54 protein-coding genes and 1 riboswitch (2 of these 55 running past the window's edge) are annotated in these 57,671 nt (G+C 37.0%); of the genes, 12 read left to right on the forward strand and 42 right to left on the reverse strand.

The features are described from left to right. Window positions 1-448, forward strand: partial view of an aldo/keto reductase gene (locus tag NX902_RS23815; protein WP_172859112.1) — the end only. It extends 470 nt beyond the left edge of the window; 448 of the gene's 918 nt are visible here — the last part of the coding sequence; its start codon lies beyond the left edge, outside the window; its stop codon occupies window positions 446-448. 64 nt (window positions 449-512) lie between these two features. Here the strand turns inward: NX902_RS23815 and queF are convergent, their stop codons facing one another. The 8 genes from queF to NX902_RS23855 all read right to left on the reverse strand — a co-directional run bounded on the left by queF (window position 513) and on the right by NX902_RS23855 (window position 7,072). Beyond that, window positions 513-1,013 (reverse strand): preQ(1) synthase, encoded by a 501-nt coding sequence (gene queF, locus NX902_RS23820; RefSeq protein ID WP_047940920.1) that lies wholly within the window; start codon window positions 1,011-1,013, stop codon window positions 513-515. A 125-nt stretch (window positions 1,014-1,138) separates the two neighbouring features. Continuing rightward, window positions 1,139-1,185: riboswitch (PreQ1 riboswitch) on the reverse strand. Between the two features lie 90 nt (window positions 1,186-1,275). Then, a complete protein-coding gene (gene mnhG, locus NX902_RS23825; RefSeq protein WP_163188390.1) occupies window positions 1,276-1,656 on the reverse strand; it encodes a monovalent cation/H(+) antiporter subunit G in 381 nt (126 codons plus the stop codon). Then, window positions 1,634-1,918, reverse strand: a complete 285-nt coding sequence (locus NX902_RS23830) for a Na(+)/H(+) antiporter subunit F1 (protein WP_047940922.1) — start codon at window positions 1,916-1,918, stop codon at window positions 1,634-1,636. Before NX902_RS23830 ends, mnhG begins: the two co-directional genes overlap by 23 nt. After that, window positions 1,911-2,393, reverse strand: coding sequence for a Na+/H+ antiporter subunit E (locus NX902_RS23835; RefSeq protein ID WP_047940923.1), 483 nt, complete (start codon window positions 2,391-2,393; stop codon window positions 1,911-1,913). Before NX902_RS23835 ends, NX902_RS23830 begins: the two co-directional genes overlap by 8 nt. 40 nt (window positions 2,394-2,433) lie before the next feature. After that, window positions 2,434-3,915, reverse strand: coding sequence for a Na+/H+ antiporter subunit D (locus NX902_RS23840; RefSeq protein WP_172859111.1), 1,482 nt, complete (start codon window positions 3,913-3,915; stop codon window positions 2,434-2,436). Continuing rightward, window positions 3,908-4,246, reverse strand: coding sequence for a Na(+)/H(+) antiporter subunit C (locus NX902_RS23845; protein WP_047940925.1), 339 nt, complete (start codon window positions 4,244-4,246; stop codon window positions 3,908-3,910). Before NX902_RS23845 ends, NX902_RS23840 begins: the two co-directional genes overlap by 8 nt. Beyond that, window positions 4,246-4,671, reverse strand: coding sequence for a Na(+)/H(+) antiporter subunit B (locus tag NX902_RS23850; RefSeq protein WP_047940926.1), 426 nt, complete (start codon window positions 4,669-4,671; stop codon window positions 4,246-4,248). The genes NX902_RS23845 and NX902_RS23850 overlap by 1 nt, the downstream gene beginning before the upstream one ends. Then, window positions 4,655-7,072, reverse strand: a complete 2,418-nt coding sequence (locus tag NX902_RS23855) for a Na+/H+ antiporter subunit A (protein WP_163188396.1) — start codon at window positions 7,070-7,072, stop codon at window positions 4,655-4,657. The genes NX902_RS23850 and NX902_RS23855 overlap by 17 nt, the downstream gene beginning before the upstream one ends. Before the next feature lie 231 nt (window positions 7,073-7,303). On the opposite strand from NX902_RS23855, the gene NX902_RS23860 reads away from it, so the two are divergent. Beyond that, window positions 7,304-7,996 carry a universal stress protein gene (locus NX902_RS23860; RefSeq protein WP_047940928.1) on the forward strand — a complete coding sequence of 231 codons (693 nt, stop codon included), beginning with the start codon at window positions 7,304-7,306 and terminating at the stop codon, window positions 7,994-7,996. 37 nt (window positions 7,997-8,033) lie between these two features. Here NX902_RS23860 and NX902_RS23865 read toward each other — a convergent pair whose 3' ends face one another. Together NX902_RS23865 and NX902_RS23870 are read right to left on the reverse strand one after the other, a co-directional pair. Then, window positions 8,034-8,591: a tyrosine-type recombinase/integrase gene (locus tag NX902_RS23865; protein ID WP_047940929.1), complete on the reverse strand. Its 558-nt coding sequence runs from the start codon at window positions 8,589-8,591 to the stop codon at window positions 8,034-8,036. Between the two features lie 789 nt (window positions 8,592-9,380). Continuing rightward, on the reverse strand, window positions 9,381-10,658 hold the full coding sequence (locus NX902_RS23870; RefSeq protein ID WP_095329394.1) for a histidine--tRNA ligase: 1,278 nt from the start codon (window positions 10,656-10,658) through the stop codon (window positions 9,381-9,383). A 303-nt stretch (window positions 10,659-10,961) separates the two neighbouring features. Between NX902_RS23870 and NX902_RS23875 the strand changes: the two genes are divergently transcribed. After that, complete coding sequence (locus NX902_RS23875) at window positions 10,962-11,600, forward strand: copper homeostasis protein CutC (protein ID WP_171510214.1); 639 nt, start codon at window positions 10,962-10,964, stop codon at window positions 11,598-11,600. 74 nt (window positions 11,601-11,674) lie between these two features. On the opposite strand, the gene NX902_RS23880 is transcribed toward NX902_RS23875, so the two are convergent. The 9 genes from NX902_RS23880 to NX902_RS23920 all read right to left on the reverse strand — a co-directional run bounded on the left by NX902_RS23880 (window position 11,675) and on the right by NX902_RS23920 (window position 23,906). Next, on the reverse strand, window positions 11,675-12,433 hold the full coding sequence (locus NX902_RS23880; protein WP_095329392.1) for an alpha/beta hydrolase: 759 nt from the start codon (window positions 12,431-12,433) through the stop codon (window positions 11,675-11,677). 10 nt (window positions 12,434-12,443) lie between these two features. Then, the gene (locus NX902_RS23885; protein WP_095329391.1) at window positions 12,444-13,415 is read right to left on the reverse strand and encodes a LacI family DNA-binding transcriptional regulator; all 972 of its coding nucleotides are present in this window, start codon (window positions 13,413-13,415) and stop codon (window positions 12,444-12,446) included. 18 nt (window positions 13,416-13,433) lie between these two features. Then, on the reverse strand, window positions 13,434-16,748 hold the full coding sequence (locus NX902_RS23890; RefSeq protein ID WP_341161047.1) for a GH36-type glycosyl hydrolase domain-containing protein: 3,315 nt from the start codon (window positions 16,746-16,748) through the stop codon (window positions 13,434-13,436). Between the two features lie 10 nt (window positions 16,749-16,758). Then, window positions 16,759-18,918 carry a beta-glucosidase BglX gene (gene bglX, locus NX902_RS23895; RefSeq protein WP_095329389.1) on the reverse strand — a complete coding sequence of 720 codons (2,160 nt, stop codon included), beginning with the start codon at window positions 18,916-18,918 and terminating at the stop codon, window positions 16,759-16,761. 11 nt (window positions 18,919-18,929) lie between these two features. Then, on the reverse strand, window positions 18,930-19,760 hold the full coding sequence (locus NX902_RS23900) for a carbohydrate ABC transporter permease (RefSeq protein ID WP_095329388.1): 831 nt from the start codon (window positions 19,758-19,760) through the stop codon (window positions 18,930-18,932). 12 nt (window positions 19,761-19,772) lie between these two features. Further along, the gene (locus NX902_RS23905; RefSeq protein WP_445668899.1) at window positions 19,773-20,603 is read right to left on the reverse strand and encodes a carbohydrate ABC transporter permease; all 831 of its coding nucleotides are present in this window, start codon (window positions 20,601-20,603) and stop codon (window positions 19,773-19,775) included. 216 nt (window positions 20,604-20,819) lie between these two features. Beyond that, the gene (locus NX902_RS23910; RefSeq protein WP_095329387.1) at window positions 20,820-22,067 is read right to left on the reverse strand and encodes a sugar ABC transporter substrate-binding protein; all 1,248 of its coding nucleotides are present in this window, start codon (window positions 22,065-22,067) and stop codon (window positions 20,820-20,822) included. A gap of 240 nt (window positions 22,068-22,307) precedes the next feature. Continuing rightward, window positions 22,308-23,342, reverse strand: coding sequence for a polysaccharide pyruvyl transferase family protein (locus tag NX902_RS23915; protein ID WP_095329386.1), 1,035 nt, complete (start codon window positions 23,340-23,342; stop codon window positions 22,308-22,310). Between the two features lie 96 nt (window positions 23,343-23,438). Further along, window positions 23,439-23,906 carry a hypothetical protein gene (locus NX902_RS23920; protein ID WP_341123440.1) on the reverse strand — a complete coding sequence of 156 codons (468 nt, stop codon included), beginning with the start codon at window positions 23,904-23,906 and terminating at the stop codon, window positions 23,439-23,441. A gap of 439 nt (window positions 23,907-24,345) precedes the next feature. Between NX902_RS23920 and NX902_RS23925 the strand changes: the two genes are divergently transcribed. The 5 genes from NX902_RS23925 (at window position 24,346) to NX902_RS23945 (ending at window position 29,744) form a co-directional block, all read left to right on the forward strand. Further along, window positions 24,346-25,173, forward strand: coding sequence for an ADP-ribosylglycohydrolase family protein (locus NX902_RS23925; RefSeq protein ID WP_341123441.1), 828 nt, complete (start codon window positions 24,346-24,348; stop codon window positions 25,171-25,173). Window positions 25,174-26,109: 936 nt separating this feature from the next. Continuing rightward, window positions 26,110-27,135, forward strand: a complete 1,026-nt coding sequence (locus NX902_RS23930) for an ArsR/SmtB family transcription factor (protein ID WP_123258572.1) — start codon at window positions 26,110-26,112, stop codon at window positions 27,133-27,135. Continuing rightward, complete coding sequence (locus NX902_RS23935) at window positions 27,136-27,945, forward strand: ABC transporter permease (protein WP_095329379.1); 810 nt, start codon at window positions 27,136-27,138, stop codon at window positions 27,943-27,945. It begins immediately after the preceding gene. Between the two features lie 12 nt (window positions 27,946-27,957). Continuing rightward, a complete protein-coding gene (locus tag NX902_RS23940) occupies window positions 27,958-28,935 on the forward strand; it encodes an ABC transporter ATP-binding protein (protein WP_341123443.1) in 978 nt (325 codons plus the stop codon). Then, a complete protein-coding gene (locus tag NX902_RS23945) occupies window positions 28,932-29,744 on the forward strand; it encodes an ABC transporter permease (protein WP_341123444.1) in 813 nt (270 codons plus the stop codon). Before NX902_RS23940 ends, NX902_RS23945 begins: the two co-directional genes overlap by 4 nt. Window positions 29,745-29,802: 58 nt before the next feature. Here NX902_RS23945 and NX902_RS23950 read toward each other — a convergent pair whose 3' ends face one another. After that, window positions 29,803-31,218 carry a phospholipase D-like domain-containing protein gene (locus NX902_RS23950; protein ID WP_341161048.1) on the reverse strand — a complete coding sequence of 472 codons (1,416 nt, stop codon included), beginning with the start codon at window positions 31,216-31,218 and terminating at the stop codon, window positions 29,803-29,805. 460 nt (window positions 31,219-31,678) lie between these two features. Between NX902_RS23950 and ahpC the strand changes: the two genes are divergently transcribed. Then, window positions 31,679-32,242, forward strand: coding sequence for an alkyl hydroperoxide reductase subunit C (ahpC, locus tag NX902_RS23955; RefSeq protein ID WP_095329375.1), 564 nt, complete (start codon window positions 31,679-31,681; stop codon window positions 32,240-32,242). A gap of 14 nt (window positions 32,243-32,256) precedes the next feature. Further along, window positions 32,257-33,786, forward strand: a complete 1,530-nt coding sequence (gene ahpF / locus NX902_RS23960; protein ID WP_341161049.1) for an alkyl hydroperoxide reductase subunit F — start codon at window positions 32,257-32,259, stop codon at window positions 33,784-33,786. Between the two features lie 45 nt (window positions 33,787-33,831). On the opposite strand, the gene NX902_RS23965 is transcribed toward ahpF, so the two are convergent. The 3 genes from NX902_RS23965 to NX902_RS23975 form a co-directional block, all read right to left on the reverse strand. Next, window positions 33,832-34,293, reverse strand: coding sequence for a hypothetical protein (locus NX902_RS23965; protein ID WP_341161050.1), 462 nt, complete (start codon window positions 34,291-34,293; stop codon window positions 33,832-33,834). A 98-nt stretch (window positions 34,294-34,391) separates the two neighbouring features. Beyond that, on the reverse strand, window positions 34,392-34,841 hold the full coding sequence (locus tag NX902_RS23970; protein ID WP_172859652.1) for a GNAT family N-acetyltransferase: 450 nt from the start codon (window positions 34,839-34,841) through the stop codon (window positions 34,392-34,394). A 44-nt stretch (window positions 34,842-34,885) separates the two neighbouring features. Then, a complete protein-coding gene (locus NX902_RS23975; protein WP_095329368.1) occupies window positions 34,886-35,695 on the reverse strand; it encodes a DUF368 domain-containing protein in 810 nt (269 codons plus the stop codon). A gap of 279 nt (window positions 35,696-35,974) precedes the next feature. On the opposite strand from NX902_RS23975, the gene NX902_RS23980 reads away from it, so the two are divergent. Beyond that, entirely contained in the window at window positions 35,975-37,636 is a 1,662-nt protein-coding gene (locus NX902_RS23980; protein ID WP_095329367.1) for a peptide ABC transporter substrate-binding protein, read from the forward strand. A gap of 63 nt (window positions 37,637-37,699) precedes the next feature. Here the strand turns inward: NX902_RS23980 and NX902_RS23985 are convergent, their stop codons facing one another. The 11 genes from NX902_RS23985 to NX902_RS24035 all read right to left on the reverse strand — a co-directional run bounded on the left by NX902_RS23985 (window position 37,700) and on the right by NX902_RS24035 (window position 50,211). Continuing rightward, a complete protein-coding gene (locus tag NX902_RS23985) occupies window positions 37,700-39,619 on the reverse strand; it encodes a BglG family transcription antiterminator (protein WP_341123449.1) in 1,920 nt (639 codons plus the stop codon). A gap of 151 nt (window positions 39,620-39,770) precedes the next feature. Beyond that, window positions 39,771-41,162, reverse strand: a complete 1,392-nt coding sequence (locus NX902_RS23990; RefSeq protein ID WP_095329365.1) for a glycoside hydrolase family 1 protein — start codon at window positions 41,160-41,162, stop codon at window positions 39,771-39,773. Between the two features lie 18 nt (window positions 41,163-41,180). Then, window positions 41,181-41,495, reverse strand: coding sequence for a PTS lactose/cellobiose transporter subunit IIA (locus NX902_RS23995; RefSeq protein WP_206426377.1), 315 nt, complete (start codon window positions 41,493-41,495; stop codon window positions 41,181-41,183). Between the two features lie 104 nt (window positions 41,496-41,599). Beyond that, window positions 41,600-42,877 carry a PTS cellobiose transporter subunit IIC gene (gene celB / locus NX902_RS24000; protein WP_047940956.1) on the reverse strand — a complete coding sequence of 426 codons (1,278 nt, stop codon included), beginning with the start codon at window positions 42,875-42,877 and terminating at the stop codon, window positions 41,600-41,602. A gap of 55 nt (window positions 42,878-42,932) precedes the next feature. Next, window positions 42,933-43,247, reverse strand: a complete 315-nt coding sequence (locus NX902_RS24005) for a PTS sugar transporter subunit IIB (RefSeq protein ID WP_095329364.1) — start codon at window positions 43,245-43,247, stop codon at window positions 42,933-42,935. A gap of 225 nt (window positions 43,248-43,472) precedes the next feature. Further along, the gene (gene xynB, locus NX902_RS24010) at window positions 43,473-45,077 is read right to left on the reverse strand and encodes a xylan 1,4-beta-xylosidase (protein WP_095329363.1); all 1,605 of its coding nucleotides are present in this window, start codon (window positions 45,075-45,077) and stop codon (window positions 43,473-43,475) included. A 368-nt stretch (window positions 45,078-45,445) separates the two neighbouring features. Then, window positions 45,446-47,008: a malate:quinone oxidoreductase gene (locus tag NX902_RS24015; protein WP_095329362.1), complete on the reverse strand. Its 1,563-nt coding sequence runs from the start codon at window positions 47,006-47,008 to the stop codon at window positions 45,446-45,448. A 237-nt stretch (window positions 47,009-47,245) separates the two neighbouring features. Next, on the reverse strand, window positions 47,246-48,073 hold the full coding sequence (locus NX902_RS24020; protein ID WP_341123452.1) for a MetQ/NlpA family ABC transporter substrate-binding protein: 828 nt from the start codon (window positions 48,071-48,073) through the stop codon (window positions 47,246-47,248). An 18-nt stretch (window positions 48,074-48,091) separates the two neighbouring features. Beyond that, window positions 48,092-48,754: a methionine ABC transporter permease gene (locus tag NX902_RS24025; RefSeq protein ID WP_163187333.1), complete on the reverse strand. Its 663-nt coding sequence runs from the start codon at window positions 48,752-48,754 to the stop codon at window positions 48,092-48,094. Next, window positions 48,747-49,496: a methionine ABC transporter ATP-binding protein gene (locus NX902_RS24030; RefSeq protein ID WP_123258579.1), complete on the reverse strand. Its 750-nt coding sequence runs from the start codon at window positions 49,494-49,496 to the stop codon at window positions 48,747-48,749. The genes NX902_RS24025 and NX902_RS24030 overlap by 8 nt, the downstream gene beginning before the upstream one ends. Before the next feature lie 97 nt (window positions 49,497-49,593). Beyond that, window positions 49,594-50,211 carry a LysE/ArgO family amino acid transporter gene (locus tag NX902_RS24035; RefSeq protein ID WP_163187331.1) on the reverse strand — a complete coding sequence of 206 codons (618 nt, stop codon included), beginning with the start codon at window positions 50,209-50,211 and terminating at the stop codon, window positions 49,594-49,596. A 125-nt stretch (window positions 50,212-50,336) separates the two neighbouring features. Here NX902_RS24035 and NX902_RS24040 point away from each other — a divergent pair, with 125 nt between their 5' ends. Beyond that, on the forward strand, window positions 50,337-51,791 hold the full coding sequence (locus tag NX902_RS24040) for an aminotransferase-like domain-containing protein (protein WP_163187329.1): 1,455 nt from the start codon (window positions 50,337-50,339) through the stop codon (window positions 51,789-51,791). 16 nt (window positions 51,792-51,807) lie between these two features. Here the strand turns inward: NX902_RS24040 and NX902_RS24045 are convergent, their stop codons facing one another. From NX902_RS24045 to NX902_RS24080, 8 genes are all read right to left on the reverse strand, one after another. Continuing rightward, window positions 51,808-52,464, reverse strand: a complete 657-nt coding sequence (locus tag NX902_RS24045; protein ID WP_163187327.1) for a FusB/FusC family EF-G-binding protein — start codon at window positions 52,462-52,464, stop codon at window positions 51,808-51,810. A 128-nt stretch (window positions 52,465-52,592) separates the two neighbouring features. Beyond that, on the reverse strand, window positions 52,593-52,868 hold the full coding sequence (locus tag NX902_RS24050) for a CD3324 family protein (RefSeq protein ID WP_095329355.1): 276 nt from the start codon (window positions 52,866-52,868) through the stop codon (window positions 52,593-52,595). Between the two features lie 226 nt (window positions 52,869-53,094). Beyond that, window positions 53,095-54,075 carry an LLM class flavin-dependent oxidoreductase gene (locus NX902_RS24055; protein ID WP_163187325.1) on the reverse strand — a complete coding sequence of 327 codons (981 nt, stop codon included), beginning with the start codon at window positions 54,073-54,075 and terminating at the stop codon, window positions 53,095-53,097. A 20-nt stretch (window positions 54,076-54,095) separates the two neighbouring features. After that, window positions 54,096-55,091 (reverse strand): LLM class flavin-dependent oxidoreductase, encoded by a 996-nt coding sequence (locus tag NX902_RS24060; protein WP_341161051.1) that lies wholly within the window; start codon window positions 55,089-55,091, stop codon window positions 54,096-54,098. 91 nt (window positions 55,092-55,182) lie between these two features. Further along, window positions 55,183-55,485, reverse strand: a complete 303-nt coding sequence (locus tag NX902_RS24065) for a DUF3219 family protein (RefSeq protein ID WP_163187321.1) — start codon at window positions 55,483-55,485, stop codon at window positions 55,183-55,185. 56 nt (window positions 55,486-55,541) lie between these two features. Beyond that, a complete protein-coding gene (locus NX902_RS24070) occupies window positions 55,542-56,639 on the reverse strand; it encodes a sensor histidine kinase (RefSeq protein WP_163187319.1) in 1,098 nt (365 codons plus the stop codon). Further along, complete coding sequence (locus NX902_RS24075; protein ID WP_163187317.1) at window positions 56,639-57,316, reverse strand: response regulator transcription factor; 678 nt, start codon at window positions 57,314-57,316, stop codon at window positions 56,639-56,641. The genes NX902_RS24070 and NX902_RS24075 overlap by 1 nt, the downstream gene beginning before the upstream one ends. Window positions 57,317-57,414: 98 nt before the next feature. After that, window positions 57,415-57,671, reverse strand: partial view of an ABC transporter permease gene (locus NX902_RS24080; RefSeq protein ID WP_341123454.1) — the final stretch only. Its footprint extends 559 nt past the window's final position; the window shows 257 of its 816 coding nt (coding positions 560-816); its start codon lies beyond the right edge, outside the window — the gene reads right to left on this strand; it ends in the stop codon at window positions 57,415-57,417.

Below are 57,671 nucleotides of genomic sequence, written 5' to 3' on the forward strand. Positions count from 1 at the left end.
GCAAAAGTATGTGAAACAGCCAATTGTGGCTAACCAATTGCAATTAAGTATTACGAATGCGAATATGATTTCTAATGGGATTAATGTCAATATGGAAAATGACTCAGCCATTAACCGTGATGGCAGCATTTTAGACTTCTGTCGACTACATGATATAACGATTCAGCCTTGGTCTCCATTCCAATTTGGTTTCTTTGAAGGCGTTTTTCTTGGCAACGATAAATTCCCTGAATTAAATCAACAAATTGATGAAATTGCAGGCAAGTATCAAGTAAGTAACACAACCATTGCGATTGCCTGGTTATTGCGTCACCCTGCCAATATGCAGCCAGTAATCGGTACAATGAATGTGGATCGTTTAATTGATTGCATAAAAGCAAGTGACGTTTATTTAACAAGAGAAGAATGGTACAGCATTTATCGTGCAGCTGGAAATATTTTGCCATAATCTTATTAATCAAAAAGAAAACCAGTCAACTACTCTACATAACGAGTCGCTGACTGGTTTTTTCTTATCGATTGTCTACCTTTTCTGGGTACATATCATGGTTCATTAATCGATGTGCTGCCATCTCTTCAAATTTAGTGCCCGGTTTTCCATAATTACACCATGGGTCGATGGAAATTCCGCCTCTTGGAGTGAATTTCCCCCATACTTCAATATATCTTGGATCTAACAGTTTTATTAAATCATTCATAATAATATTGACACAGTCTTCGTGAAAATCTCCATGATTGCGAAAACTAAATAAATACAACTTTAAAGATTTGCTTTCCACTATTTTCTTATTTGGTATATAAGAAATATACATTGTCGCAAAGTCAGGCTGTCCTGTTATTGGGCAAAGACTTGTAAATTCAGGACAATTAAATTTCACAAAATAATCTCTATCCGAATGAAGATTATCCACTGATTCTAATACCTCTGGTGCATAATCACTTTTATATTGAGTATTTTGATTTCCTAACAAAGTTAAATCTGTTAATCCTTCTTCGTTCTTTCTTCCTGACATGAAAAAGTCCTCCTTGTTTGGTGTTTCCCAACACTGCTTAAAAGAGAGGCATTTACCTTACGCAGAAAAACTAGCTGAATCAAACAAAAAAGCCATGTCCTTTATGGACATGGCGTGAATTGCATGTATCCATAGTTTTTTATAGAGGGTATTTGCTATGAACCTCTCCCGTTTCAGTACGGGTATATCTTTTCTTACTATATAGAATCCACAAAAATTCGTCAATTAAAAATCGCTGGCCTTCTATATCTTTTTCTTCCCTTTATTTATGAATTACTTCCACTGTTTCTATCCCTTCTTTATCCATTTCAGCATTCAGATCATCTTGTACCGTTATTTCCGCAAGCTTAACTTTTGAGCGATAAGCGGAACGAACGATGACATGGGATGCGACAGGAGAAGTTAAAAAAACAAAGAAAATTCCCAAGAACAGGCGAATGCTAAAAACACCTTCTATAATAAAAAAGACAAATGTGCCAACAAGAGTAAAGAGTACTCCCATAGTAGAACCTTTGGATGCAGCATGAGATCTTGTGTATACATCTGGCAGTCTTATTAATCCAAGGGAACTCAGAAAACAAAAAATAGCGCCACAGAATATAAGCAGAACAGATATGAGTTCAATCAGATTGTTTTCGCTCAATGACTACACCTCTTTCCATATATCGGGCAAAAGCAATCGTTCCAATAAACGACAAAATTCCAATTAATAAAATCACCTCAAAAAAACCTGTATTCCGAAGCAGAACGGAAAAAATCGCTACTCCTGCAATTAGATTGATTCCTAAACTATCTAATGCCTGTATTCTATCAGGGGCTGACGGTCCTTTGATAAGACGATATATTGTTGCAAGAATAGATATAATCAGTAAAATTAACGATCCAACTAATAATTGATCAATCATAGCGAGTCACCCTCTTTATGGCCATTTCGAATTTTTCCTTTGAACGAAAGATGGATTCCTTTTGTGCAGGGATATCCATTGCATGAATAAAGAACTTTTTATTATCGGAAGTAACCTCTACTACAACAGAACCAGGAGTTAAATTCATTAATAGAGCTAGTAAGGAGACTTCCAATTCCCCCTCTAATTCCGTTTCTAACGAAAATATTCCTGGGGAAATATTTAATCTTGGCCTTGTTATCTGCCTAATCACAACAACACTTGAGGTAAACAGCTGCTCAATAAAAACAAAAAATAACTTTACGACCGCAAAAAATGTTTCTAAATAAAATTTAGTTGGCAAATAGCGACGCAAGATAAATAAAACTAGTATACCGAACAAGTAACCAGTGAAAAATGTTAAGACATTCCATGTGTCCTGTAAAAACATCCAGATGATACCGATTAATAAGTTGATCAATATTTGCATAGGCATGGATACCACCCCTTTCTGTCTATTTACTACTTAAATCCCCTTAATTATTGCTTAAAACAGCTTTGACATAATAATTGGGGTCCATCAAGCCTTCAACTGCCAAATCTACATATTCATGAATCCCTTCTGTCCCTATCCCTAATGCAATGGTTAAGAAAGTAAGGAAAGCTATTGGCAGCATTAATCCCTTCGTGGTCCCTTTTTCTTGTTCTAGTGTTAAATCGGTATAGCCCCAAAACACAGCCATAAATACTTTCATAATAGAATAAAGGACAAATAAGCTGCTGATCAGTCCAAATGCACCTAACCAGTAATATCCTGCAGTAAAGGTACCCTCTGTAATAAATATTTTTCCTAAAAATCCACTTAGTGGAGGAATTCCTGATAAGGATAAAGCTGCAACAAAGAACATCCAGCCTAATTGCGGGTGCAAACGAATCAATCCACTCATCTCATCTAATTTACTTGTTCCAGTCAGATGAATAATTGTGCCTCCCAGTAGAAAGATAAGTGCCTTAATCACCATATCATGAATGAAATAGTAGATGGAACCAGTCATCCCCACTGTTGAGTACGTAGCAACACCCGCTAAAATAAACCCAACACCAATAACCACATTATAGGTCATCACTTTATAGATATCTCTATAGGCTACAGCTCCAATTGCTCCAAGGGTCATTGTAATAGCTGCGAGAACTCCAATTAATAAATGGGTAATGTGAACTTCATGATAAAAAATCAAGGTAAACACTCGAATAATCGCATACATTCCTACCTTGGTTAACAGCGCAGCAAAGATAGCAGAAATCGCTGTTGGTGGTGCACTATAAGAGCCTGGTAGCCAGAAGAATAAAAACAATCCAGCTTTTAAGCTAAATACAATTAGGAATAAAATTGCTACCGTCGTCATAAGCCCGCCTTGACCAACCTCTGCAATACGGACAGATAAATGAGCAAAATTTAGCGTTCCCGTAATGGCGTATAAATAAGCAATTGCAACGAGAAACAGAAAGGATGAAATAATATTTATCAGTATATATTTAATCGATTCTCTTAGCTGAACCCTTGTTCCTCCTAATGAAATCAGGACATATGAAGCAACAAGCATTACTTCAAAACAAACAAATAGGTTAAATATATCTCCTGTAAGGAAAGAACCGTTTACACCTGTTATCAAAACTAAGAATAACGGATAAAAATAATACTTCTCCAATTGTTCCCCAATCGAATGAAATGCGTACAGCAAACAGCAAAACCCAATAACACTCGTAACGAGAACAAGAATTGCTGCAAACATATCGGCAACCATACTTACACCAAACGGCGCCTCCCATCCTCCTAATTGAATGGACTGAATCCCGTGTGTTTTAATTTGATCAATTAAAACACACGCCACAATAAAAACAGAAAAAACTGCTACTAAGCTTAATATCCGATGAAGGATAACTTTATCTCGAAAAATAACCATGATCATCGCAAATACGATAGGAAGGATGATCGGCAAAATGACAATATTATTCATCCTCATTACCCCTTAATAAATCTGTATCATCGGTGCCTAGTACTTTATATGCTCTGTAGCTTAGTACTAAAAATAAAGCTGTTGTTGCAAAGTTTATGACAATGGCCGTAAGCAGCAATGCCTGAGGCAGAGAATCTGCAAAAGTATGATCGGTTATACCTAAGAGAGGTGGCCCTCCCTTATTCAATCCACCCATTGTAATAATAAGCAAGTTTACACCGTGACCAAGAATAGATGTCCCTAAAATAATTCGTAATAATGTCTTTGTTAAAATAAGGTAGATTCCGATAGAGAATAAGACACCTACAAGAATAGACATTAACGTCTCCATTATCGATCATCCCCTATTGTCATAATAATTGTTATGGCGGTCCCGATAACGGCAAGAGCCACACCCACATCGAAAAGGACTGCAGTTGCCAACTCTGTTTTTCCGAAAATCGGCAGATCAAAGTATCCAAAGGCTTGGGTTAAAAACGCTTCCCCAAATATCATTCCCCCTACCCCTGTCAAAACAGCGATTAACACGCCAACTCCCGCTAATACTTTAAAGTCAACAGGAAGGTTCTTTCGTACGGATTCAATATCAAAGGTAAGAAAAAGCAGTATAATCGCTGCCGCAAAGGTAAGACCGCCAATAAATCCGCCACCTGGAAAATGGTGTCCAGAGACAAAAAGGTTGATCGCAAAGGTGAGGATAATGACGACAGCAACCTTTGCAACACTTCGGATGATAATATCATTTGGTTCCTTCATTCTTATCTCCTCCCACTAGTCTTACCTTTATTAACGTATAAACGCCCAAACCTGCCACTGTAAGCACAAGAATCTCTAACATCGTGTCAATACCACGGAAATCTACCAAAATGGCGTTAACGATATTTTTTGCGCCGGCCAGTTTATAGGAGTTTTCATAATAGCTTGAAATAGAAGCAAATAGATGGGTTCCATTTGCAGATAGAGCAATCAGTGTAACGACTAGCCCTATGCCAATCGAAATAATGGCATTAACCACTTTAAAAGGTACCCTGCTAATTTCTTTCTTTAATTGCGGCAGATGATAGAAGCACAGCAAGAATAATACAGTAGTTACCGTTTCTACTACTAATTGCGTAAGTGCTAAATCTGGAGCTCTAAAAAGAACAAAGAAAAATGAAACAAGAAATCCTAGCGCTCCAACCGCTACAATAGATGTAATTCTCGATTTGGAGAACAGCACAGTAACAGAACTTACTATCATTGCAATTACTATTCCCATATCAAAGATAGTAATTGGTGAATCATGTGACATATCAAATGTAAAACCATTAAATAGGAACAAGGATCCCCCAATGATTAAAATGATAAAGCCAAATATATAGACTAAATAATCACGTAAAAAGCCAGTCATATAAAAATCAGTAATGGACTTGGAGAATTTCTCCAGATATTCCAAACCTAGATTATATAAATTACTTAATGTAAAGGCTTGTGGATATAACCGATAAATCTTATACCATTTTCGTAAAAGTAAATATAGTATCGTGCCTAATCCCACCACACCAATCGTCATCCAAAGCTCTGTATTAAATCCATGGAAAGCACTAATTTTTTTCGACTCAACCGTATGCGCAAGTGTTGGCAGCACGGCTGCAAATGCTGGTTTTAGCAAAAACTTCGAGACAACATTTGGAATGAAGAAGAAAAGAATAACAAGCGCACCTAGGATGATAGGCGAGAGTAACAAGCCAATCGGTGCCTCATGCACCACCTTATCTAGTTTTGGTGCTTTATTTTTCCCTCTAAATGTTTTAAAAATTAATACCATGCAATAAACAAACGTTAATACACTAGCAATCCAAGCTATAATAGGAATAAAAATTCCAATATACTGAAGATTAAATATTTCCATTTCCGATGCTTGCACAACAGCGGTAAAGAACATTTCTTTACTTAGGAAACCATTAAATGGTGGAAGACCAGCCATCGAAAAACCGCCAATTACAGTAAGGGTAAAGGACACTGGCATTAAGTGAATAAGCCCGCCAAGTCTCCGCAAATCCCGAGTACCGGTTTCATGGTCAATTATTCCTACGACCATAAATAAAGAGCCCTTAAAGGTGGAATGATTTACTAAGTGAAAAATCGCTGCAAAAATCGCTGTTGCATACAGCCCTGCTTCTTCTACAGCTAACCCTTTATACATTGCAGCAGAACCCAAGCCAAGCAGACTCATAATTAATCCTAATTGACTAATGGTTGAATACGCTAATAATGCTTTTAAATCTGTCTGCTTCACGGCATTAAAGGAGCCATATAGTAAAGTAAAAATGCCTATTCCTACAACAATCCAAAACCACTCCATCGTCCCGCCAAAAATAGGAGTTAGACGAGCAACTAAATAAATTCCTGCTTTAACCATCGTTGCCGAATGTAAATAAGCACTGATTGGAGTCGGTGCTTCCATGGCATCAGGAAGCCAAATACTAAACGGAAATTGGGCAGACTTCGTAAATGCCCCTAGCAAAATGAGAATCATTGCTGGTATAAATAAAGCATGGCCTTGAATTAAATCAAGTTGAAGCAGCGTTTCTCTTATGCTGGTTGTATCTGCCATAATAGAAAGCATAATCAAACCCGCCAGCATCGCAAGTCCGCCAAAAACAGTAATCAACATTGCCTTCTGTGCGCCATATCTCGAACGGTCCCTTTCATACCAATAAGCAATTAACAGAAAGGACGACACACTCGTAATTTCCCAAAAAACATACAAAACATAATAATTATCAGACAATACTAGCCCAAGCATCGCTCCCATAAATAACAATAAATATACATAGAAGTTATGCAACGCCTCGCGATGCTTTGATAAATAGAAAATAGAATATAAAATGACTAAACTTCCTATCCCAGCAATCAGCAATCCAAAAACTAAGCTAAGCCCATCTAAATAGGTTATAAAGTTAATACCGTAGGCTGGTATCCATTTAACTGTAGAAGTAAACACCTCTCCTTTTGCCACTTTTGGAATGTACGTCAACAGGTAGATAAAAATAAGAAATGGCACAAACAGTACAAACCAGCCAGTATGAATTCGCGGCGTCAGCCTTTTATAAATAAAAGGCACAATTAAGGCAAACATAAATGGAAACAATATCATAAAATGTAACCAAGTCATTTTTAATTTCCCTCCTTTAAATTGGTTCTATTTTGATGAACTTAAGTCAAAAAGGTATTTATAATGGAAACGATGTCTAACCTTACTATTAGTAAAAGAATATAAATATATTTGTTCATTTGGATAATTTAAGAAATCCATTGACTCATAAAGTAGCATACGTTATAGTCATACATAGTTTATTATTAATGGTGTAAATCATTCACATCTATACCTGAGGTGAAAAAAATCATGATAAATGGAAAAGAACGCATGGATGAAAGTATTCTCGTCTGCGTTTATTACGGTCCTAACGGTGAACGTCTTATACAACGAGGCTGTAAATTAGCTAATATGCTTGATTGTCCACTCTATATTCTAACGGTGGATTCCAAACCGTTTGATGAGCTGGATGCAGAAAAGTCAAACTATATTTCTAGATGGAAAGAGTTAGCTGAACGTCATAGTGCGGATGCGTTTATCATTAAAGACAAGGAATCAAGACCAATCTCTAAGGTAATCGCAGAAGTAGCTAGAGAAAAAAACATCACCCAAATTGTTCTCGGTCAAACAGCGCAAAGTCGTTGGGAGCAGATTGCAAAAGGTTCGATTATTAATTCGTTATTACGTGAAATCCCATTTGTTGATCTTCATATCATTTCGGTCGCTCGTTTTTTGAAAAACCCTGAAGGTCAATATGAAAAAGGTGTACGTGCATATTTAGTAAAAGAACAAAATGGATACCGTCTAATTTTTAATCATACAAAGCAGGTAATGTATGAAGGGATTTTCTTTAAAGAACATGGTACGGATTTCAATAATGGTGTATTCAAATTTATGAAAGATCAAGAAACATTGCAAGTGCAAGTACATGAGGACATCGTTAACGAATTAACGAATGTTGACATCGATACGAACGCTAGTAACGATGATGATTATCTATAGGCCATTTATACTCCACCAAACTTGGTGGAGTTTTTTATTAAAGATTAACGTCCACTTTAACTAATCTCTTTTCGTGCTTTTCAATGCCTATATATTTTAAAGTTTCCGAACGGGAAGTGTGATTGTATACATGCATCAATAAAGAAATAGCTATCCCCTTTCGATAGGCATGGTAGCCGAATGTTTTTCTCAAGGTATGCATTCCAATCTTCCCAGAAATTCCAACTAATTTTGCCGCTTTGTTTATAATCCGATAGGCCTGTTGACGAGTAATCGGTTGATTATTCTTCTGAGACTTAAAAAGAAATTCATCTTCTTCAAATTCATGTTCTTGCAAATATTTCTCCAATTCAGTATGCACTTTACTATTTAAATAGTATGCCTTCACTTCATCTGAATCACGAAGATACAAAAACTCCTTAATTCCCGACGCATCTCTTACATCCCGAACTTTTAATGCGAGTAAATCACTAACTCTTATTCCTGTATTAATACCTAATACAAAAAGGAGCAAGTCTCTTTGAGATTGTTTTCTTAATACTTCTTTAATCGCATTAATACTCTCAATTTCTTTTATAGGATCGACATATTCCATCGGTTTGCCTCCTAATAATGTTACATAACTTTATGTTATCATCATTTAAGTAACATTACAACGAATATCTACTATTAAATATTATTTCTTTTGTAGTATGCTTCTCTTGTGTGGAAATAATCTGTTATGAAGTTTTCTAGAGAATTTGCTTTTCTATGCGACCGGAAAAGTAATTTTTTTAACTTATATGAAAAAGAATATGAATAGGTTTTTTTGTTACCTTTTGTCTTAGATTTTCTTGAAATGGGCTTTGACACTGCTTCTCTGTTACCTTTTCACCTTCACTTTTCTTGAAACGGGCTCTGACGCTACTTCTCTGTTACCTTTTCACTTTCCCTTTTCTTGAAACGGGCTCTGACGCTACTTCTCTGTTACCTTTTCACTTACCCTTTTCTTGAAACGGGCTCTGACTCTGCTTCTCTGTTACCTTTTCACTTTCCCTTTTCTTGAAACGGGCTCTGACGCTACTTCTCTGTTACCTTTTCACTTTCCCTTTTCTTGAAATGGGCTCTGACGCTGCTTCTCTGTTACCTTTTCACTTTCCCTTTTCTTGAAATGGGCTCTGACTCTGCTTCTCTGTTACCTTTTCACTTTCCCTTTTCTTGAAATGGGCTCTGACTCTGCTTCTCTGTTACCTTTTCACCTTCCCTTTTCTTGAAATGGGCTCTGACGCTACTTCTCTGTTACCTTTTCACTTTCCCTTTTCTTGAAATGGGCTTTGACACTGCTTCCAATCCTGACAAACATAGACAAAGGCAGTAAATGTCTCCCATCTACTGCCCATCCTACTTAATATTGAAAAATCTCTAGCCATTCCTCTCCCGTTTCCATATCTCTCACTTTATACGTATTTCCATCTACCTCCTTTTCTCCTATCATAATGACCTTTTTGACCCCTTCTTTATTTGCTTTCTCTAAAGCTTTTGCCAGTTTTTTCTTTCCTAATTCTAATTCCACTTTAAAACCTTGGTCTCGAAGCGCTTTTGCTGTTAATATAGCTTCTATCGGGCGACCAACGGGAATAATGTAGTAGTCTAGCCTTTCCGCTTCTGAAAAGTGATTTTCTAATGAAAGAGCGGCTAAAATGACATCCAGCCCAAAAGAAATGCCCACTGTTGCATAAGTTTCTTCAGAACCAACTAGCCCTCCTATCGCATTATCATATCTTCCGCCACTACCAATGCTTGACTTTACGCTTTTATCTGTTAAAAAAATTTCATATATCGTTCCTGTATAAATTTCAAGGCCTCTCGCAAGAAATGGATTGAATACGCAATATGGCTCAAGTTCTAGCCGTTTTAAATATACTTGTAATTCATTCCATTCTTCCAGTCCCTGTTTGATAATCTCCTCTTTTTCTGCCAACTGTCGATACTGCTCCACAATACCGTCCAAGTCCTTTTGTAAAAATGCTTCGATAGCGTCTATCGCACCTTGTTCTAATCCAACTTCTCTCAGCTCTTCCTTAATTTTATCCTTACTAATTTTCTCGATTTTGTCTAATATCAAAATTACGCGGTTTACCATTTGACCAGTAATATTCAACTGACGGAGAAATCCAACTAATAATTTGCGATTATTATATTGAATCGTCACATCCATCTTTAATTTTTTGAAAACATCCAATGCCATCATCATGAGCTCTGCTTCGGCCACTTGCGATTGAACACCTACAATATCCACATCACATTGTGTGAACTCTCGGTATCGGCCTGTCTTTATCGGTCCATCTCGAAAAACTTTGCCAATCTCGTAGCGTTTAAAAGGCATTTTTAATGTTGGGTTCATCGCAACAACCTTCGCAAAGGGGATCGTTAAATCATAGCGCAGCGCCAGCTCTCTTTTTCCCCGATCAGAAAGTGTATACATTTCTTCTAATATTTCTGCCCCGCCAGCATATTTAGAAGCAAGCAAGCTTTGATAATTTAAGATCGGTGTCTCTATCGGCTTACAGCCATACTGAATAAATACATCTTCCATCGTTCTGCGGATCGCTCTTCTGATTCCCTCCTCTTCTGGCAAATAATCGAGTGTTCCCTTTACATTTTGATAATTCATCTTCTTCATTTTTTTAGCCTCCTGTTTAAAAATAAAAAACCGCCCTTGATTTAAGTAGTAAAACTTAATCAAATGCGGTTTCATGAGAAATAGCCTTCCTATGTACGATTTTTAAATCGAAATAGCAAGACTACTGTTTATGATGATGTAATTGTGAAAGAAAGATACTAAGTATGCGTTTAACCATTTCCATCACCTCGTATTTTCCAAATACTTTAACATATTAGTAAAGAGAAAACAATAGCCATTTATTATAACTTTCTTTCATGTCCATATATGATACTATCTTAATTAGATTGGTAGGTGATGATAATGATAAAAGAAGTCTGTGTAGAAAACTTTACACTTGTTCCGAGCGCCATCCAAAAAGGGGCCGATCGAATTGAGTTATGCGATAACCTTTCTGTTGGAGGAACAACAGTAAGCTATGGCGTTGCCGCAAAAACGATTTCCTATTGTAGAAATACCGATACAAAGGTGATGGCTATCATTCGCCCAAGAGGCGGAAACTTTATGTATAACGAGCATGAGATAGATATTATGTGCCAAGATATCCGCCTTTTTAAAGAGCTTGGTATAAACGGTGCAGTAATCGGCTGCTTGGATAAAGCTAACTGGATTGATGAAGAAGCGCTGGAGAAATGCTTAGACGCTGCTGCTGGGATGGAGATTACCTTTCATATGGCCTTTGACGAAATTGCTCCACAGCTAAAATGGCAAGCAATTGATTGGCTCGCATCCCATGGCGTGCACCGTATTTTAACACATGGTGGCCCTCTATCAACAAGAATAGAGAACAATCTTCCTGCACTAAAAAGTTATATAGAATATGCTTCTGAAAAAATTATTATTATTCCTGGCGGCGGAATAACATCTGCTAACCTTCCGTTGCTTTCTTCAGAGTTAGGAATGAAAGAAGCGCATGGGACAAGAATTTTGGGAGATTTATAATTTGTGTCCTCAGGGGTCATCCTTCTTTCATGCAAACAGCAAAGGGACTATCCCTAAATGGACAGTCCCTTCTATTAATTATTCGCTTCTTTATAGTTCTCGTCAAACCATTTTAATACAATCTGGATTGTTTTATCCCAAAATGCCCAGTTATGGTCTCCCGGCATTTCAATATAATGATAATCTCTTATTTTCTTTTGTGCTTTCTCTCTAAACTTTAAGTTGTCCTGATAAAGGAAGTCTTCTGTACCACAGATTTGCAGCATTTTCACATGGCTATCTTCTTTTAGCTTCTCCAAAAGATGGAATAAGTCATTTTCACTGCCAGCCAGCTGCTGAATAGATCCAAAAATATCTGCAAATGCTTTGTCTCTATCTCTATCCCTCTTCCACAATTCTACGACATCCATCGCTCCGGATAAGGAGGCAAAGCTGTTGAAGCGATCAGGAAAAGTTAGAGCCAATTTTGTTGCGCCATAGCCGCCCATGGATAGTCCAGCAACAAAGCTAGCCTCTTTCTGATCGGAAATACGAAACCACTTTCTAACTAATGCAGGCAATTCTTCCGATAAAAACGTCCAATAGCGATTTCCATTCACCATATCTGCATAGTAACTTAAATCTACTTGAGGCATCACAATCGCAAATTCATACTCTGAAGCATACCTTTCAAGTGATGTAGCTGTTAACCAAGCTTCGTCATCATCAGACCAGCCATGTAACAGATAGATAACAGGAATAAGGGCGCTATTCCCTTTATCAGGAAGATAAATATTCATAGAAGTTGCTTTTCCTAAAACTTCAGAACGAAAATTCACTTTAGAGACAGCCATTTTTCCACCCCTACTTTTTATTAGAAATAAATGATTTCCCTTCTACAAAACTGGTAATTATCCATTCATCCTCGACTTCTTCATTATTTATCAACTGAACCACTTTTTCCGCGGCAACCATTCCCCAACGATGTTTGGAATAAGAAATTGTCGCTAATGACGGATTAAGAAAAGAGCCAATTTCTATATTATCAAAGCCAATAAGAGAAATATCTGTGCCTATCTTTCTATCTTTATCTTTAAAATATTTATAAATTCCTACAGCCATTTCATCATTAAAAGAAAAAATGGTAATAGGTGAGCATGTCATCTTCGAATGGATAATTTCTGCTGCTGCATAACCCGATTCCTCCGTAAATGCAGAGGGAATAACCTCATACTCGACGCCATAGCGAGCTAATTCGCGTTCACTAGCCTCCAGCCTTTGCCGGCTGTCAAACGCTTCTTCTGGACCTGTTACCAAATAAACTTTTCCCAGATTACTTGAAATTATTTTTTCCACCGCAAGCGTTGCTCCGCCTTTATTATCCAATAGCACTTTTCTAACATTAGGACAACTGATTTCTCGATCCAGCACAACTAAAGAGTGCCCTCGATTGGCAAATTGAATAATTTCTTCTGTGCTAAAGCTCCAGTCTAGGATAATTCCCCCATCCACCATTCTTTCTGGAAGAAATAAATGGGACTTCTGCCCACTACAAACAATCATGTCATAGTTGTAATAGGCAAGACCCCGTTTAATTCCTTCTAATAGCTCTCCATAGAAACTCCCGCCATAATCTGCAAGATAGACAGCTATAATTTTTGTTTCCTGCTTTTTCAATGTTCTCGCTGCCATATTAGGAATATAATTGAGCTCATTTGCAATAGCAGTTATTCTTGCACGAGTGGCTTCCGTTACCTTTGGACTGCCATTTAGTGCATAGGATACGGTAGAAATAGAAACACCAGCTGCCTTAGCTATATCTTTAATCCCTACCATTGCCTTCACCCCTTCCTATTAGCAGTACACTTCTAATATATTTTCTTGTTGTAATACTTTCTTCATTGCTTCCTTATTTAAGCATATTCCACCCTGCCGATAAAGATTATCTTCAAGTCTGTTCTCTAGAACATTTCCATTAAAGATCGCCTTCTTATCTTTAGACCCAAGTGTATACTTAATCTCTACAGGCTTATCTAATAATTGAAATGTTACAGTTAAGCCATTTAAGCTTTGTGGCAGAACTGGATCAATAATAACCTCTGCAGCTGTTTGGCGAATCCCTAATACGTTGCTTATTAACTGATTAATATAAATTCCTGGCCCGCTAGAGTATATACGCCAGCCGCCTTTTACAGGAACACCGCCATTTTTAAGTTTACCAAAATTCTCTTGTGCTTCATACCTCGTTTTGAAATCGCCATCAGAACTGCTGAAATAAACATTACTCTGACGAATAGCTGCATTTTCCACACGATCTTTGAGACCAATTGGATTAATCGTATTTAACCCTTTCCACGTTTCTTCCGCTTTCCCTAACTTCGCCATTGCTTCCGTAAAACGAATATGAGCGTGTACATATTGCAAACCAATTTCTCTTCCAAAGTTAGCCGCCTGTTCCGCACGTTTAAAGTTAGTGCTTACGCCGCCTTTATAAGATGCAGGCCGATTCATTAATCGCACTCCATCCGGAAAATATAAATTTTCTTTTATAATTTGATAATGATGCTCGGCTATCTCCGGTGTGATTAATTCTGCAATCATACTTCTCGTCATGGGTAATAATCGGTATTGAATATTTGTTTTTTCATCATCTGGATGTATCATTAATTCCACATGATCCGAATCCTCCATATAGACAAATCCTGGAATAGTATCTGTACTTAATATAAAGCGGTTAAAGTCCGCTTTGATATTTTTAGCCAAATCAAAAAGGTATGCTGCATACAGATTATCATAGCTCTCTAACGCTCTCGCTAAGTTACGAATTGTCTGGTAGGTAAGTGCTACAGTCCAGCTGCTAGCCATATTCTTCTTTAACCTGCTATCATATGGCTGTAATGTATCGTCCCAATCTCCATCTCCATAACAAGACAAAAACGTATTCGGCAGAAAATTTGTCTCTATATAGTGGATTTGCTTCTTAACATGCTCCATTAACGGATAAAACTCTTCCGTTTTTGCAAATGTATCTCGATTTGTAAATGGAATAGACTCCGCTAATATGCTCGTATCTCCTGTAAATGTTAAATAATCTCCAACTACCTTTAACGGCCATACAATAACATCACCATGACTTTCATCTGCCTTAATCTTTTCAAATCGATCAAACATAAACCACTGCGGCCAATTCCCATCATTTTCGAATTGGTTTGCATATACTTTTTTCAATATCTCACGAACAATTTCAGGGCGATTAACGGCAAAGAAATATTCCACTGGTCCCTGCGAAACGTCCCTTGTTCCCCATGCAGCACCGCCATATTGCTCTAACCCGTGTGGAGACAGATAATGGACTAGCATATTATGAGAATACCATCTACTAAGCAGATTCATTCTCTCTACTTCTTCTTGAATGAGTGGATTCTCATGCTTCATCTGAAAACCATTTAATAATCCATCCAGATAGCGTTCATAGCTTTCCGTCTCTATACCTTCGCTCTTTTGATGATGCTGATAATTTCCTCTATGCAAATTCCCCTGAATAGTAAGGTTTACGGTATGTTTTTGCAGCAATTCTAACATAACTAGCGGGAAGTCAGATCCTTCCTTAAGGGAAACAAAAACCGTTTCATCCTTCAACGTAAAGGGTTGTTCAACATGGATATGATAAGTTAGCTCTGGATAGCCTTGATCGACAGTTGAACTTGGTGTGCCATTAAATGTGATGACTTGATTTGATTGTTCCCATTTAAATGGTACCGAATCCTCTCCATCATTCATTAAAATATGATTACTAATGACAAAATCATATTTTTTCCCTCTTTTACTTTCGATGCTCAGCTTAATCTCATGGTCTTCAACAGAGGTATAATTTGTCACTATAATCAAGTCATCCGCAAGCTTGTAATACCATTTAGCAACATTAAAGCCCATTTCAAATGCAGATGGCATAGCTAATAACTGCCACTGATTATTTATTTTCATATAAATCCGCTGACCAGATTTCTTCATTATATTAAGTGAATTTCTATTATTGCTCATCATTTTGTTCATGGAAGTGTTCCCTAAAACAATTTGGGAATTAAAAATCCCATACATATAGACCGTTGTAGCCATTACCGGTTTATCTACTACTAAGTCAGTTCCGCTTAAAAGGATATGACCATGCGGCCTTTCCATTTGAACTTCCTTTTCCTTTAATACAACATGATGTTGATTATCTGTGAAAAAGGACAAAAGCTTTTGATCTACTATCTCTTTTTCTAGTTGAATCCCAAATAACTCATCTATTTCCTCAGGAGTCAGGCTTTCTGTTTTGATAACTTGATTAACAATACGCGTCATTTTATTTACTGGTTTTGTAACCTGTTCCAATTTGTTTGCTTCTACCCAAATTTCTTCTATTTGTTGAGTAGTGAAAAAGGGTTTCTCTACAGCTGTTGGATGATTTTCCAAAATAGAACCATAAAAAACAACCGATTGCTTCTCTTGTACATTTCGTTTATCTGTTTGTAGGGCCGCATAAGCCATTTCATACTGATAAACCTCTGTTGACAGGCTTTCCCTCTGTAATGCCTCAGGAATATTTGTTTCTTTATAAGACATTCCAAAGAATTGATATCCATCTGTACTAAATCCAATTGTTTTTTGCAAACATCCTTGTTGTAAATACGGGAATTTACCGTCTTGCGGCTGATTTTGCCTAGAGCAGATTGTATATCCATGCTGTGTATCGATGTAATGATCGATATATTGAGATACATAAGCCTCATTCGATTGAACGGCTCCTTTTGCCGCGATGCCAATATCCTGTCCATATAATAAATCTACTGTTTGATTCCCTTGTAAAGAAACTTCCCAGAACCATACGTCATGCGAGGTTACTATAAATTTAACTTCATAGGATACTCCTTCAAAGGTGCCACTCCAAATTAATGCACGCTCACCTACTGCCAGCTTACTATCCGATTGAATACCAAGTAATGGTGTCGAAAGAATTGTCCCCTTTTTAAACACACGCAAATAGATTTGGTTTGCACTGCCATCTAATAAATTCCCTATGAGTTGGTTAACCATTATATCTTTATGACGAATCTCATATATATCCCCGCTAGGAAGAAATGAAAATGTCGTATTATTCCCATTCAATGTAACTGTTTGCGTATTCATATCTTCATACCTATCCTCTTATCTTTTTTAATTCAAAACTTTTTGATTGAAGTTCTATGCTATTTGGACCAACCATTACTTCAAAATCGCCGTCATCACTTAAAAATTGCATATTTCTATGAGTATATCGAAGCTGCTCTTCGGAAATTTTAAAGGTAACCACTTGCTTTTCTCCATTTTTTAACTGAACTTGCTTAAAGTCCTTTAATTCCTTAACAGGACGCACAACCTCTCCAACTAGATCACGTATATAAAGCTGGACCGTTTCTGTGACAGGATAATCTCCTCTATTTTCCACTTCCACCGTAATTGTCACTGCTTCATTCTCCGATATGGTCTCTTTATCTAATTGCAAATTACTGTAGACAACCTCGCTGTAGCTTAACCCATAGCCAAACGGATAACGTGCATAATTCGAAACATCTAAGTATTTAGAAACATATTTTTCGTCCGGATTCTCTTCATAAGGACGACCTGTATTATCTCCATTGTAGTAGACTGGCACTTGCCCCACATTTTCAGGAAAACTCATGCTTAAACGCCCGCTTGGGTTTACATCTCCATATAAAATGTCACTTAGCGCATTTCCACCTTCTGTCCCAGGGAACCACGCTTCTACAATGGCATCCGCTCCATCTAGCTCACTAATATCTAATGGTCGGCCATTATACAACGTAACGATTATCGGTTTACCTGTATCCTTTAATTGCTTAAAAAGCTTTATCTGTTCTTTTGGCAAGCAAATATCACTTCGGCTGGCCGCCTCTCCACTCATCCATTCTTGTTCCCCTAAAGCTAATATAACGACTTCTGCATGACTCGCTGCTTTTAGTGCGCTTGAAATCATGTCTTCTGATAGTTTAAAGTAATCACAAGGTACTTCTGCTGAGAGAATATTAGCAGATTTCTCCTGCATCCCTTCGAGTAACGACACAGCTTCATCCATTTTCCCTTGCCATGACCAAGCTCCTAAAATATCCTGTGAATCTGCTCCCGGTCCGACAACTGCTACTTTTTGATCGGCAGATAACGGCAAGACACCATTGTTTTCTAGCAATACAATTGATTCTGCTGCTATTTCTCTGGATGCATTTCGATGAGATTGTGACAGTATTACTTCTTTTTCCCGATCTGCATCTGCTCCACGATGAGGATTTTCAAATAACCCTAAATCATTTTTCAATTCTAAAATTCTTAGCACGGCTTCGTTTAAAAGTTTTTCGTCTACTACTTCTTCCTCTACTAACTCCTTTAAATAGTGAGCATAACAAGTGGTCATCATCTCAATATCTACTCCTGCCTTTATGGCAAGCTCCGCAGCTTTTTTTTCATTTCCAGCTACGCCATGAGCAATCAATTCCTTCACTGCTCCCCAATCAGATATTACTACTCCATCAAAACCAAACTGGTCCCTTAATATTTTTCTAAAAAGCCACTCATTCCCAGTTGCAGGAATCCCGTCAACTGTATTAAAGGAGGTCATTACTAATTTAGCACCTGCATCAATCGCAGCTTTGTAACTCGGCAAATAACTTTCCCTTAGTTGCCGTTCAGACATATCGACCGTATTATAGTCTCTTCCTCCTAACGGAGCACCATATGCAGCAAAATGCTTTACACAGGCCGCCAGTCGTTCTGTATCGCTTTTCAAGTCTTCTCCTTGATAGCCACGCACTAACGCTTTAGCAAATTCACCATTTAAATGAGCATCTTCTCCTGTTGATTCCATCACTCTCCCCCATCTAGGGTCGCGCACTAAGTCAACCATCGGTGAAAAGGTTACATGTAAACCAGATACACTAGCTTCTAATGCAGAAATTCGCGCCATTTTTTCAGCAGCTTCTAAACTCCAGGAACTCCCTAAACCTAAAGGAATGGGGAAAATCGTTCGAAATCCATGGATAATGTCAGCCATCATTAAGGTTGGAATTCCTAAACGATGCTTTTTCATATATTCCTTTTGGATACGAATAGCTTCTTCAGCTCCCGATAAACCTAATGTAGAGCCAGCTTGTTTGATATTTTCTTCTGTTAACCCTAAATCAGTTAAAGGTCCTGTCATTTCTTCACTTTTTTTTGTATAAAAATCGGCGGAAAGCTGTAGAAGCTGATCTACTTTTTCCTCTACTGTCATTTCATCCACTAATTTAACTAAATCTTCATGTCTCATTTACATGCTCCTTACTTCAATCCTGATACATTGAATCCTTGCAGGATGTATTTTTGGAATATCATGAATACAATAATGATTGGAATAATCATAAAGGTAGAACCAGCCATCTGCAGAGCATAATTGCTTGCATATTGTCCTTTTAAAAGCTGTAGACCAACAGATAATGTATAATACTTTTCATCATTTGCCATAATTAGCGGCCATAAGAAGGAATTCCACGCACCGATAAAGGTCAATATTCCTTGCACAGCTATAACCGGGCGTGAAACAGGCATAATTATTTTCCAAAATATTTTCCATTCACTCGCACCATCTAATCGAGCCGCTTCTAATAATTCGTTCGATATAGTAGACATGAACTGACGGAATAGGAAAATGGCGAAAGCCCCCACTAGACCCGGAAGAACAATCCCTGCCATTGTATTTGTTAAGCCCATGGCGTTTAAAATCAAATAAACTGGAATCATCGTGACTTGCCCAGGTATCATCATTGTCGCAAGCACTAAATAAAAGAGTATATTTTTCCCCTTGAAGTTATATTTTGCAAATCCATATCCTGCCATCGCGTTCAAAATTAGTCCGCCAAATGAGCATAGGACGATAATTAATGTATTTTTTAAATACACTGCAAAGTTAAACGCTAAAAACAATTCTTTAAAATTAGAAAAGGTGATCTCCTGCGGCCAAATAGTTGGAGGAAACTGCATAATTTCCGCATCCGTTTTCAGGGAAGAAAGCAGCATCCAAATAAATGGTAAGACCATAAAGAATCCGCCAACAGTAAGAATAATTCCAACAATCCATTTTGAAGTTCTCATTTGCTTTTGAGATGTATGCATAGCTATTTCCTCCTATAATGATTCTTCATCACTCTTACGCTGAATGCGGAATTGAATCAAGGTAACGATAATAATCGCAATAAATAAAATAAATGACCCTGCCGCTGCATAACCAAACTTACTAAATTGGAACCCGTTCCGGTAAATAAATAACGCAACGGAAGTAGTACTATCTAAAGGCCCGCCATTGGTCATAATAAACGGTTCTTCGAAAAACTGGAGCCAGCCAATCATCGTCGTAATCGTTACAAAGAAAGTTGCAAACTTAAGCATGGGTATCGTAATTTGAAATAATTGTTGACGTCGATTAGCGCCATCTAATGAGGCAGCCTCATAATATTCTTTCGGTATACCTTGAAGCGCCGCTAAAAAAATAATCATATTCGTACCAATCGCTCGCCATAAAGCAAGAATAATTAATGACACTTTCGCCATTGTCGGATCTTGCAGCCACGGTACTGGAGAAACATTGATAAGAGACAGTAAATAGTTTAAAAATCCAAAACTCGGATTATAAAGATAACTCCACACAACTGCTACGGCAACCACATTTGTGATCGATGGCGTGTAAAAAATCAACCGAAAAAATTGAAAGATTTTATTTTCCCCGAAGTTAATCATAACCGCGATAACTAAGGAACAAGCGATAACTAAAGGCACACCAATCACTACATAAAACAAGGTATTTCCAATTGATTTGAGGAAAACAGGATCTGTTAAAATTTCTTTGTAATTACTTAATCCCACAAAATTGATCTGTGACCAATCAGCTAGTCCAACTAAGCTGATATCTGTAAAACTAATAAAAAAAGCTACAACAATGGGAATTAAGGAAAACAACATTAGTAAGAGCAATGCAGGAGAAATGAATAAATATGGGGCTCTTTTACTAGTAAAGTTTCTCAATTTTAAAGCACTTCCTTTACTTTAAATAGAAAGGAGCATCTCTTTAGAGAAAGATTTCTTTTAACACATTCAGATTAGGAAACAGATTTTTCTAATCGAACCCGTTTATTCAGATAACTTCCGCTAATGTTTGAGATACTCCTTTCTGCTCATTTATTTACTTAAAACCTTTTCTGTTTCTGCATTAAAAGCATCCATCTCTGCCTGTACATCTGCTCCACCCAAATAAATTTTCTCAAAATGCTTCAAGTAGTTTTGAGCGATTTCTTCAAATTCAGGAATTAATGGCATTGGATGAGAGTTTTCCATTTGCTCTCCAAATACTTCATATAATGGATCACCGGCTAGCTTTTCATCCTTCCACGCTTCTTTTACTGTTGGCATGGCATTCGTTAATTCTAACCACTTTAATTGGTTTTCCTTGCTCACCATAAAATCAATAAATTGTGCCGCTTGATCTTTTTTCTTTGAATGTTCAAATATCGTTAAATTCGATCCACCAAGACTTGAATCATTATTATCTTTTCCAGCAGGAAGAACGGCGGTTGCCCATTTGCCTTCGATATCTGGCACTGTATCATTAACTGTTTTCACCATCCACGGACCACTAATAAACATTGGTACAATAGCATCTCCTGAGAACGTTTGCGAAACATCCATTCCTAAGTCTTGTTTAGGAGCATACCCTTTTTGAATCATATCATTTAAAAACGTCACTGCTTCTACAAACGGCGCTTGGTTAAATTGCGCTTCTTCCTTGTCTGACAGCAATTCAGAACCGTTTTGTCGAGCAAACATGAAACCAAGTGTTTGTTCCTTCGAATCGACATTTAAGCCATACATATTATCTCCTCGTTCTGATAGCTTCTTCGCTGCGTCTTCAAGCTCTTCCCATGTTTTAGGTGCCTCTTTATATCCAACGGATTCTAAAATATCGGTCCGATAGAACAAAACTCTCGTTTCCGCTGCCCACGGTATCCCGTAATACTTATCATCAAACTTGGTTGTTTCTACTGAACCTTCGAAAAAGTTTTCTGGCTTTAAATGATCATTTTTATCAATAAATGGCCCCATATCTGCCAATGCACCAGCAGCTTGAAACTCCGGCATCCAAGTAGTACCCATTTGAAGAACATCAGGACCTTCCTTCGAAGCTACGGCTGTCAGTAATTTATCATGAGCACTAGCCCAGGGGATTGCTTGGATTTTCACTTCAATGCCTGTTTCTTTCGTAAATTCCTCTGCCATTTTAGGGAGCTGCTTCACTTCATCGCCCATTCCCCAAACGGTTAGTACTTCTGAGTCACTAGCATCATTTTTACTATCAGAACATCCCGCCATTAATCCTACTGCAAGTAATGCTGTGGTTCCTAGCAATGCAAATTTCTTTTTGAAATTCATTCTTGTTTCCTCCATTTTTAGATGAATTTTATAGAAACGTTTCGATATAAGTTAGTATATATCACCGAATATCAACTTGCAAGCGTTTTCTAACTATTTCATTTAGTATTATCAGTAGAAACGTTTCACAAAACAATGAAAAAACCCAACAAAGTTTTAAAGAGTTACGTAATATCTATGGTTTTCCTAGATATACTTTCCTCTCTTATCTTTGTTGGGTTAGCACAAATTCAAAGAAATTTATCCTTTAAAAAAATCTTTTAGTACTTGGAAATCTTCTTTTACATCAATCTTATTCGGCTCTGCCTTTTGCAATCTTTCCACGATAGCTGGTATGTCATTTAACTCTTTGTTATCTGTATATTCAATAAAGGATAACTCATGTAGCCAATCATTATAAGAATGCTTTGCTTTTCCATAGCTATTTCCGAACACTAGACAAGGTGTTTTAGTGATAATGGAAAAGATCATAGCATGCAAACGATCTGTAATAATTAATTTTTTGGAGCCAATTTTATCAAGCGTTTTTAAGAAGTACTTTTCACGGTCCGCATAATCAATCACATCAACCTCTGATAAAACCGTATCTGTCCGCTCTACAGACTCCGTTTTTCCAAATAAGTCCATTAAGTCAGAAACAAAGCTTTCTTCTGTCACCTTCTCCTTATCTGCTCTTAGAACAAATAGAACACCATCACGTTCCAGCTCCCTTGGCTCAATAGACAGAGATAATACCATATCTGGAGTGTAAATTACATTTGCCTGGAATGTTTCTTTTAAAATATCTAAAGTTTGATTCTCTCTTGCTACTAAAGTTAGATTAGGATTTTGATTGTATGCTTCTTGGCTTTTCCGCTTCTCTTCTCTACCTTGCTCTGTATCCTCAAAAAAAGCAGATTGTGGAAAAACAATTGTTTTGTAGTCTTTAAAGGATGAAACTACTTTTCTACGATCTTCCTCAATATCTACATATAAACTTCCTAAATTTCCTCCGCCTGTAAAACAAACAATATCATCTTCGTTAATAATCTTCTTAACTAGCTCTATTCCTTCTTCTGTTGCATAGTCCATAATTTCAATATATTCATAGTAAGGAAAACAATTTTTAATAAACTTTTCCTCTGCATAGGCGATGGCTTGATCTCCAATATTCGTATAACTTGGCGATCCAAATAGGAATACTTTTCTCTTGTTATTAAACAATGCTTCCTTATCTACATTAGGAGCAATCCCTTTTACCATATTCAATTCTTCTTTTCTTGCTTGATTTAACATGACTGTATTCCTCCTTCTTACTTCGATAGAACTTGTGGTTAATTGTCATGTACCCAAAACAAGCTATAAGTATTCCGAAAACGGTAACTTTCTCCCTTACTTTCTTTGCTTCCATATCAAAAGAATTGATTTGCCATCGTTCGGAGAATCTTCTCCATAATCAAAAGGAAGCACGGCAAAAAAAATAAAATAAAAGGAAAAATAAACAAATTGATAGAGAAATGAGCTTTTTGGTAGAACTTCCTGAATGATTAAAGAATTAACGACTAGAATCGACAATAAGTTAAATAATATGCCTCCCCCATGAATCAATGTCTGCTGCCATCTTTTTTTCTTCTCTATCCCTTTATAATGACAGGCCGCATCTACAAAATAAAGGACATGAATATGCATACACCCTATAGAAAACAGTCTTTTTCCCCTGCCAATCGTTAAATCGCCCTTCAACCCAAATATCCATACAAAGAGTTGATGCCCAGCAGCATGAATTAAATTAACAATAGGCAAAACGACGAAAAAGGCCCATGCAAATTTGTCGAGATCACTTAGAGTAAACATCTTCATCCTCCTTCTCTCACCTTTTAAGATGGGCAGTTTCAGTTACTAGTTTTCTTTTAGAATTTGGATATATGTAAGATACCTCTTTCGCATTGGAACCAATCCCTTATTCGAGATTTGATAGATATTGGTAATATTTATATACAATTATTTTGGTAGATAGTTGATTTCGAAGGGAGAGTCTCTGGATAATTACCCCTTTCTCGAACAGCTGCTCGAATGACTGCGATGGGGTGTAGTCATTGTACTGCTGGAACCTGCTCTGATTGTTTGAATGATCTGTATGCTATGCAAATATAGAAACCTATATCATTTTGTGGTATCCAGTTATCTATAAACGGGATGGTATACATAAAAAAGAAATATATATAACGGAGAGGAAATTAAAAAGCCTAAACACTTAAAATGATACAATAAAGACAACGACAAGGAGGAGTTGATTTATATGCTATTAAAAAGTGCTGTTTATGGATTTATTATTGGTGATGCACTAGGTGTCCCCCATGAATTTAAAATAAGGGGAACATACGCATGTGAGACTATGACAAATGGTGGAGTATGGAATCAACCTGTTGGCACATGGTCAGACGATACATCCATGTTGCTCGCTACATTAGATTCCATTAATCATGAAAATGGTATAAACATCAAAGATATGAGAAATCGTTTTCTCGATTGGATGCATCATGCGAAGTATACAGCAAGAAATGAAACTTTTGATATAGGATTAACTACACAGCAAGCACTAATGGACGGTATTGGTAAAAGTAATGTTAGATCAAACGGTAATGGTTCGCTTATGCGTATTCTGCCTCTTGCATTTATTGATTGTGATGATAAAAAGGTCAAAGAAGTATCATCCATAACACACGCACATGACATATCCAAGAAAGCTTGTCTTATTTATGTGGACATTGTAAGAAGGTTAATAAAAAATGAAAACCTAAAAGATATTCTAAATAATCAGACACACGAGGAACCATTCACACGCTTAAATTCATTGCATGAACTTGCAGAATCCGAAATCAAATCGACAGGTTATGTTGTCGATACCCTTGAAGCAGCTCTGTGGTGTGTCTTACAATCTCATTCGTACAAAGAAACTGTGCTAAAAGCAATCAATCTCGGAGGCGATACAGACACTATCGCAGCAATTGCTGGTGGACTAGCGGGTATTATTTATGGTTATGACGCTATACCGAAAGAATGGATTGACACATTACATAACAAAGAACTTATCACAGCCATACTGTTAAAGCAAAAACTAGAATAACCTTTGCTTTACAGTCCCTTATAAAAAGATAAATACCTTCTTTTTTGGCAGCAAAGAAGTCACACAAAAATGTCTCTGATTTGAGATATGTCCCTTTGTTCCTGATTTCAGACGGAAACCTTTTTTATATGTGATACGTATCTATGCCTGTACACTATATTTATTTATATATACTCTTTCTATATAAAAAGAAGGAACAAAGGAACAACGATACGGGAACGTTGATATAGCAATAATCTTCTGTTCCTAATGACGTGAAAAAGCAGGTACAAAGCAGGGACATTTTACGTCAAAAAGGAACAAAAAAATCGGGTGAAATGGTCATTATCTGAGGTAGATTTTCACACTTCTCGATCTTGTATAATTCTAAAAAAAATATAATGAAGAATTATTTTTGTGACTATTTTTTGGAGGTTGGACAACAACACAAATGAATACCATATGTTTCTTCAATCGATTCTTCTAATGCCTGCAGCTGTTTCGAATATTCAATACAGATATTCTGATACGAATCTTTTTCTTTATTTGTTTTACACGTTTCTATACAATTGGACATTCTTTTCTAAGTTTATAAAGCAATTTTCCAGAGAGGGAGAGTCTGTTTAGGCGTACCTTCTCCTTAAAGTACTCCCACAGCAAGAAACATGTGGGGGGCCATATGAATATGATCAAATGGTTGCTAAATATAAAAAGGGAAACCATTCCTGCCATTAAAGACAGAATGGAGGGATTCGAAAATACGTACAGTATATAAAACATAAAGCACATAGCCCTAATCTGCTATGTGCTTTTCATCCCTTCCTAAATGCCACCTTTCAAAATAAAAAAAAATTCCCCATTGACAAATCCTACCTCTCTCTATAAAATACTGAATAATTTTGCAAAATTATCAATTTGATTCGCTAAATAGCGAATCAAAATAAAAGGAAGAGATCCATGGACAAAGTAAACATTTGGATTAAAAAACATGTACGTGTCATTTACTCCCCCTTTCGTGAATTGTTAACAAGTTTACATGTTTTACACAATCCAGCTCATCACCTGACGAGGCTAGAGTGGGCAGAGAAAACAAAAGAAGCAATATCGAAACCGCATTGGAAAATGATTCAATTCTTTGGGGAAATTAGTAATGAATGGCTTAATTTTCTCGATTTGGATGATTATCTTTTATTGGAAGAGAAGCATGTTGAGGAAGCCATTGAACGATTACGTTTATTGCCAGAGCAGCAATTTCTTGCCTTCCTGCTAGGTAAAAGCGACTTTACAGATGCAAATACAAACCAACAAAAGGTTTTAAAAAAACCTAATTATTATCGGAATCTCCTTTGCGATTTGCTCTATGATTACCAGCAAAATTATTTTGCGCGCGAATTATATCGAATGGAGCCGTGGTTAATTAAATCTGTTCATGAATTAAAAAAAGCAATAGCAGCAAATCCATATGAAGCGATCAACGCTATTCATCCACGCTTCAGACTTGATCCAAAATCGATACGATTTTATAAAGCAAACACCTGGATTTTTGCTTATGAAGAGATAGAAACATTGACGATATACCCATCCAGCTTTATCGCGCCACATCTCTTAGTTGGCTTAGAAGTTCCTGCCATCATTGTTTATTTGCATGTCTCCTTTCCTAATCAGCTGGGAACTAGTCAAGATATAGTCCCAATAGACTTGCTTTCTACTCTCGCTGCATTAGGGGACAAAACGAGATTACAATTATTAAGACAAATGTCTCGGCATCCCATTTGTACACTGCAATTATCGGAATCTACCGGGCTTGCAAAGGCCACAATTTCTAAGCATCTAAAAATCTTAGAAAAGGCGTGCTTAATAAAAGGGGAAAGACATGGACACTTTGTGTTTTATGAGACAGATTTACAAAAATTAGACCAACTGAAGGTCGACTTAAATCAGTTTTTTGATCAGCCTTCCCTTGGTCAAAAGGAGGATACATAAATGTGGTTGAGCATTTCTGCTACTTTTTGGCGAAATTATCTCGTGATGAAAAGAGCTTTTCCTTGGTCTTTTTTTCTAGGACATATATTAAGCGCTATTTATATTATCATCTTTGCCTACCTTACCTATTTTTTTGTTTTTAAAGGAGAATTATCATCCAGTTTCTCTGCCTATGCGGGGACAGATGACTATCTTTCCTACTGCATTTTAGGTGGATTACTTTACTCTTTTTCAGTGTCTCTTTTAATGATTACAAGTCGAACACTTATCACAGAATTGCGAGAAGGGACCCTAGAATCCCTTCTTCTAACACCATCGACAAGAAAGGGATATTTTCTCGGCTATGTAGCGCAAGGGTTGATTAGAATTATGTTGGAATTCCTTGTGATTATTGCCGCTGGCTCTCTATTTGGCTTGCATTTACAAGGAATAAACTGGCTTCATGTCTTAATTGTTCTTGTCGTTTTGATTCTTTCCACCTTTTCGATGGCATTAGTATTAGGATCGTTTATGCTCTACTTTCGAGATACATATATCACGCAGAACACCTTATTTGTCCTTATGGGACTTGTTTGCAGCATCACTTTTCCAAGTGACTTTTTACCAGCGGCAGTAAGGTGGATCAGCCAAGTCATGCCACTTACCTATGGAATTGATGCTTTACGAATGGTCTGGATAGAGGGAACCCCACTTAATGAGCTTTTGGCTCCATTACTAAAAATGGCAACGCTTGGTTTGATTTATTTGCCAACAGGCTCATATTTGATGAAAAAAATGGAGAAATACGTATTAGAAAAGCATTTTGGATAAGGAGTGATAAAAATGATCGAAGCAAAAGGAATTAGTAAGTATTACACAGTGAAAAAAAGAAAGAATTTTTTCCGTTCAGAAAAGCAAGTTGTATGTGCTGTTAAAGATTTAAACATCTCTATTAAAGAAGGAGAAATCGTTGGCTTGCTCGGTTTAAATGGGGCTGGAAAAACTACTACCATTAAAATGCTCAGTACCTTACTAAATCCAACAGATGGACAAATAACAATTGATGGTTTTGATGCTGTAAAAGAGGCAATGAAGGTAAAAAAGCATATTAATATGATTGCTGGTGGAGAAAGAATGTTATATTGGCGGCTGACTGGATCCGAAAACCTCCGCTATTTCGGAAAGCTCTATCAACTATCAGGTCTAGAGCTTGAAACACGCATAGCCTATCTTCTCGATCAAGTTGGATTAAATGAGGCAAAGGACATTCCAGTAGAACTATATTCAAAAGGGATGAAGCAAAGACTCCAAATTGCGAGAGGACTTATAAATAATCCTAAATATTTATTTCTTGATGAACCAACGCTTGGCCTGGATGCGCCAGTAGCTAAGCAATTGAGAGGATTAGTGAAAGACTTAGCAAAACAAGAAAACAAAGGAATCTTATTAACAAGTCATTACCTCGAAGAAGTGGAGGAGCTTTGTGATCGCATCTATATTATTGAAAAGGGATCAATTATTTTAGATGGCACACCAGAAAAAATTATTTCATCTGTAGTAAAAAGCTATCATTTGAGGATGGAAACAAGTTCCCTATCGGCAAGCGCGCAAAATAAACTCAAACAGGCATTAGTCGATTGCAGCATTCAGTTTAATTGGCTGACAGATAGCACAGTGATTCTTGTCGATGCACCCTATGATCCCACTTCTTTTCTTATTAATATTTGTATGAATGAATCTGTTTCAATTCTAAAACTTGAGCTTAAGCGGCCACGATTAGAAGACGCGATTCTAACCTTAGCAAAGGAGAAATCTGCATGAAGTTGTTTTCTATTTTACAAGCAGAAATGGCTAAAAGTCATAAACATAACTTTCATAACAAGTTAATCTATTTTTCCTTACTCTTATGGCCAGCCTTATTGTTTATTACGTCTTATTATTCCTTTAAGCCCTTTAACCTAACGGAATCTAGTCCGCTATCTGCCTATATGGATGTTGACCAAATCACTATGTTTTTACTAACCGGTTATTTAGGATATATTTTCTTTTGGAGCCTTGTTCAATCCGCTTGGAATATGAGCTATGAGCGCCAGGCTGGTACACTTGAGCTCATCTTTCTTACACCTGCAAATCGTTTAACTATCATGTTTGCACGTGCAGCAGGAAATTTGCTTGAAGCTGTATGGTTATTCACTACCTTCATCCTATTGGTGCTTATTGTTACAGGACAAGCGGCTGAAATTTATTGGGCAAATGTTCCACTCGCCTTATTTCTTCTTTGTATATCTGCGATTGTTTGGGGTGGATTTTTAAATATTGTTTTTCTCTTTTCGCGAGATGCAGGAATTCTTTTTACCATTTTCGAGGAACCAATGCAGTTCTTCTCTGGTGTACGTATTCCAATCCTTGCCTTCCCAATCTGGGGAAAAGCAATTGCCTACCTTTTTCCGCTGACTTATGTACTAGGTATCTTTCGAGATCTTGTGCTGAATGGAAAAGATTTTACGCAAATGATCGGACAATATTTACTTTTAGTTTCCATCATTCTAATGCTTGCCGTGGCCTCCGTCTTTCTTTTAAAAAAGGCAGAAACCCATACTAAGAATACAGGAAATATGGTTCTTTATTAAGGGTAATAATCGTGCCTCTTCGTTTCACGTGAAACAAGAGGCTATTTCCTAGAAAATCCTACACTAAAAAGTCCACCAGCTTTACGACAAGAGATAATGCCCTTATCGTTAGTTTCTTCCAAAAACCCGCTTCTGTTTCCTTTACTTTCTCGTCTGATTTATAAGTCCCATCTTCTAAAACTTGTAGACTTTGATTATTTACCGTTTTATTTAATTCCTCTTGAAGAAAGTGTGCGAATTCTTCACTATCAATTAATACCATTGTTTCGGTATTTAAAAAAGTACTTCTCGCGTCCAGGTTATAGGAGCCAATTAAACTAATTCTCCCATCAAAGATATATGTCTTTCCGTGAAGCGATTCCGTTTTCGGCTGGTATTCATATAACTCATCAGCGAATTGAATAATGTCCTTCCTGCTTGCCCAATACCCAGAAAACGCAACTAAGTTCGGAGTAGAGGCAACGGAGTTTGTTAGGACCTTCCAATGGTCAACCGCTATTTTCTTTTTATCTACATATGCCAGCATTTTCCTCGTTGGCACAATATAAGGACTTTCTAAATAAATAGATTTTGCTTGTTCACTTAGTGATACAATTTCTTTCCAAATAAGAGGATCTTTATTAAAGCGCTGATGGGGATTAAAAAGAAAATGGACCTTTTTCGTTGGATACACATCTTTTTTCCAGTTAATCATTTTATCTATCGACAATGGATAAACATCTTTAGCATGTTTTAATAAGTGGAGGGCTTTCTTCCGTTTTTGCTCCCCTAGCTTTTCCTTCCTTGGTGAAAGTTTCTTTACAGAACTTTTGGTAAAAGGATGTTCCCAAACATATTGATAATAACCATCCATTTGCTTTAGCACACTCGTTTTTGGTTTTTCAGTAAACACAAGCACATCCCGATCATTGGAAGCTCCTTTAGCTCCTTGTGCACTAAAATATTTATCTCCTATATTTCTACCGCCAACTAACGCAAGTTCTTCATCTATGATAAATAACTTATCATGAAATCGATTATTCCAAGTCCAAGGCTTGCCTAAATGTAGGGGTTCATAATACTTTAATTCCATATTCGGGTGCTGATAAATAGCATAGCTATACAAACGCAAATCCTTATTAAATCGGTTGACCATTCCATCCAGCAAAATACGTACTTTTACCCCGCGATCTGCTGCTTCAAATAGAGAAGCAAAAAACAAATCAGAATATGTACCTTTTTGAATGGCATAAGTAGATAAATCAATAGATTTCTTTGCATTCTTTATTAACTGCAATCTCGCTAAACCAGAATCTTCCCTGTCTTGAAGTAATACAACTTTATCAGAAGACACTACTCTCTCTTCGTTCTGTGAAAGGTTCACAGCTGGATTCCAAGAAGAGTTTTCCTTAGGCTTGTAAAAATAAGGCACAATGACGCAGAATACGACAATATATAGGAGATAGCATCCAACTAAAACCAAAATAGTTTTCATGCTTTTATGTATCATATTGTTTCCCACCCATTTTGTTAGATACTAAGTAGTTTCTCCTATCGACGTTTAATTATGAAAAAAGCTATTTCTTTTTTTACTCAGTTTCGATCCTTAATTTTCCGAGAGCAAAAATTACTATTTTTATAGAAGGCTTAACATACTATCTATAGATGAATGAACCCCCTCTTAATTGAGAATAGGCCATAATAAATGAAAATTACTAGATAGATATCAAAAACACCGCAAATACAGTGCTTAGGTTGTCAACTTTTCACAAATTCAAGCAAGGATTCTTATAGATAAAAATTAAAATAAGTATTAATTAGTTTTAGATTATCCTTGACAAAATAATTAAATTTATATAATAATAAATGTTGAATTGTAATAATTATTATTTGCATAAGTTTGGATTATTTGTCCAAACTAGTAATAAATTATTCATATTAGGAGGAATTTTATTATGTCAATTATCGGAAAAGAAGTTTCACCATTTACAGCTCAAGCATTTCATAACGGTGAATTTATTGAAGTAACAGAAGAAAACTTAAAAGGTAAATGGAGTATTTTCTGCTTCTATCCAGCTGATTTTACTTTCGTATGCCCAACTGAATTAGAAGATTTACAAAATGAATATGCTACATTGAAAGATCTTGGAGTAGAAGTTTACTCTGTTTCAACAGACACGCATTTCACTCACAAAGCATGGCATGATCATTCAGATGCAATCGGCAAAATCGAGTACATCATGATTGGTGACCCAACACAAAGAATTTCTCGTGATTTTGACATTCTTAACGAGGAAGCTGGTCTTGCAGATCGTGGAACTTTCCTTATCGATCCAGATGGTAAAATTCAAGCGGTTGAAATCAACGCAGACGGTATCGGCCGTGATGCAAGCACACTAGTAAACAAAATCAAAGCTGCACAATATGTTCGCAACAATCCAGGTGAAGTTTGCCCAGCTAAATGGCAAGAAGGCAGCACTACACTTAAGCCAAGCCTAGACCTTGTTGGCAAAATTTAAGGGAGTGGCTCTGTATGTTACTAGATAATGAAATTAAAGGGCAACTGAATCAATATCTGCAAATGATGGAAGGCGATGTTGTTCTTAAGGTTAGCACGGGATCGGATGAAGTATCCCGTGACATGCTAGCCCTAGTTGATGAACTAGCTACTATGTCATCTCATATCAAAGTAGAAACTGCTGAATTAGAAAGAACACCAAGTTTTAGTGTAAATCGTGTTAGCGAAGACACTGGAATTACTTTTGCTGGTATCCCTCTAGGACACGAATTCACTTCTTTAGTATTAGCTTTACTTCAAGTAAGTGGTAGAGCTCCTAAAGTCGATCAAAAAGTAATCGATCAAATTAAAGCAATCAAAGGTGAATTCCACTTTGAATCTTACATTAGCTTAACTTGCCATAACTGTCCGGATGTAGTACAAGCGTTGAATGTGATGAGTCTTATAAACCCTGGTATCACACATACAATGATTGATGGGGCAGCTTTTAAGGAAGAAGTAGAAAGCAAAGATATCATGGCAGTTCCTACTGTTTTCCTTAATGGGGAATCATTTGGCAGCGGTCGTATGTCATTAGAAGAAATTTTAGCAAAAATGGGCAGCACTGCTGATGCTTCTGAATTTGCTGATAAAGATCCATTTGATGTATTAGTAGTTGGCGGTGGTCCAGCTGGTGCCAGTGCTGCAATCTACGCTGCACGTAAAGGAATCCGCACTGGTATCGTTGCAGAACGCTTCGGTGGCCAAATCATGGATACATTAGCTATTGAAAACTTCATTAGTGTGAAGCAAACAGAAGGTCCAAAGCTTGCAGCAAGTCTGGAAGAGCATGTAAAAGAATATAACATTGACGTTATGAACCTTCAACGTGCTAAACGTTTAGAGAAAAAAGACTTAATAGAAATCGAGTTAGAAAATGGTGCTGTTCTGAAAAGTAAGTCTGTTATTCTATCAACTGGTGCTCGCTGGCGCAATGTTGGCGTACCGGGAGAAGCAGAATTTAAGAACAAAGGTGTAGCATATTGCCCTCACTGTGATGGCCCATTATTTACTGGAAAAGACGTTGCTGTAATCGGCGGCGGTAACTCAGGAATTGAAGCTGCTATCGACTTGGCAGGAATTGTGAAACACGTAACAGTTCTTGAATTTATGTCGGAATTAAAAGCAGACTCTGTTTTACAAGAACGCTTAAACAGCCTACCAAATGTTACAGTTCTGAAAAATGTTCAAACAAAAGAAATAACTGGTACTGATAAAGTTAACGGTATTACTTATGTTGAACGCGAAACCGGCGAAGAAAAACATATCGAGCTTGCAGGTGTGTTTGTCCAAATTGGTCTAGTTCCTAATACAGACTGGTTAGAAGGTACAGTGGAGCGTAACAGAATGGGTGAAATTCTTGTTGATAAGCATGGCGCTACAAGTCTGCCAGGTGTATTTGCAGCTGGAGATTGTACAGACAGCGCTTATAAGCAAATCATTATTTCCATGGGTTCTGGTGCAACTGCTTCATTAGGTGCATTTGATTATCTGATCCGTAATTAATAGATTTTGAGAAAGAGCTTCCCTTTTGCGGAGGCTCTTTTTTTGTTATGTTGAGGGTATGCAGAGGTGAAGTGATGCTGTTTGGTAGATATTTTGGACTTTGGCTGATTTCCTCTCCGCTTTGGCTGATTCCTCCTCCGCTTTGGCTGATTTCCCCTCCGCTTTGGCTGATTCCTCCCCCACTTTGGCTGATTTCCCCTCCGCTTCGGCTGATTTCCTCTCCGCTTTGGCTGATTCCTCCTCCGCTTTGGCTGATTCCTCCTCCGCTCTGGCTGATTTCCTCTCCGCTTTGGCTGATTTCCCCTCCGCTTTGGCTGATTTCCTCTCCGCTTTGGCTGATTCTTCCTCCGCTTTGGCTGATTTCCTCTCCGCTTTGGCTGATTCTTCCCCCGCTTTGGCTGATTTCCTCTCCGCTTTGGCTGATTTCCTCTCCGCTCTGGCTGATTCCTCCTCTACTTTGGCTGATATACCACAATTACGGACTATATCTCCCTCATCTGCTGCCATTCCACTATACCTCATAGGCCAAATAAGCTCCCTATCGCTTTTACCAATAAAAAAGAGGTCTGTCCACAAAAAGGACAGACCTCAACCACCACTCCACATTATTTTAACTCCAACTCCATCCACTCATCCGTTTCCTTAAAGCCGAACTTCTTATAAACAGGTCTGCCAAGCTTTGAAGCACCTAACCACATTTTCTTAATACCTAAGTTTTTAGCTTCCTCCACTAATTTTGTTAGTAGAGTGGTAGCTATTCCTTTTCCGCGATGAGCATTCTTTGTATACATATTGGTTACATATGCTTGTTTTCCACTCTTATTGGTATAGGTAGGGGGAAATTCATATATTACGATAGCTCCTGTTGCAATTATTTCATTTTTCTCGATTACAAGCCATTGAATAAGAGAACCCTCTGCTAATTTCCTTTGAAAGAAATCTTCCAGCTCGTCATTAATATCTTTATCTGCTGAAACTCCCTCATCTATTAACTGATTTTTTCTTAGCTCTATTAGCATATTAATATCCTTAATAGTTGCTTTACGATAATCCATCCTATTCCCTCTTCCTAAATATTATTGTTATTTTCTCTGATAACTTATTTTTTCAAGCCAAATAGCGTAGTTACACTAAGCCCTAACCCAAATGTAATAATACATAAGATTATACTAGTGGCTCCCGAAACCATACCAGGAAAAACAACAAAAAGAGAACCGATAATTAATCCAATAATGATTGCATATGTGATATGCGGGAAATGTGAAAGAGCATATTTAATCCCTTTGCTACTCCCGATAAATCCAATTATTGCTCCAAGTCCAAGTACGATAATCACTGGGATATTCCATGTCGACAAGGCATTAATTGCTGTTGAATAAACTCCAAGTAACAGTAAAATAAACGATCCACTAATCCCGGGAAGCAGCATAGCCATGCTGGCTAACCAACCAGATAAAAACAATCCCAGAACCGACCATACAGTTAAGGAAGTAATCGGCTCTATTGATTTAACAGGATGCATGAATGCCATGGATGCGATAATAATAGCAGCAATTGTTAAAATAATATAATGTCCAGAACCAAAATTCTTTTTCGGCCGAGCCTCTTTTAACATAAGTGGAATTACACCGATAATTAATCCAATAAAGAAAAATTGTGTTGGCTCATGATAATTTTCCAGTAAAAATTCTATTAATCTACTTAATAATAAAAGGGCAGCACCCATCCCAACTGCTAATGGTATTAAAAAGCCAAGTTGTTTCTTCCAGTTCCTACTAAAGAAACCGCTAATTGCATCGAGCAAACGGTCATAGATGCCCAAAATGACGGCAATTGTTCCCCCGCTCACTCCCGGTATTAAATCACTTATCCCCATAATAAATCCTCTATATAAGTTTTTCCATTCCACTAATTTTTCATTTCCTTTCTATTCTTCTAATTACATATTTTTTAAAGATTGATAGTATTTTCCTAACTCTATCATACCATAATTCTGAATCTTCCTTCCTTTTTCAAAATAAAATATCTTCAATTTAAAACCAGTCTAAATATACTAAACCTTTCAATAATTATCCAACAATAACTTTACAAATATATCTTTTAGTAGGTATAATAATTTTTATAGTTTTGAATGTTCAATAGATAGATAATATTCAGAATTAATGATTATAAACAGGGGGAATACTTCATGAAACGAAAAAATTGGTTATTACTTCTTATGTTTGCATTTGTGCTAAGTGTATTAGCTGCATGCTCTGGCGATAAAACCGACGTTTCTACCGACTCAAAAGATAAGGACGGTAAATCAGACGAAAAAGTCCTTAACTTTATAAATCCAGAGGCAATTCCGTCAATGGATCCAGCTTTAGCTACAGATGAATCTTCATTTGTTTATCTTGGTGCAACAATGGAAGGGCTTTACCGTTTAGATAAAGATACACAGCCATCACCAGGTATTGCAACTGATCACAAAGTTAGTGATGATGGGTTAATTTGGACGTTTACATTAAGACAAGATGCAAAATGGTCAAATGGTGACCCAGTTACAGCAAATGACTTTGTGTATGCATGGCAACGCGCTGTTAATCCAGACACTAAATCGGAATATGGTCCTTATATGATGAATGGTGTCATTAAAAATGCTGCTGCTATCAGTTCTGGGGAACTAGCTGTTGATCAATTAGGGGTGAAGGCGGACGGTGATTATACACTTGTTGTAGAATTAGAAAACCCAACACCTTATTTTGAGACATTAACTACTTTTGGCACCTTCTTACCATTAAACCAAAAGTTTGTGGAAGAAAAAGGAGATAAATTTGCAACAAGTTCAGAAAACTTATTAGCAAACGGGCCTTATAGCATTACTGACTGGGATAGTACAGGTAATTCATGGGTACTTGCAAAAAATAATAGTTATTGGGATGCAAGCACTGTTAAAATGGATAAATTGACATTTGAAGTAGTAAAAGACCCACAAACAGCTCTAAGCTTATATGAAAAAGGAACAGTTGATCGAATGGATCTTACATCTGATTTGGTTGACCAATATTCAACTGATGAGAATTATGTTGTTTCAGCAGACACGTTTTTATATTTCCTTAAATTTAACCAAACAAAATCAGAAGCCTTGGCTAACAAAAATATTCGTTTAGCGCTTAGCCGCGCCTTTGACAAAGATGCTTTAGTTAATGAAATCTTAAATAACGGTTCTATCGTAGCGAACGGACTTGTCCCAGCTGACTTTACTCCAATGCCAGAAACTGGTGAGGACTTCCGTAAAGTTAGTGGAGATCTTGTTACTTATGATTTACAAGCAGCTAAAGACTACTGGGCAAAAGGCTTAAAAGAATTAGGTACAGATAAAGTTTCTCTAGAGTTTTTAGCAGATGATGATGCAACAACCAAAACTTTAGTTGAATATGTAGCTAATCAGTTATCTACAAACTTAGAAGGCTTGAATATTAAAATTAAACAAGTTCCAAAAAAGCAACGACTTGATTTAGATACTAGCATGGATTATGAGCTGCAACTTTCTAGATGGGGCCCTGACTTCCTTGACCCATTCACATACTTGAACCTGTGGATTACCGATGGAGGAAACAATAAAACAGGCTATTCTAATAAAGAATATGATCAATTAGTTAGCGATACAGCAACTAAACTTGCAACTGATAATGTTGCTCGTTATGATAACTTCTTAAAAGCTGAAAAGCTATTATTCGAAGATGCTCCAATTGCACCTGTTTATCAAGCATCAAGAGCACAATTAATTTCACCAAAAGTAAAGAATGTGTTTGTAAACCCATTCGGAGCAACTTATGAATATAAGTGGGCAGATGTAGGAGAATAAGAATTAACTTAAAAAGCGGGAGTATACCTATTTTGGTAACTCCCGCCTTTTAGTTTCTACCCATTAAGCTTCCTTCATTATGCGGATAAATTCTTCATACATACTTGCCTTTAATATTTTATGAACACTTGTGTGGTCCTCAATAAATTTACCGAGGACATCATACATTTCCTGCAAATCCTCTTGACTGTTCTTTTTTACACATAATAAAAAGATAATCTGAACTGAGTTATTATTCCAATCAATCGGCTTTTCTAGGGTGCATACACAGACAAATGTTTTTTCTGTTTGCGGGGTAATCGGATGCGGGATAGCAACCAAATTCCCATAAGCGGTTGGTGCTACCTTTTCTCTTTCATATACCGCATCTAAAAATGGTTTTCCCACTAACCCTTTCTCCATTAGCTGTGTATGTAAAAAGGTTAAAACTTCCTCTTGGGAATGGAATATTTTCTTTAAAAAAATGAGATCTTGGCGAAAAAAGGACTCGATTGGCTGATGACTACTTTGAGTTAGAATAAATTTTTCAATGGCCTTTAAATCACTTTCCTTCAATATTGCATTTACCTCAATGACTGGAATGTCAAAGCTCTCCTTAAAGGGGATAGAGCTAACGATAAAGTCCACTTCATTTAAATTATATTGATCGAGCATATAATATTCTGTTGTCCCAACCACATCTAAATTACTGCCAAAATAAGATTTGAGACGATAATAAATTAACTGAGCGGTTCCAAGCCCAGAAGCACATACAACTAAGCAGCGTTTTGGACCTGAACGTAATTTGGTTCTTTCCATTGCTGCTCCAATATGAAGCGCCAAATAACCAACTTCATTTTCATCCATTTCGATTCCTGTGTATTCTTTAATGGCCATTCCTGCAATAATTCCCGCTTCATAGGCAAGTGGATAGTTATTTTTAATTTCTTGCAGCATAGGGTTTCTTATATTCATGCCATATTTAATGCGGTTAACTGCAGGCTTTAAATGCATACTCATTCCAAAGATAAGTTCTTCATCCTTTTCAATGCCTAAATCTAATTTTTCTTCTATTTTGGACAAAACAAAATGAACCAGCTGAAGAATATCATCCTCAATTACATGATCAATATGGCCCTTTTTCTGAGTAACTAGCTTTGTTCCAAGTAAATGCATAGCAATATAGGCAATCTCCGCCTGCGGAAACTTAATTTGGTATAGATCTTCTACTTCCTTCACAATTTCATTTGCTACATGATATTCCCTTTGTTGTTCAATTTCATCCATATCGGCGTGAAATATTGCCACATAATGACCACTAACAATCCGCTTTTGGGCGATTACAATATGAATCAATAAATTATTAATAGCGATATCCGATAAAGTAATTTGATACTTTTTTATTTGTCTTAAAATAATTTCTTGAATATTATCCATTTTCTCTTCATTAAAAATAGAAGGATGAGGACTATCTATTGTACTGATTGTTTGTTTTTTACGATCAAGTACATACTCTGATAAACAAAATCGCACTTTAATTTCATCCCCAACTGCTTTTAGTCCATAATTCGGTCGTGCTTCTAATATAATGTCATACTTTTGAAGGATTTCTTTCACATGCTTAATGTCTTGTTGAATAGTAGACTTACTGACAAACAGTTCATCTGCGAGATCATCTAATTTAAAGTATTGATCATTTAATAAAAACCGGATAATAATATAAGTTACTCTGTCCTCTGGCGTTTTAGGAATACCAGTATGAGAAAGTGAGTTTTCTACAAATATAGAATGTAAATACTGCTGAAATACTGCTTTATCCCAAATCTCTAACGTATAACCTTTTGAGATAACGGAAATTATTTTTGCTCCATGATTATTTAATATAGCATCTAGATTTTTAATATCTTCTCGCGTTGTTCGCGCAGTCACATGATTAACAGTAGCTAAATATTCACCTGTTACCGGTGTATCCGCTACCAATAATTCACTTAATACTTGTTTCATTCGGGAGCTTAACAAAATAAAGTCTCCTTCCATTCGTTTTTTACAATTTTACCCATATGCATTTTTACTCAAAAAGGTTCTGATCTTAACTCTTGATCAGAACCTATCTTGATATCTAGAAAGATTATATCAGAAACATTCACTGTTGTTCCTAAAATCCATTATTGGCTGCTACATTTTTAAACCAGTAAGCACTTTTCTTTGGTGTTCTGGTTTGTGTTTTTAAATCTACTGAAATAAAACCGTAGCGATTTTTATAGGCATTGGACCAAGACCAATTATCCATGAATGTCCATAGATGATATCCCTTAACATTACAGCCCTCTTCAATAGACCTATACAGCCATTGTAAATGTCCTTCAATAAACTTAATACGATAATCATCTTGAATTTGACCATCTTTCAAGAAACGCTCTTCATCTTGAACTCCCATGCCATTTTCAGAAATAAAGGATTCCACATTCCCATAGTTTTCCTTTAAATTCATCATGATATCGTAAATACCTTTTTCGTAAATTTCCCAGCCGCGATAAGGATTCATTTTTCTGCCTGGCATCTCATAGGAGTCAAAGAACCATTCTGGCATAAAAGGGCTATACGGATTTGGTAAATGCTCTTTCGCCTTCACTCGGCGGGGTTGATAGTAGTTGACTCCAAGAACATCGACTGTATTTTCTTTAATTAGTTCTAAATCTCCTTGCTCACTATTTGGTAGTTGTCCATGTTCACGTAATATTTCTACTAATTCCTCTGGATATTCACCAAGTACAGCAGGATCTAAGAAACTTCTATTAAAGAATAAATCACAAATATTCGCTGCTTTCAAATCATACGGATTCTGGCTTCTTGGGTAGGATGGCGTTAAATTTAACACAATCCCTATTTTTGTATCTTTGTCTTGATTCCATCCTCGAAAAGCTTGAACAGCTTTCGCATGTGCTAAAACTGTATGATAGGCTACTTGTGCAGCCTTCTTAAAATCTACGATATTCGGATAATGAAAATCATATAAATATCCACCTTCGACCGGAACAATCGGTTCATTGAACGTAAACCATTTTTTCACACGATCACCGAATAGCTGGAAGGATTGTAAAGCATAGGCTTGGTATGCATCCACAACTTCGCGATTTTCCCAACCACCGATTTTCTGCATTTCTAGCGGCATATCAAAATGATACAGGGTAACGAATGGTTCGATTCCATTAGCTAATAGCTCATCAATTACATTATTGTAAAAAGTTACAGCTTCTGGGTTCACTTCTCCCCGTCCGTTTGGAATTAATCTAGACCAAGAAATAGATAAGCGGAAAGAATTATGCCCAATTTCCTTCATCAATTGAATATCTTCTTTATATTGATAATAGAAATTAGAAGTAGTTTCTGGCCCTACATTGTCAAAAAAGCGATTTGGTTCTGCCTCATACCAATGGTCCCAAATGTTTTTTCCTTTTCCTGCTTCATTCGCTGCTCCTTCTATCTGTGTTGCAGATGTGGCGCTTCCCCACCAAAAACCTTTAGGAAATTTGTATTGAACAGTCATTTTAAGAAACCTCCAAAATTATTTATTACGATAAATCTCAATTATTTCAGTAGCCAAATCACGAACAGTAATAGCTGTCATCAAATGATCTTGAGAATGAACTAAAATCACATTCACGCCCGCACCATTTCCGCTCGCTTCCTCTTGGAGTAGTTTCGTTTGAAAACCATGCGCTTTACCAAGTTCAGTACTTGATTCTTCTAGTAATCGATCCGCTTCTTCAAAGTTTCCTTCTTTTGCTTCTTGTATTGCTTCCATTGCACATGAACGGCCATTTCCAGCAAAAAGAATTATTTGAAAAGCTATTTCTGTCATTTTGTTATCTGTTTCCATCCCTGTCACTCCATTTCTAAAACTAAAGGGGGTTTACACTTAAGGTTAACTAAGGTAAATCCCCTTCCTCTTAATGTAAAACTTATTTCTATCTTGCTGACTGCTTATCCTTTTTTCTCTGTTTCATAATAATTTTTGTCTAGAACTTTTAGGAATGGCCACCAAATCACCATCACAACAAGTAAGTTAAAGATTTGCAGTGCTGCCCCTCTCCAATCATTACCGGTTGCTAAGAACCCACTAATACCAATCGGTGTTGTCCACGGAACAATGATTCCTGCTGGTTTCGGAACGATCCCTGCTGACATTGTCAGATACGTAATGATTGTTACTACTACTGGCGCTAATAACCACGGAATAAGAACTAATGGGTTCATAATGATTGGTAAACCAAAGATAATTGGTTCATTTACGTTGAAAATTCCAGCTGGTCCACCTAGTTTTCCAAGTTCTTTTGTTTGTCTGCTCTTACCGATTAAGAAGATAAGAATAACAACCCCCAATGTCATCCCAGTACCACCCATACCTACTAGGAACGTATCCATAAATTGTTTTGTGATAACGTTTGGAAGCTCTGTTCCTGCTTGGAAAGCAGTAAAGTTTTGGTCATTCAATGCATACCAGATTGGGTCAAGGACAGAGTTCATAATAATTTGTCCGTGTAAACCGAAGAACCAGAATAATTGAATTAATAATACCACCACGATTGTTGCTGGAAGACTACTACCTAGAGCAGTTAATGGCTCTTGGATAATCGTATAAATAAAGTTTTGTACTGTTTCAAATGGTGTAAAGCTGAAAAGAATACGAATGATTAAAAAGAATGTTAATGTTAATGTAATAGGAATCAATGCACTAAAGGATCTAGATACAGAGTCTGGTACACCTGGCGGCATTTTAATCGTCCAATTTTTCTTCACAAAGAAGCGATATAGCTCTGCGGAAATAAATGCTGTGAAAATCCCCAAGAACATACCTTGTGCGCCAAGAATAACTGTTGGGATAACCCCAGTCACTTCCCCTAATTCTTGTGGGTTTAAAATAAGGAATGATGCAACCCCTACAACAGCTCCATAAATGGCTTCAAGACCATAATGCTGTGTCAGCTTATATCCAATTCCCATTATGACAAAGAGTCCCATAATACTTAGCGTTGCTGCGGATGCTGGACCTAATGCATTTTGATAAGCTGCATAAGCATCTTCGCTTATCATCTTATCTAGGAAAGGAAAGTTTGCAATTACAACAAAAATTGATCCAAAAATGATTAGCGGCAAGGCAACCATAAATCCATCACGTAATGCTGCTAAATAACGATTGTTGTTCAATTTCTCAGCAATTGGCAACAGAATATTTTCCAAAACCTCCATAAACTTATTCATAAGGTTTATCCTCTCTTCCTTCTTTTAGTAAATGCTTTCATTTGGAAATAAACGATTACTTGTTATTCTCGATTAATTCTAACGCTTTGTTTAAAACAGCTAATCCATCAATTCGTCCATAAGCAACTGGATCAATAACATCTAACGGAATTCCAACCGCTTCTGCTTGAGTAGCTAGTTTCTTTTTTAAGAAGCGCATTTGCGGACCAATTAAAAGAACATCTGCACGTTCCATATCTGTCTGTGCTTTATCTTGCGCAACAGCCCAAATTTCTGCTTCAATGCCTTTTTCCTTTGCAGCATCTTTCATTTTAGAAACTAATAGACTAGTAGACATTCCTGAAGAACAAGCTAATAAAATTCTTTTCATTTTAATGACCTCCGAGTAATTTATTTTAAGTAAATTATTTATAATGATTACTACGCTTTTATCTTACAATGAAAACTCTTACAACTTAACATATTGTTTTTCCGTCTAAAGGGGGAAATGAAATGTTAGCACTTTCATTTTTACTTCCGCATATATAAGAGCATATTATGTGCTAGAAGTGAAAAAGAAAAACCCAGGAGCTAAAATTTTCCTGGGTTTTTACCATTATTCGTTTTCCTGATAGCGGAAATATTTAAAGTCTGCTGGTATATTTTGACCACTTGTATCTTGACATTGCATTCCAACAAATGCTCCGGTAAAGAAGCCGCCGCCGCGAATATAATCATCAGATAGTTTTTTTGATTCAAATACTATATCTAGTTTATTCCACTCTTCTTTATCAAATGAGTAAGAGTAGTAGTAATATTCATTTTCGACTGTGACTCTTAAGTAAATATATTCTGTTTCGGTTGGAACAATTATTTTCTCCTTCAATGGTTGAGAGAAAGAAAAGTTGTCATTAACCGTTAAATCAAGGATGCGTCCAAGATTTTCATCATAGGTCACTTGCAATGCTGTCCAATTTTCAGTGTTGTAGTAATTTACTAAACCTGCAGCCTGCTGAATATTCTCGGGCGTAAAGGCTACGGCTGTTTCCGCTTCAAATTGAAGGCTTTGCCAGCGTCTAGCAACAAAAGATTGTGTAAAGGTTGATGTTAATGATTCTTGGCCAAATAAGCGTAAATGATGAGGTCTTTCTGATAAAGAACCTAATTGTTCTGTAAAAGGAATACGCAATGTTTGGAAATTGATATTAAGATTATCTTGCTCAAATTCATCGACAACTGGATAAGTTGGAGGGAATTTTGTTTCCGGAATCTTTGGAGCTTCTACTTCCAAGCTCCCCTCTTTTCCGCCAACTACATATGGCCAGCCATCTCTCCACTCCAGCTTCTGAATCGCTGTTTCCCTTCCTAAAGGACAATATCCCCTTTGTTGAATAATAGAATCATCATCTGGATGAATAGGACGTCCAGTTAAATGAGCTAAATACCATTCATCTGTATGGGTGTGGACAATAGAAGCATGCCCACATTTTTGCAATGGATTTCTAGGATTATGCCAGGAAGTTAAAAGTGGGTTATGCGGATGTACCTCATAAGGCCCTTCTATATTTTTGGAACGTGCAATTGTTGCAGCATGCTCATATTTCGTTCCGCCTTCTGCTGTTAATAAATAATAGTAATCGCCAATATGATAAAGATGAGGTGCTTCTGTTAATTTGATATCTGTGCCCTTGAAAATTATTTGCGGCTTGTTAATTAATTTTTTCTGTTTTGTAGAGTATTCCTGCATAACAATTCCGCCGAAGGAATGACGGTCAATGCGCTGGTCCCACAGCATATTTAATAAATATTTCTTGCCATCCACGTCATGAAACAAGGAAGCATCAAAACCAGAACTATTTAATTTAATCGGCTCTCCCCAATCCCCATCTACCGTTTCGGAAGTAACCAAATAGTTGTGACAATCTTTCCAAGCTCCATCCACTACTTTTACATCCGTGTAAATAAGCCAAAACTTCCCGTCGCTATAACTTAAGCAAGGAGCCCAAACACCGCCAGAGTTAGGATTTCCTTTCATATCTAGTTGGGAAACTCTTTGTAATGGATGTGCAACTAATTCCCAGTTGACCAAATCCTTTGAATGATGTATTTGTACTCCTGGAAACCACTCAAAGGTAGATACTGCGATATAGTAGTCTTCATCGACTCTGCAAATGCTTGGGTCTGGATTAAATCCTTTCAGTACAGGGTTGATAATTTTCATTTAAAAAATCCTCCTTATGAATAACGATTTAAATAGACTAATATTTTTCTAATAATAGATTGCTATCTATAAAATTTCCTGAAGCTAATAATTGAAAAAAGCAACTTCAAATGTTAGTTAGTTTGTTATATAAACTAAGTTAACCACGTTTTGAAAGCGCTTGTCAATCATTTCGCAAAATTTATATCATTTTTCTATACATTTAGAAAAAACATAGGAATAGCGACGCTTCTATGCATTTCCTCCAAAAGAAAAACTTCCATCTCATGATGAAAGTTTCTTAAAAATAAATGTATCTGATTTTATATTAATCGCTCAAAAAAATTTTTTTCTCTTATAAGTTGAATGGCTTAACAATCTAATTTCGATTAATGATGAATAGGTCTTTTTTCAGACAATTGCAATGTTTCTGCTGTTAATGTATGAACGTCATGCAATAGCTGAGGATTTTCTTTTAGGGATAATCCATACGACGGGATCATTTCCTTTAATTTTGGCTGCCATTCTGGCATTTTTTCTGTAAAACATTTCTGGATTACTTTCAGCATAACGTGAACAGCAGTAGAAGCACCAGGTGAAGCACCAAGCAATGCTGCTATAGAACCATCTGCCGCACTTACAACCTCTGTTCCAAATTGAAGGGTCCCTTTCCCGCCAGCTTCTGTATCCTTTATCACTTGCACACGCTGCCCAGCTACCACAAGATCCCAATCTTCCGCTTTGGCATTCGGGATAAATTCACGTAATTCTTCTATTCGCTTTTCTTTTGAAAGCATAAGCTGCTGGATTAAATAGCTGGTTAAGGACATATTTTTTGCACCAGCTGCCAGCATTGTTAACAAATTATCTGGCTTAACAGATGTAATTAAGTCAAACATGGAGCCTGTCTTCAAGAACTTAGGCGAAAAACCAGCAAACGGGCCAAAAAGCAATGATTTCTGATTATCAATGAATCGTGTATCTAAATGGGGAACGGACATGGGTGGCGCTCCAACCTTTGCTTTCCCATAAACCTTTGCATGATGTTTTTCAACTATTTCTTGATTTTTGCAGACTAAAAATATACCACTAACTGGGAATCCACCCATATGTTTTCCTTCGGGGATACCAGATTTCTGCAATAAATGTAAACTGCCGCCGCCACCGCCAATAAAGACGAATTTAGCAGCATGTCTTTCGACTGTACCACTATTTAGATTTTGTACCTTTGCTTCCCATAAGCCATCATTCGTTCGTTTTAAATCATTTACACTGTGCTTGTAGTTAATTTCTACACCTTTTTTCAATAAATCAGCAAACAGCAAACGGGTTAAGGCACCGAAATTCACATCTGTTCCAGAATCAATCTTTGTCGCGGCTATCGGTTCTTTTAATTCACGATTTTGCATAATGAGGGGTATCCATTCATTTAGTTTTTCGGGATCCTTTGAGAATTCCATTCCGTTAAATAGCGGATTACTTACCATTGCCTCAAAACGTTTCTGTAAAAAAGCTACATTTTTTTCCCCTAGAACTAAACTCATATGTGGCAATGGTCTAATAAAGTCTTGTGGATTATGTAATACTTGATTATTTACAAGATGAGACCAAAATTGCAAGGAAACTTGAAACTGTTCGTTAATTTCTATCGCTTTACTTATGTCTACAGAGCCATCTGGTTTTTCTACCGTGTAGTTCAATTCGCATAGTGCCGCATGACCTGTTCCTGCATTATTCCATTCATTCGAGCTTTCCTCACCTGCACTAGCTAATTTTTCAAACACTGTAATTTTCAAATTTGGGTCTAATTCTTTTAAAAGCGTTCCTAGAGTTGCACTCATAATCCCGGCACCAATTAAAATAACGTCTGTTTTCGTCTCTCGTCTGCTCATTTTAACCTTCCTTATACTTTTATTTTCAGAAAGAATGTAAGCGTTCCCTTTTTGATGCATTAAAGTAAACAAGGAATTATTAAAGCTATCATCTTTTCTGGATCAAGCATCACCTTGTTACAGCCCAACTTATTTTCAAAAAATTTTAAATAGTTACCTATAATTATACGCTAATTATTCATTTTTTTAAAGCCAGAATTTTCCCAAAAAGAAAGCCTTATCCTTGTTAGAAATTAGGATAAGGCATTGATATGCTATTTATCAGTGAAATATGACTGTCTGAGAAAAACCTCTTATTTAAAATGCAGGAATTGCTGTTTCGTCATATTTTTCTTCTAAAAATTTACGGACCTCTGGGCTAGTCATTGCTTCTGCAAGCTTTTGAATAGGTTCCCAATCTGCATTATCTTTACGAGCAACTAATGTAATCGCAAAATCATTTTCTACCCCTTCTACTAACAAGGCATCACTTTTTGGTGTTAAGCCAAGTGGAGATGCATAAGCAGGTGTCATCACGACTAGATCAGCATCATCATACATTCTTGCCAGCATTAATAAGTCAACTTCCTCAAACTTATAGTTTTTCGGATTTTCGATAATATCCGCTTTGGTGTAATAAGGGCCTGTTTTCTCTTTTAACTTAATGACATCATGTTGAGCCAATAATGCCAAAGAACGGTCTATATTGGATACATCATTAGCAATGGCAATTACAGCACCATCTGGCACATCATCCATAGAATCATATTGTTTTGAATAAACACCATAATTTGCAAAATAGATAGCTTTTACTGGCACTAATTCAGCGTTATTACTTCGGTTGAACTCTTCCATATAGGGGACATGCTGGAAGAAATTTGCATCCACATCCCCTGCCGCAAGTGCCGTATTCGGCTGTACATTATCACTTAATACTTTAACATCAAGGTTAATACCTTCCTCTGCTAGTGTTGGTTTTACTAGATCAAGAATTTCCGTCATTGGTGGTATTAAAGACGCAACCTTTAGTGTTACTTCTTCTTTTTCCTTAGTATTTGTTTGCTTTTTATCTGTTTCTGCCTTTTCTTTCCCGCAAGCTGCTAAAAGAAATAGGCCAATTATCATTAAAAATAATATTTTTTTCATTTTCTTATCTCCTATCATTTACCTTTTATCAATTACTTTTGCTATTGCTGTACCAGTAAATTGTATAGCCTGTACTAATATGACCATAATAATAATCATATAAATCATTAAATCAGTTTTAAATTGTTGATATCCATAACGAATCGCAAAATCTCCAATACCGCCGCCGCCAACAACTCCCATAATGGTTGAATAAGAAATAAAGCTGATAATCGAGGTTGTTAGTCCTAAAACAAGTCCAGAACGAGCTTCTACGTAAAGAAATTTGAAGATAACTTCTCTGACAGATGCCCCCATTGAAATGGCTGCTTCGATTACGCCTTTTGGCACTTCTAGTAATGATTGCTCCACTAAACGAGCATAATGGGCGATGGCAATAATCGATAATGGGACTGTTGCAGCTGCTGTACCCATAGCCGTTCCAATGATGATTCTCGTAAATGGAATAAGAAAGACTACTAATAATAAAAATGGAAAAGAACGAATAATATTTACTATTAAGTTCAGTATAGAAAAAATAATTTGATTTTCGAGCATCCTTCCTTTTCTACTCAAGAAAAGCAATGTCCCGACTGGCAGTCCGATGATAATCGCTGCTAGAATAGACATTCCTACCATTACAAATGTCTCCCCAATAGATTGCCAAATTTCCAATCGATATTGAATTAATATCTCAGGCATAATCTATTTCACCATCCTTTTTCAGCTGTTCTACTAACCTTTTGGAGGTGTTATTTATTTGCTGAATTCCTTTTGGCTCAATTGCAACGGTATCATAAATTTCTCCATCTTCCAAAACCGTCACTCGGCTACAGATACTTTTTATTACTTCCATCTCATGACTGACGATTACAATCGTTACACCTAGACGCTTATTAACATCCTCTAGAACATGCAAGATTTCCCCTGTCGTTTTTGGATCAAGGGATGAGGTTGGTTCATCACATAATAATACTTGCGGATTATTCGCAATTGCGCGTGCTATCGCTACACGCTGCTTCTGACCTCCGCTTAATTGTGCAGGATATTTACCCATAAAGCTTTCCAATCCAACAAATCGGAGACACTCTATTACTCGATTTCGTCTGTCTTTTCTTGAATAGTTAGCCAATTCTAAAGACACTAGCACATTATCATAAACGGTCTTATTTGCAACAAGATTAAAGTGTTGAAATATCATCCCAATTGATTGGCGGGCTTGTCGAAGTTCTTTATAGTTAAGGCTGGTCAGCTCACGGCCGTCCACTAGCACTTTTCCTGTTTCGGGAACTTCTAATAAATTCATTAGCCGCAGCAACGTGGATTTACCAGCACCACTCGCCCCAATAATACCGAAAATTTCTCCTTTATGTATCGCTAAAGAAATAGACTTAATGACTTCATCATCCGCAAAACGTTTACTAACATTACGCAATTGAATCATTACATAACCCCCCCTTTTTCATTTGCAGGGCACTTACAACCTTCTCATTATAGCGAAATATAAAGGAGATGTCATTCTGAATGCCCAAAGCGGGATGTCATTTTAAAATTATTAGATTTAAGCCTAAATAAAGAGCCATCGCCCAAATAATAACTGCTGATACTTGGTTAATGTGTTGAATCAGCTTTCCACGCCCGGTGATTTGTCCGATCTTTCTCCCTGCTATTGCCAACAAACAAAACCAAATCCATGAAACACCTATACAAGCGGCAGTAAACATGATTTTCTCCTCTCCTGTATAGGCTAAGGAACTTGTACCGATGACGCCAATGGTATCGAGAATAGCATGTGGATTTAATAGAGAAACAGACGCAGCAAATGCTATTTGGCGGCGTGGAGAAAAGAGTTTTTGTTCTTGCTTGTTCCCCACCACGGCTGCCGTTTTCCACATAGACCAACCCATATAAGCTAAGAAAAAGAAGCCAACAGTAAAAAGCATTGTTCTCACCCATTCAAAGGTAAAAACCACTACTGAAACACCTGCAACTGCTAAATAAATAAGCAAACTATCACAAATACTAGCCGTAATTATGGCCGGTAATACATAACTAAATTTTTTATGCGTTGCTCCTTGATTAAATATAAATATATTTTGAACGCCTAATGGTAGTATTAACCCAAACGCTAATATCATTCCATGTAATAATGGTTCCATCCTTATTCCCCCTTGCTTTATTGAGCATAGCGAAGAATAGGCTATCTGTCTCCATCCAATTGGATGGTTACAAACCCAACCATTTTGTTAAAATAAAAGAAAAAAGAAGGGGGAGCCAACAATTCATGGCAGAAATGGAATGGAAGCCACAAAAGGATTCAACCGTTTCCTTACACCAACAAATTACTACCTATCTGAAAAAGAAAATAATTCATGGAGAATGGACGATTGGGATGAAACTCCCTTCTCAAAGAAGCTTAGCAGAGCAATTTGCAGTCAACCGGAGCACCATTGTTACAGCACTCGAAGAATTGGCTGCGGATGGGTTAATTGAAACAAAAATGGGAAGTGGAACAAAGGTAATAAATAACACATGGAGTTTACTCGCCTCCACTCCGCCTCCTGATTGGATTAGTTATGTTAAATCGAGCATTCATCGACCGAACATCTCCATTATTCAAAAAATTAATAAAGCCGAAGCAAATCCGAATATTATCAGACTTGGTACTGGCGAGCTTTCTCCAAAGCTATTACCTAAGGCACGGATGGAAGAAATGTTTCACCAGAAGGGCAACCTAAGCTTGTCACTTGGATATACCGAGCCTAAAGGAAGTTTAGCTTTGCGACAAGCGGTTAGTTCTTATTTAAAAAAGAAGGGAATTATCGCTACCTCTGAGTCGATCTTGATTGTTTCAGGCGGGCTCCAGGCACTTCAATTACTATCCCTTGGTCTCTTAAAGCGAGGATCAGCCATTTTTCATGAAACACCATCCTATTTAAATTCCATCCATGTCTTCCAATCAGCAGGAATGCACTTATTAGGCCTGCCGCTTGATGAAGAAGGAATCACCTGTCATAGCATTGGACGACTAAAAAGACAGCATCAAGCCGGGCTGTTGTATACAATTCCTAATTATCATAACCCTACTGGCATTGTCATGTCTGAAAGGAGACGAAAGGAGTTACTAGCAATTAGTCAAAAAGAAGCAATACCTATTATTGAGGATGATGTATATGGAGATTTATGGTTAGAAACTCTCCCGCCCAAGCCCTTAAAAGCACTTGATACACAAGGAAACGTTCTCTATATCGGAAGTATGTCCAAAACATTAAGTCCAGGACTGCGAATTGGTTGGATTGTAGGACCTGAACCAGTTATCGAGCATTTAGCCGATATTAAGATGCAGACAGACTATGGTTCAAGCAGTTTATCTCAATTTGCTGTAGAAAGATGGCTGCAAAACGGATGGTATGAGGATTTCTTAACAGAAGTAAGAGCAGAGCTAAGACTGCGAAGAGATTTTACAAATGATCTATTAAAGAAATATTTCTCTGATATTGCTGAGTGGACAGTACCTAATGGTGGATTCTACATCTGGCTGAAATTAAAACCAATGATATCTTCACGTAAGCTATTTGAGATTTCTCTTAAAGAGGGAATTCTTATCAATCCAGGCATCGTATACGATAAAGCAGATGACCGGCATCTGCGAATATCCTACTCCTATGCTTCATTAGAAGAATTAGAAAAAGGATTAATAACCTTAGCACAGCTTATCAGCAGGGTAGCAAAGGGATGATTCTACCGAGGAGTCCTCAGTAGAGTCGACCCTCTGCGGTCAATAAAAATTCTTGCAAATAAGCGGTATTGGCTATGTTCTTATTGCATTCGCTACTTTCTATACAAATCAGGTTTCCGATAGCCTTGTAATAATCCGCATTTTTAGGTTTCTTGTCTTTGGTAATCGTTGAAAAATAGGCAACCTCTCCAAAGCTGTTGCAAAAGGAACAAATATTTTTTTTATTAGTCGGGGTCATTTTCCCTTCCATCCCTACTAATTTTCCATCTATTTCATAAATGATATATTTTCTATTAGATTTTCCATCTATCCAGCTTAAATAGGTTAATTTATGAAGGTCCATTGTTGCGAAATCAGGTAATCTTAATTTCTTTTGCTTTGGGAATAATTTTTTTAACTGTTGTTCTGTAATTTTTGGAAATGGCAATACATACGTTGCAAGTCGCTCTATATATTGTTCATATTCATCCTTTGTTTTCCATTTGGAAATATTCAATAACTCTTGCTGAGAGCTTGTTGCTTGTGGAAAAAGCTCAAATATTTTCGCCTGAGCTAAGTCGATTACTGCAGCTAACACTGGTTTAGGTAAACTTTTATTCATACTATCTTTAATGTTGGAAATTTGCTTTTTGATAAAATTCAATTGTTCATTTTTTATAAATGGTTCTGTCATTTCATTCTCTCCTATTAATGGGATGTTCTCTCTTCCTATTTTAGTAAAGACACTCTTTTTCTAAAATGGAAAAGATGACTAAGAAACGATTTTTACATAAAAAAAACACTGATGAAAGCTCACCAGTGCTATTCTTTATTTTTATGTGAATAGACGATTTTCTTAATTGTTTCTGTGGAGAGATGGTATTCCTTCGCTAATGCTTGAATGCTGCTTCCATTTGCAAAGGCAGCTTTTATCGCATTATTTCTGCGATCCAGCATTAGCCTTCCCCCACTTGAAGTACCCCACTTCTTATGGGCATTTTCTTGCTTTGGAATATACAAGGTCTCGCCCTGGATATATTTTTGAATTTCCAAAATAAGCTTTTCAGGTAAAACATTCATTGCGTTCGTATACTTCAATTTTGCCCGCTCCCTTATTTTTTATTTTTGTCTAAAATAAGGTGCAAAGCCAAAATATTAGTCAGCGATAAAATTAGTTGTTTCGCCCCATGCAAAGTATCGCCTTTCTAATAATAGGCTTTGCATGAGTGGAAGTAGTATCAGACAATCGTATGTGATTCTCCAACTGTAAGCACCCCCTTTTTCATTATTATAGCTAATTTTATCAAGTGTTTACATGAAAATTTCAAAGAAGCGCTTCTGCCAGCAGTGTATAGGATTGCATTTTTTCTTCAAAATCATAAATGTTCGTAATAATCATCATTTCTTCGGTTTGGTAGACTTTACTTAATCGGAGCAGCTCTTCTTTAACTTTTCCTGGGGTTCCAATGATGGCCCGTTTGCGATTTTTTCTTATGATTGCTTTATCTTCTTCCGAAAGCACTATATTTTTTGCCTCTTCCTTGGAAAGAAGGAAAGTATCTTGTCCTTTTTCGATTGCTAACAGCCATAAATCTTGGCTTAATGCCATTTCTTCGGCTTCTTCTTGGGTAGGTGCACAAACAACAAATACACATACATTTGCCTGCGGATTTGCAAGAAAACTAGACGGCTGGAAGTTCTCTCTATAATGTTGCATGGCAATACTTCCGCTAATCGGGTTTATAAAGTGGCCATAAGTAAAAGCAGTTCCCTTTTCAGCGGCTAATCTAGCTCCCCGTTGTGAGACACCGAGCATCCACATTTCTGGCTGCGTTTCAACAGAAGGATAAGCTTGAACCTCATAATCAGGCGAAGAACCTATAAGAAATTCTTGAAGTGCCGTTACTTGGCGAGGAAATTCATTTAGGCTTTTTCTAATCCCATCTGTAAGAGCCAAACGAGTTGGGGTAGACCCACCTGGAGAACGGCCAATTCCTAAATCGATTCGATTCGGATAAAGTGCTTCTAACACTTTAAAATCTTCTGCAATTTTAAAAGGACTATATTGGGGCAGTAAAACGCCCCCTGAGCCCACACGAATTCTGTTTGTCTGAGCAGCAATACTCGATATAAGTATCTCCGGGGAGGTACCAGCGATGCCATTTGAGTTATGATGCTCCGCAACCCAAAAACGAGTGTAGCCAAGCTCCTCTGTTTGTTTTGCCAATTTAATGGTATTTGCGAGAGTCATGCTCGCATTCCCATTCTTACTTATTACAGATTGATCAAGTACACTTAATTTCACTTAAATACCTCCTTTCTTTTTCACCAAACTTCCTTGGCAATTAGCTCATATGACTTTATTCGTCTCTCATAGCTATTAGTAATGGTTACAATCATGATTTCATCAACACTGTAGGCAGACTGCAACTCAGCTAATTGTTGTTTCACTTCTTTTGGGTTTCCAATCATCATCTTTTTGCGCATTTCTTGTATTCTTTCTTTCTCATCGCTTGTAAAAGAATAATTTCTTGCTTCTTCAAGAGTGGGAATCCCGTTATTTTTTTCGCCTTTATCTGTTTGGATTTTCGATAGGAACCAGCTTAAAGCAAGCTCTTCTGCTAGTTCGGAGGTTTCTGCGCAGATAACCGATACAGTTATGATAGCTTGTGGTTTTTGGATACCGCTGCTCTGTCGAAAAGCATTTCTGTAAGTGTTGACAATCTCGATTCCATCTTTGTCACTCATAAAATGGCCAAATGCATAGGCAGTCCCATAACTTGCTGCTTGAATAGCACTTTTTTCACTTGTTCCGAGAATCCACGGAACAGGAGGAGTATCCGGAAAAGGATGGGCTGTTATTTTTGAAAACATCTGATCTGTTGGATAATTATTATATAAAAAATGGAGAAGATCTTTAATTGAGTTAGGCATATTTCGGACATTTTCTAAGAAATTCCCAGAAAGAGCTATCGAAGCTTCGGCAGATCCACCAGGTGCCCGTCCTATTCCTAGATCAATCCGATCGGGAAATAACGTTGCAAGCATATTAAATGTTTCTGCTACTTTATATGGTTTATAGTGTGGCAATAGTATGGCTCCTGCCCCAATTTTGATCTTTTCTGTATTGGCTCCGATATACCCAAGCATCACTTCTGGGGCAGAACTAGCAAGACCAGGGAAATCATGGTGTTCTGCAATCCAATATCTTGTGTATCCCAATTTTTCGCCCAATTGAGCAAGCTTCATCGATTCCTTAAGTGCCTCCTGCGCACTCTTCCCAGATAGTACAGGTGCTTGGTCTAAAATACTTAATTTCATAGAGATAACCGCCCTTTCCGTTTATAGAAGCCAAAAAACAGATCGCTCTATCCACTTAACGGTGATCTGTTTTGCTAAACCCCTTCTAAATTTATTCCACTTCCATTAATTCTAAAAAGAAACCACTCGTACTGTCTTCATCAGAGAAATTGGTATAGGAGGTGGAATACTGATTAATTTCCCCTCTAAATTTCAATGATGTATCAGGAATGCTGACATCGAATACATTCTCATATAAAAACTTCGTAACTACGTGGTATTCTTCCCCACCTCTTACTTTAAACTCAAAGCTTACTACCGTTAACAGCTTCTCTGATTTTTTACTTTTCACTTTTGCCTCTTTAAAATTTGAAACCGTTAATGCAAAATCATTTAAGAAAACCTTCTTAGCCATTCTAATCGCTCCTTGTTTAGAAAGTGAGGAACGGGTTTCTACTTACTGAGGTCGGGCTAATTGATCTCAATAGAGCCGTCCTTCTGCTTTCCTATTTTTACTGTTATCTCTGTTCCTTTTCCTATTTGGCTTTTGACTTGGATTTCGCCTTTATGCAAGTCTATGATTTTTTTGACAATAGAAAGACCGAGGCCGTTTCCTCCTGTATTTCGACTTCTTGATTTATCTGCTTTATAAAAGCGTTCAAATATATGCATGAGCGAATCCTGCTCCATGCCAATTCCTGTATCTTTTATTTTAACAGTAATAACCTTATTCTCCGATTTAAATGCCTTGACTGTTATAGTACCTCCTTTTGGCGTGAATTTTATACTATTATGAAGTAAATTAATCCAAACTTGATCTAGCATTTCTTCATCTGCCATAATTATTACGTTCGCAAGGGAGATATCCATATCTATTTCTTTTTCTGTCCATTGTGGTTCATTGGCAAGAATAATTCGACGAAGCTGTCGATCTAATCGGTACTCCTTTTGCTCCAAAGGTAAATGTTCCGATTCTAAAGAGGTAAGTTTTAATAGATTTTCACTTAATTTGGACAAACGGATGCTTTCCATTTCAATGATGTCCAAATAGTGATTGCGCTCTTGTGGACTCAAATCATCATTTTTCAAAGCATGAGCAAACCCACTAATAGAGGTTAAGGGAGACTGAATTTCATGAGACACATTGGAGATAAATTCCTGACGCATTTCCTCCATTTCTCCTAATTTTTCTGCCATATGACTAATGTTTGTTACTATTTGATAATAAGGATGATCATTGTCACCTTCTCTAAACTGATTTTTATAATAGGAAAGGTCAATATTAAAATTTCCTTCTGCTATCATTTTGATTGCTTGAATGATTGGGTATAAGTGTTTATCCTGCTTGGATCTAATCCACGGGATTTTTGAGATAACTGCTATTATGCATCCAAAGAGAAAGAATCCGGCAATGCAATTAATTAATTGTCTGATGAATTCGCTTGGTGTTACTTGGATTGCTTCATAAAACCATGCTGTTAACCAATAGGAGAAGGAACAGCATACCATTAGAAAAATAATAATTGCAAGAAAGCCTGCTATTCTTTTCATCCATTGTGAGAACTTCACTATTTAACCTCCAATCGATAACCAAGACCGCGAACTGTCGTTATTTTAAAGGGACAGTCCTCTTGGGCAAATCGCTGCCTTAGACGTTTTATATGAACATCAACGGTGCGCTCATCCCCCTCATAATCATAGCCCCATATATCTTCAATTAATTGTTCTCGCGAAAAAGTTTTCTTTTGATGGGTTGCAAGCTTAAATAATAATTCAAATTCCTTTAAAGGTAATGTACTTTCATCATCTCCAATAGAAATTTTATAGGTGTCTCGATTAATCACGACATTTCCTATCTTAATCTGATTGGAAACACTAATTTGGTAGCGCTTGAGAAGTACCTTCACCCTAGCAACTAGCTCAGCAGGAGCAAAGGGCTTCACTAAGTAATCGTCTGCTCCAAGTTCAAATCCTTTCACTTTTTGTGATGTTTCTCCTTTTGCTGTCAACATCAAGATTGGCATTATCTCTGTATAATAGGTTCGCACTTCACGGCAAAGTGTCCAACCATCCATATTCGGCATCATAATATCAAGGATAATTAAATCCATTTTTTCTTGCTCGAGTATAGACATCGCTGCTTCTCCATCTTCTGCCTCCACAATAGAGAAGCCTTCCTTTGTTAGAATGACACGGATTAATTCTCTAATATGTGGATCATCATCTACGACTAGTATTTTTGCCATATTATCATTCCTTTTAAAAAAATAAGGAGAACCGCTAATTTCATAGCCGTTCTTCTTCATAGATTATTCTTTATTCTACCATTTAATCCTTCAAAAAATTATGCGCGTCTCATATAAGCACGTACGGTAATCGGTGCAAAAATAGCTACTATTACGGCTGCTCCAATAAGAGAGATTGTGAAATCTAAGCCAATTGTTCCTGCGTTTGTTAGATCCCTAACTGCTGTAACTAAGTGAGAGATAGGATTAATTTTTACAAACCACTGAAGGAAATTAGGCATTGTGTCTGCTGGAACAAAGGCATTGGACAGAAATGTTAATGGAAACAAGACAATCATAGAAATTCCTTGTACAC

Origin of the sequence: Niallia sp. FSL W8-0954 (genome assembly GCF_038005605.1) — a bacterium.
In the GTDB taxonomy this organism is placed as follows: domain Bacteria; phylum Bacillota; class Bacilli; order Bacillales; family Cytobacillaceae; genus Niallia; species Niallia circulans_A.

Excerpts from the sequence above, each read along its gene's own strand:
- queF (WP_047940920.1), bottom strand. The coding sequence starts at position 1,013 with ATGTCAGGAAGAAAGAACGAAGAAGGATTAACAGATTTAACTTTGTTA.
- NX902_RS23830 (WP_047940922.1), bottom strand. The coding sequence starts at position 1,918 with ATGATTGATCAATTATTAGTTGGATCGTTAATTTTACTGATTATATCT.
- NX902_RS23835 (WP_047940923.1), bottom strand. The coding sequence starts at position 2,393 with ATGCCTATGCAAATATTGATCAACTTATTAATCGGTATCATCTGGATG.
- NX902_RS23840 (WP_172859111.1), bottom strand. The coding sequence starts at position 3,915 with ATGAATAATATTGTCATTTTGCCGATCATCCTTCCTATCGTATTTGCG.
- NX902_RS23845 (WP_047940925.1), bottom strand. The coding sequence starts at position 4,246 with ATGGAGACGTTAATGTCTATTCTTGTAGGTGTCTTATTCTCTATCGGA.
- NX902_RS23850 (WP_047940926.1), bottom strand. The coding sequence starts at position 4,671 with ATGAAGGAACCAAATGATATTATCATCCGAAGTGTTGCAAAGGTTGCT.
- NX902_RS23855 (WP_163188396.1), bottom strand. The coding sequence starts at position 7,072 with ATGACTTGGTTACATTTTATGATATTGTTTCCATTTATGTTTGCCTTA.
- NX902_RS23860 (WP_047940928.1), top strand. The coding sequence starts at position 7,304 with ATGATAAATGGAAAAGAACGCATGGATGAAAGTATTCTCGTCTGCGTT.
- NX902_RS23865 (WP_047940929.1), bottom strand. The coding sequence starts at position 8,591 with ATGGAATATGTCGATCCTATAAAAGAAATTGAGAGTATTAATGCGATT.
- NX902_RS23870 (WP_095329394.1), bottom strand. The coding sequence starts at position 10,658 with ATGAAGAAGATGAATTATCAAAATGTAAAGGGAACACTCGATTATTTG.
- NX902_RS23875 (WP_171510214.1), top strand. The coding sequence starts at position 10,962 with ATGATAAAAGAAGTCTGTGTAGAAAACTTTACACTTGTTCCGAGCGCC.
- NX902_RS23880 (WP_095329392.1), bottom strand. The coding sequence starts at position 12,433 with ATGGCTGTCTCTAAAGTGAATTTTCGTTCTGAAGTTTTAGGAAAAGCA.
- NX902_RS23885 (WP_095329391.1), bottom strand. The coding sequence starts at position 13,415 with ATGGTAGGGATTAAAGATATAGCTAAGGCAGCTGGTGTTTCTATTTCT.
- NX902_RS23890 (WP_341161047.1), bottom strand. The coding sequence starts at position 16,748 with ATGAATACGCAAACAGTTACATTGAATGGGAATAATACGACATTTTCA.
- bglX (WP_095329389.1), bottom strand. The coding sequence starts at position 18,918 with ATGAGACATGAAGATTTAGTTAAATTAGTGGATGAAATGACAGTAGAG.
- NX902_RS23900 (WP_095329388.1), bottom strand. The coding sequence starts at position 19,760 with ATGCATACATCTCAAAAGCAAATGAGAACTTCAAAATGGATTGTTGGA.
- NX902_RS23905 (WP_445668899.1), bottom strand. The coding sequence starts at position 20,603 with ATGTTGTTTTCCTTAATTCCCATTGTTGTAGCTTTTTTTATTAGTTTT.
- NX902_RS23910 (WP_095329387.1), bottom strand. The coding sequence starts at position 22,067 with ATGAATTTCAAAAAGAAATTTGCATTGCTAGGAACCACAGCATTACTT.
- NX902_RS23915 (WP_095329386.1), bottom strand. The coding sequence starts at position 23,342 with ATGTTAAATCAAGCAAGAAAAGAAGAATTGAATATGGTAAAAGGGATT.
- NX902_RS23920 (WP_341123440.1), bottom strand. The coding sequence starts at position 23,906 with ATGAAGATGTTTACTCTAAGTGATCTCGACAAATTTGCATGGGCCTTT.
- NX902_RS23925 (WP_341123441.1), top strand. The coding sequence starts at position 24,346 with ATGCTATTAAAAAGTGCTGTTTATGGATTTATTATTGGTGATGCACTA.
- NX902_RS23930 (WP_123258572.1), top strand. The coding sequence starts at position 26,110 with ATGGACAAAGTAAACATTTGGATTAAAAAACATGTACGTGTCATTTAC.
- NX902_RS23935 (WP_095329379.1), top strand. The coding sequence starts at position 27,136 with ATGTGGTTGAGCATTTCTGCTACTTTTTGGCGAAATTATCTCGTGATG.
- NX902_RS23940 (WP_341123443.1), top strand. The coding sequence starts at position 27,958 with ATGATCGAAGCAAAAGGAATTAGTAAGTATTACACAGTGAAAAAAAGA.
- NX902_RS23945 (WP_341123444.1), top strand. The coding sequence starts at position 28,932 with ATGAAGTTGTTTTCTATTTTACAAGCAGAAATGGCTAAAAGTCATAAA.
- NX902_RS23950 (WP_341161048.1), bottom strand. The coding sequence starts at position 31,218 with ATGAAAACTATTTTGGTTTTAGTTGGATGCTATCTCCTATATATTGTC.
- ahpC (WP_095329375.1), top strand. The coding sequence starts at position 31,679 with ATGTCAATTATCGGAAAAGAAGTTTCACCATTTACAGCTCAAGCATTT.
- ahpF (WP_341161049.1), top strand. The coding sequence starts at position 32,257 with ATGTTACTAGATAATGAAATTAAAGGGCAACTGAATCAATATCTGCAA.
- NX902_RS23965 (WP_341161050.1), bottom strand. The coding sequence starts at position 34,293 with ATGGCAGCAGATGAGGGAGATATAGTCCGTAATTGTGGTATATCAGCC.
- NX902_RS23970 (WP_172859652.1), bottom strand. The coding sequence starts at position 34,841 with ATGGATTATCGTAAAGCAACTATTAAGGATATTAATATGCTAATAGAG.
- NX902_RS23980 (WP_095329367.1), top strand. The coding sequence starts at position 35,975 with ATGAAACGAAAAAATTGGTTATTACTTCTTATGTTTGCATTTGTGCTA.
- NX902_RS23985 (WP_341123449.1), bottom strand. The coding sequence starts at position 39,619 with ATGAAACAAGTATTAAGTGAATTATTGGTAGCGGATACACCGGTAACA.
- NX902_RS23990 (WP_095329365.1), bottom strand. The coding sequence starts at position 41,162 with ATGACTGTTCAATACAAATTTCCTAAAGGTTTTTGGTGGGGAAGCGCC.
- NX902_RS23995 (WP_206426377.1), bottom strand. The coding sequence starts at position 41,495 with ATGGAAACAGATAACAAAATGACAGAAATAGCTTTTCAAATAATTCTT.
- celB (WP_047940956.1), bottom strand. The coding sequence starts at position 42,877 with ATGAATAAGTTTATGGAGGTTTTGGAAAATATTCTGTTGCCAATTGCT.
- NX902_RS24005 (WP_095329364.1), bottom strand. The coding sequence starts at position 43,247 with ATGAAAAGAATTTTATTAGCTTGTTCTTCAGGAATGTCTACTAGTCTA.
- xynB (WP_095329363.1), bottom strand. The coding sequence starts at position 45,077 with ATGAAAATTATCAACCCTGTACTGAAAGGATTTAATCCAGACCCAAGC.
- NX902_RS24015 (WP_095329362.1), bottom strand. The coding sequence starts at position 47,008 with ATGCATCAAAAAGGGAACGCTTACATTCTTTCTGAAAATAAAAGTATA.
- NX902_RS24020 (WP_341123452.1), bottom strand. The coding sequence starts at position 48,073 with ATGAAAAAAATATTATTTTTAATGATAATTGGCCTATTTCTTTTAGCA.
- NX902_RS24025 (WP_163187333.1), bottom strand. The coding sequence starts at position 48,754 with ATGCCTGAGATATTAATTCAATATCGATTGGAAATTTGGCAATCTATT.
- NX902_RS24030 (WP_123258579.1), bottom strand. The coding sequence starts at position 49,496 with ATGATTCAATTGCGTAATGTTAGTAAACGTTTTGCGGATGATGAAGTC.
- NX902_RS24035 (WP_163187331.1), bottom strand. The coding sequence starts at position 50,211 with ATGGAACCATTATTACATGGAATGATATTAGCGTTTGGGTTAATACTA.
- NX902_RS24040 (WP_163187329.1), top strand. The coding sequence starts at position 50,337 with ATGGCAGAAATGGAATGGAAGCCACAAAAGGATTCAACCGTTTCCTTA.
- NX902_RS24045 (WP_163187327.1), bottom strand. The coding sequence starts at position 52,464 with ATGACAGAACCATTTATAAAAAATGAACAATTGAATTTTATCAAAAAG.
- NX902_RS24060 (WP_341161051.1), bottom strand. The coding sequence starts at position 55,091 with ATGAAATTAAGTATTTTAGACCAAGCACCTGTACTATCTGGGAAGAGT.
- NX902_RS24065 (WP_163187321.1), bottom strand. The coding sequence starts at position 55,485 with ATGGCTAAGAAGGTTTTCTTAAATGATTTTGCATTAACGGTTTCAAAT.
- NX902_RS24075 (WP_163187317.1), bottom strand. The coding sequence starts at position 57,316 with ATGGCAAAAATACTAGTCGTAGATGATGATCCACATATTAGAGAATTA.